The sequence below is a fragment of the Clostridium sp. CTA-6 genome (assembly GCF_054768115.1).
On record NZ_BAAAAU010000011.1, the window covers coordinates 57,672 to 115,342 of the forward strand.

General features: G+C 27.8%; 54 protein-coding genes (2 of these 54 cut by a window edge). 10 read left to right on the forward strand and 44 right to left on the reverse strand.

What is annotated here, in order from left to right; translation table 11 throughout:
- Window positions 1–180, reverse strand: partial view of a metal ABC transporter solute-binding protein, Zn/Mn family gene (locus ACYUDJ_RS16835; RefSeq protein ID WP_043031801.1) — the beginning only. It extends 759 nt beyond the left edge of the window; 180 of the gene's 939 nt are visible here — the first part of the coding sequence; its start codon is at window positions 178–180; its stop codon lies off the left edge, out of view.
- 220 nt (window positions 181–400) lie between these two features.
- Between ACYUDJ_RS16835 and ACYUDJ_RS16840 the strand changes: the two genes are divergently transcribed.
- Window positions 401–1,054 carry a metal ABC transporter ATP-binding protein gene (locus tag ACYUDJ_RS16840; protein WP_003486743.1) on the forward strand — a complete coding sequence of 218 codons (654 nt, stop codon included), beginning with the start codon at window positions 401–403 and terminating at the stop codon, window positions 1,052–1,054.
- Window positions 1,054–1,842: a metal ABC transporter permease gene (locus tag ACYUDJ_RS16845; protein WP_030034582.1), complete on the forward strand. Its 789-nt coding sequence runs from the start codon at window positions 1,054–1,056 to the stop codon at window positions 1,840–1,842. The genes ACYUDJ_RS16840 and ACYUDJ_RS16845 overlap by 1 nt, the downstream gene beginning before the upstream one ends.
- A 287-nt stretch (window positions 1,843–2,129) precedes the next feature.
- Here ACYUDJ_RS16845 and ACYUDJ_RS16850 read toward each other — a convergent pair whose 3' ends face one another.
- From ACYUDJ_RS16850 to ACYUDJ_RS16905, 12 genes are all read right to left on the reverse strand, one after another.
- Window positions 2,130–2,645 (reverse strand): hypothetical protein, encoded by a 516-nt coding sequence (locus ACYUDJ_RS16850; RefSeq protein WP_003486746.1) that lies wholly within the window; start codon window positions 2,643–2,645, stop codon window positions 2,130–2,132.
- A 469-nt stretch (window positions 2,646–3,114) separates the two neighbouring features.
- Window positions 3,115–3,927: an ABC transporter ATP-binding protein gene (locus ACYUDJ_RS16855; RefSeq protein WP_003486748.1), complete on the reverse strand. Its 813-nt coding sequence runs from the start codon at window positions 3,925–3,927 to the stop codon at window positions 3,115–3,117.
- Window positions 3,921–4,715, reverse strand: a complete 795-nt coding sequence (locus tag ACYUDJ_RS16860; RefSeq protein ID WP_003486750.1) for an ABC transporter ATP-binding protein — start codon at window positions 4,713–4,715, stop codon at window positions 3,921–3,923. Before ACYUDJ_RS16860 ends, ACYUDJ_RS16855 begins: the two co-directional genes overlap by 7 nt.
- A gap of 98 nt (window positions 4,716–4,813) precedes the next feature.
- Window positions 4,814–5,614, reverse strand: a complete 801-nt coding sequence (locus ACYUDJ_RS16865) for an ABC transporter permease (RefSeq protein WP_003486752.1) — start codon at window positions 5,612–5,614, stop codon at window positions 4,814–4,816.
- A gap of 8 nt (window positions 5,615–5,622) precedes the next feature.
- The gene (locus ACYUDJ_RS16870; protein WP_003486754.1) at window positions 5,623–6,579 is read right to left on the reverse strand and encodes an ABC transporter permease; all 957 of its coding nucleotides are present in this window, start codon (window positions 6,577–6,579) and stop codon (window positions 5,623–5,625) included.
- Window positions 6,576–8,165: an ABC transporter substrate-binding protein gene (locus tag ACYUDJ_RS16875; protein WP_003486756.1), complete on the reverse strand. Its 1,590-nt coding sequence runs from the start codon at window positions 8,163–8,165 to the stop codon at window positions 6,576–6,578. The genes ACYUDJ_RS16870 and ACYUDJ_RS16875 overlap by 4 nt, the downstream gene beginning before the upstream one ends.
- Before the next feature lie 258 nt (window positions 8,166–8,423).
- Complete coding sequence (locus tag ACYUDJ_RS16880) at window positions 8,424–10,139, reverse strand: methyl-accepting chemotaxis protein (protein ID WP_003486758.1); 1,716 nt, start codon at window positions 10,137–10,139, stop codon at window positions 8,424–8,426.
- Between the two features lie 207 nt (window positions 10,140–10,346).
- A complete protein-coding gene (locus tag ACYUDJ_RS16885; RefSeq protein ID WP_003486760.1) occupies window positions 10,347–12,065 on the reverse strand; it encodes a methyl-accepting chemotaxis protein in 1,719 nt (572 codons plus the stop codon).
- Between the two features lie 202 nt (window positions 12,066–12,267).
- A complete protein-coding gene (locus ACYUDJ_RS16890) occupies window positions 12,268–13,005 on the reverse strand; it encodes an amino acid ABC transporter ATP-binding protein (RefSeq protein ID WP_043031800.1) in 738 nt (245 codons plus the stop codon).
- A gap of 15 nt (window positions 13,006–13,020) precedes the next feature.
- Window positions 13,021–13,668: an amino acid ABC transporter permease gene (locus tag ACYUDJ_RS16895; RefSeq protein ID WP_043031799.1), complete on the reverse strand. Its 648-nt coding sequence runs from the start codon at window positions 13,666–13,668 to the stop codon at window positions 13,021–13,023.
- A gap of 97 nt (window positions 13,669–13,765) precedes the next feature.
- Window positions 13,766–14,557 carry an ABC transporter substrate-binding protein gene (locus ACYUDJ_RS16900; protein ID WP_043031798.1) on the reverse strand — a complete coding sequence of 264 codons (792 nt, stop codon included), beginning with the start codon at window positions 14,555–14,557 and terminating at the stop codon, window positions 13,766–13,768.
- A gap of 290 nt (window positions 14,558–14,847) precedes the next feature.
- Entirely contained in the window at window positions 14,848–16,032 is a 1,185-nt protein-coding gene (locus ACYUDJ_RS16905) for a M20 metallopeptidase family protein (protein WP_003486767.1), read from the reverse strand.
- A gap of 248 nt (window positions 16,033–16,280) precedes the next feature.
- Here ACYUDJ_RS16905 and ACYUDJ_RS16910 point away from each other — a divergent pair, with 248 nt between their 5' ends.
- Window positions 16,281–16,553: a DUF1657 domain-containing protein gene (locus ACYUDJ_RS16910; protein WP_003486769.1), complete on the forward strand. Its 273-nt coding sequence runs from the start codon at window positions 16,281–16,283 to the stop codon at window positions 16,551–16,553.
- 187 nt (window positions 16,554–16,740) lie between these two features.
- Here the strand turns inward: ACYUDJ_RS16910 and ACYUDJ_RS16915 are convergent, their stop codons facing one another.
- The 12 genes from ACYUDJ_RS16915 to ACYUDJ_RS16970 form a co-directional block, all read right to left on the reverse strand.
- Entirely contained in the window at window positions 16,741–17,283 is a 543-nt protein-coding gene (locus ACYUDJ_RS16915) for a hypothetical protein (RefSeq protein WP_043031796.1), read from the reverse strand.
- A complete protein-coding gene (locus tag ACYUDJ_RS16920; protein ID WP_043031795.1) occupies window positions 17,283–18,503 on the reverse strand; it encodes a cell wall-binding repeat-containing protein in 1,221 nt (406 codons plus the stop codon). Before ACYUDJ_RS16920 ends, ACYUDJ_RS16915 begins: the two co-directional genes overlap by 1 nt.
- Window positions 18,504–18,556: 53 nt before the next feature.
- The gene (locus tag ACYUDJ_RS16925; protein WP_043031794.1) at window positions 18,557–20,428 is read right to left on the reverse strand and encodes a DUF4396 domain-containing protein; all 1,872 of its coding nucleotides are present in this window, start codon (window positions 20,426–20,428) and stop codon (window positions 18,557–18,559) included.
- A 274-nt stretch (window positions 20,429–20,702) separates the two neighbouring features.
- Window positions 20,703–21,344 (reverse strand): lactate utilization protein, encoded by a 642-nt coding sequence (locus tag ACYUDJ_RS16930; protein ID WP_043031793.1) that lies wholly within the window; start codon window positions 21,342–21,344, stop codon window positions 20,703–20,705.
- A gap of 109 nt (window positions 21,345–21,453) precedes the next feature.
- On the reverse strand, window positions 21,454–22,056 hold the full coding sequence (locus ACYUDJ_RS16935) for a putative glycolipid-binding domain-containing protein (RefSeq protein WP_043031792.1): 603 nt from the start codon (window positions 22,054–22,056) through the stop codon (window positions 21,454–21,456).
- 124 nt (window positions 22,057–22,180) lie between these two features.
- Window positions 22,181–23,092, reverse strand: a complete 912-nt coding sequence (locus ACYUDJ_RS16940; protein ID WP_043031791.1) for an SPL family radical SAM protein — start codon at window positions 23,090–23,092, stop codon at window positions 22,181–22,183.
- Window positions 23,089–23,508: a hypothetical protein gene (locus ACYUDJ_RS16945; RefSeq protein ID WP_003486782.1), complete on the reverse strand. Its 420-nt coding sequence runs from the start codon at window positions 23,506–23,508 to the stop codon at window positions 23,089–23,091. Before ACYUDJ_RS16945 ends, ACYUDJ_RS16940 begins: the two co-directional genes overlap by 4 nt.
- A gap of 44 nt (window positions 23,509–23,552) precedes the next feature.
- A complete protein-coding gene (locus ACYUDJ_RS16950; RefSeq protein WP_043031790.1) occupies window positions 23,553–24,404 on the reverse strand; it encodes an AraC family transcriptional regulator in 852 nt (283 codons plus the stop codon).
- A 304-nt stretch (window positions 24,405–24,708) separates the two neighbouring features.
- Window positions 24,709–25,785 carry a DUF871 domain-containing protein gene (locus ACYUDJ_RS16955; RefSeq protein WP_043031789.1) on the reverse strand — a complete coding sequence of 359 codons (1,077 nt, stop codon included), beginning with the start codon at window positions 25,783–25,785 and terminating at the stop codon, window positions 24,709–24,711.
- 423 nt (window positions 25,786–26,208) lie between these two features.
- Complete coding sequence (locus tag ACYUDJ_RS16960; protein WP_043031788.1) at window positions 26,209–27,564, reverse strand: PTS transporter subunit EIIC; 1,356 nt, start codon at window positions 27,562–27,564, stop codon at window positions 26,209–26,211.
- Window positions 27,565–27,689: 125 nt separating this feature from the next.
- A complete protein-coding gene (gene murQ, locus ACYUDJ_RS16965; RefSeq protein ID WP_003486789.1) occupies window positions 27,690–28,598 on the reverse strand; it encodes an N-acetylmuramic acid 6-phosphate etherase in 909 nt (302 codons plus the stop codon).
- Between the two features lie 267 nt (window positions 28,599–28,865).
- Entirely contained in the window at window positions 28,866–29,711 is an 846-nt protein-coding gene (locus ACYUDJ_RS16970) for a MurR/RpiR family transcriptional regulator (RefSeq protein ID WP_003486791.1), read from the reverse strand.
- A 405-nt stretch (window positions 29,712–30,116) separates the two neighbouring features.
- Here ACYUDJ_RS16970 and ACYUDJ_RS16975 point away from each other — a divergent pair, with 405 nt between their 5' ends.
- From ACYUDJ_RS16975 to ACYUDJ_RS16985, 3 genes are all read left to right on the forward strand, one after another.
- On the forward strand, window positions 30,117–31,394 hold the full coding sequence (locus tag ACYUDJ_RS16975; RefSeq protein WP_003486793.1) for a 4Fe-4S dicluster domain-containing protein: 1,278 nt from the start codon (window positions 30,117–30,119) through the stop codon (window positions 31,392–31,394).
- Between the two features lie 81 nt (window positions 31,395–31,475).
- Window positions 31,476–31,799 carry a hypothetical protein gene (locus ACYUDJ_RS16980; protein WP_003486795.1) on the forward strand — a complete coding sequence of 108 codons (324 nt, stop codon included), beginning with the start codon at window positions 31,476–31,478 and terminating at the stop codon, window positions 31,797–31,799.
- A gap of 317 nt (window positions 31,800–32,116) precedes the next feature.
- Complete coding sequence (locus ACYUDJ_RS16985; protein WP_003486796.1) at window positions 32,117–32,749, forward strand: DUF6143 family protein; 633 nt, start codon at window positions 32,117–32,119, stop codon at window positions 32,747–32,749.
- 141 nt (window positions 32,750–32,890) lie between these two features.
- Here the strand turns inward: ACYUDJ_RS16985 and lipA are convergent, their stop codons facing one another.
- On the reverse strand, window positions 32,891–33,739 hold the full coding sequence (gene lipA, locus ACYUDJ_RS16990) for a lipoyl synthase (protein WP_003486797.1): 849 nt from the start codon (window positions 33,737–33,739) through the stop codon (window positions 32,891–32,893).
- A gap of 48 nt (window positions 33,740–33,787) precedes the next feature.
- Window positions 33,788–34,765 (reverse strand): lipoate--protein ligase, encoded by a 978-nt coding sequence (locus ACYUDJ_RS16995; RefSeq protein ID WP_042385237.1) that lies wholly within the window; start codon window positions 34,763–34,765, stop codon window positions 33,788–33,790.
- 156 nt (window positions 34,766–34,921) lie between these two features.
- On the opposite strand from ACYUDJ_RS16995, the gene ACYUDJ_RS17000 reads away from it, so the two are divergent.
- A complete protein-coding gene (locus ACYUDJ_RS17000) occupies window positions 34,922–35,053 on the forward strand; it encodes a transposase (RefSeq protein WP_080265260.1) in 132 nt (43 codons plus the stop codon).
- Window positions 35,054–35,336: 283 nt separating this feature from the next.
- Here ACYUDJ_RS17000 and ACYUDJ_RS17005 read toward each other — a convergent pair whose 3' ends face one another.
- The 4 genes from ACYUDJ_RS17005 to ACYUDJ_RS17020 all read right to left on the reverse strand — a co-directional run bounded on the left by ACYUDJ_RS17005 (window position 35,337) and on the right by ACYUDJ_RS17020 (window position 39,533).
- Window positions 35,337–36,098: an ABC transporter ATP-binding protein gene (locus tag ACYUDJ_RS17005; protein WP_042385240.1), complete on the reverse strand. Its 762-nt coding sequence runs from the start codon at window positions 36,096–36,098 to the stop codon at window positions 35,337–35,339.
- Window positions 36,099–36,100: 2 nt separating this feature from the next.
- Entirely contained in the window at window positions 36,101–37,099 is a 999-nt protein-coding gene (locus ACYUDJ_RS17010; RefSeq protein ID WP_003486800.1) for a FecCD family ABC transporter permease, read from the reverse strand.
- Window positions 37,100–37,120: 21 nt separating this feature from the next.
- Window positions 37,121–38,035: an ABC transporter substrate-binding protein gene (locus tag ACYUDJ_RS17015; RefSeq protein ID WP_003486801.1), complete on the reverse strand. Its 915-nt coding sequence runs from the start codon at window positions 38,033–38,035 to the stop codon at window positions 37,121–37,123.
- A gap of 298 nt (window positions 38,036–38,333) precedes the next feature.
- On the reverse strand, window positions 38,334–39,533 hold the full coding sequence (locus ACYUDJ_RS17020) for an MFS transporter (RefSeq protein ID WP_042385243.1): 1,200 nt from the start codon (window positions 39,531–39,533) through the stop codon (window positions 38,334–38,336).
- Window positions 39,534–39,650: 117 nt separating this feature from the next.
- Here ACYUDJ_RS17020 and ACYUDJ_RS17025 point away from each other — a divergent pair, with 117 nt between their 5' ends.
- Window positions 39,651–40,337, forward strand: coding sequence for a Crp/Fnr family transcriptional regulator (locus ACYUDJ_RS17025; protein WP_003486803.1), 687 nt, complete (start codon window positions 39,651–39,653; stop codon window positions 40,335–40,337).
- 217 nt (window positions 40,338–40,554) lie between these two features.
- Here the strand turns inward: ACYUDJ_RS17025 and ACYUDJ_RS17030 are convergent, their stop codons facing one another.
- Genes ACYUDJ_RS17030 through ACYUDJ_RS17045 form a run of 4 tightly spaced genes read right to left on the reverse strand, consistent with a single transcriptional unit; the run spans window position 40,555 to window position 44,850 of the window.
- A complete protein-coding gene (locus ACYUDJ_RS17030) occupies window positions 40,555–40,869 on the reverse strand; it encodes a nitrous oxide-stimulated promoter family protein (RefSeq protein WP_003486804.1) in 315 nt (104 codons plus the stop codon).
- A gap of 54 nt (window positions 40,870–40,923) precedes the next feature.
- The gene (locus tag ACYUDJ_RS17035; RefSeq protein ID WP_043031787.1) at window positions 40,924–42,669 is read right to left on the reverse strand and encodes an ABC transporter ATP-binding protein; all 1,746 of its coding nucleotides are present in this window, start codon (window positions 42,667–42,669) and stop codon (window positions 40,924–40,926) included.
- 1 nt (window position 42,670) lies between these two features.
- The gene (locus tag ACYUDJ_RS17040; RefSeq protein ID WP_043031786.1) at window positions 42,671–44,476 is read right to left on the reverse strand and encodes an ABC transporter ATP-binding protein/permease; all 1,806 of its coding nucleotides are present in this window, start codon (window positions 44,474–44,476) and stop codon (window positions 42,671–42,673) included.
- Window positions 44,477–44,481: 5 nt separating this feature from the next.
- Window positions 44,482–44,850, reverse strand: a complete 369-nt coding sequence (locus ACYUDJ_RS17045; protein ID WP_003486808.1) for a YbaN family protein — start codon at window positions 44,848–44,850, stop codon at window positions 44,482–44,484.
- 229 nt (window positions 44,851–45,079) lie between these two features.
- Here ACYUDJ_RS17045 and ACYUDJ_RS17050 point away from each other — a divergent pair, with 229 nt between their 5' ends.
- On the forward strand, window positions 45,080–46,054 hold the full coding sequence (locus tag ACYUDJ_RS17050) for a DMT family transporter (protein WP_003486810.1): 975 nt from the start codon (window positions 45,080–45,082) through the stop codon (window positions 46,052–46,054).
- 41 nt (window positions 46,055–46,095) lie between these two features.
- Here ACYUDJ_RS17050 and ACYUDJ_RS17055 read toward each other — a convergent pair whose 3' ends face one another.
- From ACYUDJ_RS17055 to ACYUDJ_RS17085, 7 genes are all read right to left on the reverse strand, one after another.
- Complete coding sequence (locus tag ACYUDJ_RS17055; protein ID WP_042385250.1) at window positions 46,096–47,322, reverse strand: NAD(P)/FAD-dependent oxidoreductase; 1,227 nt, start codon at window positions 47,320–47,322, stop codon at window positions 46,096–46,098.
- Between the two features lie 201 nt (window positions 47,323–47,523).
- Entirely contained in the window at window positions 47,524–47,967 is a 444-nt protein-coding gene (locus ACYUDJ_RS17060; RefSeq protein WP_003486815.1) for a 4Fe-4S dicluster domain-containing protein, read from the reverse strand.
- Window positions 47,968–48,117: 150 nt separating this feature from the next.
- A complete protein-coding gene (gene cooS / locus ACYUDJ_RS17065) occupies window positions 48,118–50,004 on the reverse strand; it encodes an anaerobic carbon-monoxide dehydrogenase catalytic subunit (protein WP_003486817.1) in 1,887 nt (628 codons plus the stop codon).
- Between the two features lie 194 nt (window positions 50,005–50,198).
- On the reverse strand, window positions 50,199–50,624 hold the full coding sequence (locus ACYUDJ_RS17070) for an RrF2 family transcriptional regulator (protein WP_003486818.1): 426 nt from the start codon (window positions 50,622–50,624) through the stop codon (window positions 50,199–50,201).
- Between the two features lie 304 nt (window positions 50,625–50,928).
- The gene (locus ACYUDJ_RS17075; RefSeq protein WP_042385253.1) at window positions 50,929–51,354 is read right to left on the reverse strand and encodes a hypothetical protein; all 426 of its coding nucleotides are present in this window, start codon (window positions 51,352–51,354) and stop codon (window positions 50,929–50,931) included.
- Between the two features lie 96 nt (window positions 51,355–51,450).
- The gene (locus ACYUDJ_RS17080; RefSeq protein WP_043031785.1) at window positions 51,451–51,996 is read right to left on the reverse strand and encodes a ferritin-like domain-containing protein; all 546 of its coding nucleotides are present in this window, start codon (window positions 51,994–51,996) and stop codon (window positions 51,451–51,453) included.
- A 167-nt stretch (window positions 51,997–52,163) separates the two neighbouring features.
- Complete coding sequence (locus ACYUDJ_RS17085) at window positions 52,164–52,811, reverse strand: undecaprenyl diphosphate synthase family protein (protein WP_003486824.1); 648 nt, start codon at window positions 52,809–52,811, stop codon at window positions 52,164–52,166.
- Between the two features lie 449 nt (window positions 52,812–53,260).
- Here ACYUDJ_RS17085 and ptsG point away from each other — a divergent pair, with 449 nt between their 5' ends.
- Window positions 53,261–55,291 carry a glucose-specific PTS transporter subunit IIBC gene (gene ptsG, locus ACYUDJ_RS17090; RefSeq protein WP_003486826.1) on the forward strand — a complete coding sequence of 677 codons (2,031 nt, stop codon included), beginning with the start codon at window positions 53,261–53,263 and terminating at the stop codon, window positions 55,289–55,291.
- Between the two features lie 178 nt (window positions 55,292–55,469).
- Here ptsG and ACYUDJ_RS17095 read toward each other — a convergent pair whose 3' ends face one another.
- Both ACYUDJ_RS17095 and rbr read right to left on the reverse strand, forming a co-directional pair.
- Window positions 55,470–56,924: a cell wall-binding repeat-containing protein gene (locus ACYUDJ_RS17095; protein ID WP_003486828.1), complete on the reverse strand. Its 1,455-nt coding sequence runs from the start codon at window positions 56,922–56,924 to the stop codon at window positions 55,470–55,472.
- Window positions 56,925–57,219: 295 nt separating this feature from the next.
- Window positions 57,220–57,671 carry the 3' portion of a rubrerythrin gene (gene rbr / locus ACYUDJ_RS17100; protein WP_003486830.1) on the reverse strand. The gene runs 136 nt beyond the window's last position, so 452 of the gene's 588 nt are visible here — the last part of the coding sequence; the start codon falls outside the window, past its right edge; the stop codon is at window positions 57,220–57,222.

Genomic DNA, 57,671 nt, shown 5'->3' on the forward strand with positions numbered 1-57,671 from the left:
GGATTTTATTTCTACTTTATCTTTACCTATTGCTTTTACATACTCCTTAAGTGGATTAAAAGAAACTACCACTTTAATTTTTTCATCTTTTGAAGAAAAACTTTCTTTATTTTGCGCCGAACAAGCTGTAAAAAATATTATATTGGATAGAATCAAAATAAAGCTTAGTATTTTTTTCATAGTATCACTCCTTATTTAGAATAATTATTTATACATAATTATTATTAATATTTTTTCTATAGGTTATTGCAAACTATTTGCATTTATATGTATAATATAAACATATATTATAAAACTGTCAATATTAATTGCAAATGAAAATTAAATTCATTTAATAATATATCATAAATAAAACTTAAAATAAATAAGTTTTTATTAAAAATATCATTGGAGGTAAAATATGATAGAAATAAATAATCTATGCTTTTCTTATACTAAGAAAAAACCTTATATTTTAGAAAACATAAATCTCAATATAAAAAAGGGGCAGTATGTTTCTATACTTGGTTCTAACGGTTCTGGTAAAAGTACATTGTTAAAACTAATACTTGGTTTTTTAAGCCCTACTTTAGGAGATATAAATTTAAAAAATAGTAAAATAGGCTATGTACCTCAAAAATATGAAAATTTTAATTCTGATTTTCCTATTACTGTAGAGGAAGTCCTTAAATGTCATAAAAAAGTGTTAAAAATTAAAGATTCTACTGCTATAGATAGAGCCTTAAACATTGTTAAAATGACTAAATATAGGCATTCTCTTATAGGAAATTTATCTGGAGGTCAAAGACAAAAGATATTTATTGCTAGAGCCTTAATGGGAGAACCAGAACTTTTAATACTAGATGAACCTTCTACAGGCATAGATATAAATAGTCAAAATGAAATATATAAAATAATAAGTCATTTAAATAGTTGCCATAATCTAACGGTTTTATCCGTAGAGCATAACATTTCTGCAGCTCTTTCTAATTCAAGTCATCTTTTTAAAATTAAGGATGGCCTTGGAAAACTTTATACAAAAGAACAATACATAAAATTGAAAGAGGTGATGTAATGTTAAGTTACACTTTCATGAGAACAGCTTTAATTATTTCTATATTTATATCTATTTTATGCCCTAGTATAGGTATATATTTAGTACTTAGAAGATATTCAATGATTGGAGATACTTTAGCTCACAGCTCTTTGGCTGGTATAGCTATAGGATTATCCTTAGGCCAGAACCCTATACTAAGCGCCTTTATATTTACTTCTATAGCAGGAGTTTTTATAGAATTTTTAAGAGATTATTATAAAAGATATGCAGAACTAATTTTATCTATAGTTCTTTCTTTAAGTGTAGGTATTGCTATAACCTTAGTAAGCTCTGGGAAAGCTTCAGGTAATATAAATTCCTTCCTATTTGGAAGTATTCTTACAGTGTCAAAAGGCGAGCTTTTAACTGTATTTATATTAAGCATAATATCTTGTGTTACTTTAATTTTATTACATAGTGAACTTTTGTATATAGCTTTTGATGAAGAAGGAGCTAAAATAGCTAATGTAAGAGTAAAACTTATAAATTATATTTTTTCTATTTTAGTTGCAGCTACCATATCCGTATCTATCAGAATTGTCGGAGTTCTAGTTTTAAGCTCTTTAATAGCTCTACCTGTAGCCACTGCTCTACAGTTTAAAAAAGGATTTAAAAGCACCCTATTTTTGTCTATATTAATAAGTATATTTGATGTAATATCCGCTTTATTTTTATCCTATTATTTAGATTGTGCTCCTGGCGGAATAACAGCCCTTATTTCCGTTTTCATTTTACTTATAGTTATGGTATTTAAAAAAAATAAATAAAATTACTTTTTTAATTGTTGACATATAAAACTTAATGGTATAAAATATTAATAAATAATAATTATTAAATAATATTATATATATCACTCTTGTATCCTCCCCCAAAAGATACAAGACAATTAAAAGTTTTACAATTTTAAGATCCCCTTTACAAAAAAAGTAACACTTATAATTTTATAAGTGTTACTTTTTTACAAATTAATAAATACCTATTTTAAAAAGCTTTACTTCTCTATAACTTTAAATATTCTTATACAAATACTATCTATAATAAAGAATTATTACATCTATTCTTCCAAAAGAATCTTCTCTAAATTAAACTGTTTATCTTTTACAATTTTCCATTTAAATTTAATTTTCTTTAAAGTGGCCTTTCCCTTTAATTTTTCTTCTCTATGTCTTTTGTCTAAAGAACAAAATATATTTAAGCGAACATTATAAGTATAGGTAGTTGTTCCATCCTTATTTTTATGATAATTTTCTATATCTATATTATTAACCCTTACATGATAATTATTTCTATTAACTATAAGTGATAGTACTAAGGGAATCTGATCTCTCCATAAACTATTATAAGCATTTTCTGTCATTACATCTTCAAAAATATTTTCTGTATACACCTGTTGTAAAGTCATATTTCTATTAGTTTTGCTTTTAGGTTTAACGGTATATAATAAATTTATATACTCCTTAAATACCTTCTCTGATTCCTTTCTATCATCCATAATCACAGAGGTACAAGAAGATGCTACTATTATACTTACTAATACCAAAACTATTAGCAGCCTTATACCTTTAGTCATACAAATTCCTCCCAAATACTTATAAAACAAATAATCCAATTTATCAAATTAAATATCAAATAATATTAAATTCTTATTTGGATATTTTTAATTATTGTAATGATTAATATCTATAATATACAAATCTCTTATATATTGTATACTGTTTTTGTTAGTATATTATATATAAAATTTTAATTTACAGTAAACATTATATTAAAATAAGAGTTGAATATAAATCCATTAAAATTTATATTCAACTCTTTAAAATATGACTACTTAACACTAGATATTCACTTTTTATTTAACAATTTTATTTAACAATATTATTTAACATATTATAGGGTTTCATCATCTATACTTTGATTACATTTCAAACAAAGCATTACTATTCTTACTCTTATTCTTATTCAAAGGAGGTTCTAACAAAATTTAGATTTTATATTCTAAATTTTTTATTAAGTAGTCATATTATTAGCATAATAATTTATTAATAAATAGTATTTACTCTTTTGGAAGGATGATTTATAGGAACCGAAGATAAAAGTTTTTCTGTATAATCTTTTTTATATGAATATAGCCCTAACTTTTTATTTTCTATAGTTTCTATTATTCTTCCAGATTCCATTACAATAATCTTGTCACAAAGATAATCTACAGCACTTATATCATGTGATATAAACAATATAGCTGTGTTACTTTTTTCTCTAAGCTCTTTTACCATAGACATTATTGATGCTTGTGTACATACATCTAAGCTTGATATTATTTCGTCACAAATTAAAAGCTTAGGTTCTAAAAGCAAAGCTCTACATATGTTTATTCTTTGTCTTTCCCCTCCACTTATAGATGAAGGATATTTTTCTAATATATCCTTATCTAATTTAGCAAATCCTATGATACTTTCTATTTTATTTGTTTTTTCTTCTTTAGATAACTCAGTAAAATAATTATCTAAAGGCTCCATAAGGGAATCTATTACTCTAATATTAGGATTTAAAGAACAATATGTATCTTGAAATATTATCTGACACTGTTTTCTAAAACTTTTTAGCTCTTTCCCCTTAAAACTCCATATATTCTTCCCTTTGTATTTTATTGAACCTTCTGTAGTATTTTCCAGTCTTAAAATAAGCCTTCCCAACGTACTTTTACCACAGCCTGACTCTCCTACAAGTCCTATAGCTTCTCCCTCTTTTAATTTAAAGGATACATTATCTATAGCTTTAAAATCTAATTTATTTTTTGTAAATAAACTTAATTTAGGATTATAACTTTTTACTACATTTTTAACTTCTAACATACATAAGTTACCTCTCTTTTAAAGGTAGCATTTAATAAAGTTTTAGTATAATTTTCTTGAGGATTATCAAATATATTATATACATTTCCCTTTTCTATAATATTTCCATTTTGCATAATTACTACATTATCTGCAATTTCTGCTACTACTCCAAAATCATGAGTTATCATTAATATAGTAGTATTTAATTTTTCTTTTATCATTTTTAATTGATTTAATATATCTTTTTGAGATGTTAAATCTAAGGCAGTAGTTGGTTCATCTGCTATTATTATATCTGGTTCCATAAGTATAGCGGTTGCAATCATCATTCTTTGAAGCATACCTCCACTTAATTGAAAAGGATATTGTTTTAATATAATTTGAGGATTTTTTAAATTGATATTTTTCATTATATTTATGAGTTTATTTTTAAAACTTTCCTTATCTATACTATAATGACTACATATCATATCATATATTTGTATTTCCATAATTACAGAGGGATTAAAACAATTTATAGAATTCTGAAATATAGAAAAAATTTTCTTTCCTCTAAAATCTCTTAGTTTCTCTTTAGAGAAGTTAAAAACATTTTCTTCCATAAAAAGTATTTCCCCCTTTGTAACTCTAACTCCTTCTGGAAGCATTCCTATTATAGACATGGCTGTAATAGTTTTCCCACTTCCACTTTCTCCTACTATACAAGTAATTTTTCCTTTTTCTAGTTCAAAATCAGTATTCCTAACTAAAATCTTTTTATTTTTTTCTTCTTCTATCCTAAGGCCTTTGACTTCTAAAATGTTCAAACTATTCCCTCCTAAAAGGTTAAATGAATGATTGGAAAAAAGCTTTTAACCTGTGAAGCTTGTTTAATGACTATATATTTATAAAATTAAATTTCTCCCTAATAAGCGGCTAATTTTTTCTTAATACCTTCTCCTATAAAGTTTATACTAAGCATAGATATTACTGTAAATATACCTGGATAAAAGGCTATCCACCAAGCCCCTGATAATATATCATTTTGAGCGCAGTTTAGCATGCTACCCCAAGAAGGCATTCCCTGAGGTACTCCTATACCTAAAAAACTCATAGAAACTTCCGTGAAAACAGCCTGTGCACAATTTAAAACAGATATAACCAATATAGCTGGCAAACTATTTCTCAAAAGATGATTCATCATAATTTTATAGGTTGGAGTTCCAAGCACTCTAGCTGCCTTAACATAATTTTTATTTTTTATACTCATTACTTGAGATCTTACTATTCTTGCAGTTTGAAGCCATCCTGTAAATCCCATTATTATAATCATGCTTGTTATACCACCTCTTATAATGGATTGAAGAGCAAGCATTATTACTAATGTGGGAATAGCTAAAAATGTATCTAATATTCTCATCATCACACTGTCTACTTTTCCACCAAAATATCCACTTATAACTCCATATAAGGTTCCTATAGTAGTAGATATTAATACAGATAATAGAGCCACACTTAAAGAGACCCTTCCACCATACAATACTCTTGAAAAAACATCTCTTCCCATACTATCCGTACCCATTATATGTATTTTATTAGGCTTAATAAGTACTTTTGTAAGTTCTACCTCATAAGGATTAAACTTAGTTATTAGGGATGCAAAAACAGAACTTAATATTATTATTGAAAAAACTATAATCCATATTTTATAATATTTTTTCTTCATATTTGCACCTACTTTCTAAGATGTGGATTAACTATTATTTCTATTATATCTGTAACTATCATACATAAAACAACTAAAACTCCAGTTATAAATATAGCTCCCATAAGCAATGGATAATCTCTTGAGTTGGCAGCTTTAACTGTAAGCATTCCAAGACCAGGCCAAGAAAACACCGTTTCTATCATTACAGAGCCACTAAAAAAAGTAGGAATAGTTATGCCTAAATAATTTATAAAAGGCACTACTGCATTTTTAGTTATCCCTTTTCTTATTTTCTTTTCTAAAACTCCATTTGCTCTAGCTACCATGACATAATAGCTTTTATCCTCTTCTTTCACTTTTTCTTGTATAAATCTTGAATAGGCACCTACATGAGTAATTACTATAACTGCTATAGGTAGTATGGCATGTTTTAGTACATCTAAAACGCTTCCCTCCCCATCTATACTCATATTTCCTGAGGAAGGCAACCAACCTGTATAAACAGAAAATACTAATATAAAAATAAGAGCTAACCAAAAAGGTGGGATAGAATAAAATATTATACTTAAAGTACTAAGAAGTTTATCCCATATAGCTCCTTCATTAAACCCTGCTTTTAATCCTAAAATCATTGAAATTAAGCTTATCAAAAGTATAGAATTTATAAAAAGCACCATAGTATTTGGAATCTTTTCCTTTAATATTTCTGATACTGATCTTCCTTCTATGTATGATATCCCCATGTCTCCTTTTATCATTTGACCAGACCATTTTATGTATCTCTCCATTACCGGTCTATCTAACCCATAATTTTTTACTATTCTAGATCTTTCTGAGTTGGTTAATCTATCAGCTTTCCCCCCATAAATAGCTACCGCCGGATCTCCCGGCGCAGCATTTATGATAAGAAAGGATATTATACTTAGAAAAAATATAATCAATATACCCTGTCCTAATCTTTTTAGTATATATCTTGAGGTCATTGAACCTTCCACTCCTCTGCATTCCATATGAATCCAGCTCCGTGGTGTCCTAATATCTTTTCTTTTATTCCTGTAACCTTTTTGTTTACAGCATATATAGCGTTTACATAAATTTCAAAATTATATGGTGGGTCATTAGCTAATTCTTCTTGGAGTTCACCATATATTTCTTTTCTCTTTCCTTCATCTTCTGTAGTTCTTCCCTGTTCTAATAATTTATCTACTTTAGGATTTGAATAAGCTCCAAAATTGTTACCATTCTTTATTTGACTTGAATGGAATAATTTGTATGTATGATCATCTGCATCATATGGGCTTCCCCATCCTAATACAAAGGCCTCACATTCATCTATTTTTATAGCATTCCAATCTAGTGCTGCAACTTTAGCAGTAACTCCTATTTTTTTGAATTGAGAAGCTAAGTAATTAGCTATTTTCACTCTAACTTCGTCAGTACTTGGTGCAGTTAAAGTAAATTCAAATTTCTTTCCATCCTTTTCTCTTATACCATCTTTTCCTTTTTTCCAACCTGCTTTATCCAACAATTCATTAGCTTTTTCTAAATCATAAGTATATTTTTCTACGTTAGCATTATTAAATTTATTCTTTTGAAGTGGAGAATAAGCTTCTACTCCAAAACCTTTTATTATTCCATCCACCATACCTTTTCTATCTACTGCATAGTTGAAAGCTTTACGAACATTAACATCTTTCCACAATTCTTTTCTCATATTAAACATAAAACATCTATAATCCGCTGTATTTTCATTGTAGATTTTTATTTTTTCTAATTTTTCTAGTTTACCTACTTGACTTGGTTCTACATAAGCTAAATCAATTTCCCCTGTTTCAAGCTGCATAGCACGTACATTATAGTCTGGTATAAATTTAAATATGAACTTTTCTACATTTCCTGTTTTGTCTTTATCATAATAGTCTTCAAATTTTGATAATGTTATATTATTACCTTTTTCCCATTTTACAAATTTAAATGGCCCTGCTCCTATTGGTTTTTGATTAAATTCTGCATTGTTTAAATCTTTTCCTTCTAGAGCATGTTTCGGAACTATTCCAATTGTTAATTTGTCTAAAAGTGCAGGAAAGGACTTTGCTAATGTAACCTTAACTTTATAATCACCTTCAGCTTTTATGTCCTTTACTTCTTCAAATTCTGGTTTCATCTCTGTATTAACCTTAGGATCTTGTATTGACTTTATTGTAAATACAACATCTTCGGCTTTAAGCTCTTTTCCATCATGGAATTTTACACCTTTTTTAATTTTAAAATCGTAGGTTAATCCATCTGTAGATTTCTTATAAGATTCTGCAATATCACATTGTGGCTTATTATCTTTATCAAATCTCATAAGACCTCTAAAAATTAAATCGTTAGCATAGGCCGGCGCTAATACAGGATTTAATTTTTCATCTTCAAATTCTGCGCCATAAACTACTGTCTTGCCTTTTTTATCATCTTTTTCTGATTGTTCTTTTTTACTTGAACAACCAGTAAATATTATTGGCAATGTAAATAAGGCAATTAACAACATAGCCGTAGCTTTTTTAATTGATTTCATTTTTTTCATGTTGCCTTCCTTCCTCCTAAAATTAATATATTTTATGCACATGTATATTAATGAGCAAAATTCATGCCAATGGGCAAAGTATCAAATCCTGTTAAATTTTGAGTTTTTGTGTCATTTTGAGAAAAAGTATTGTATCATTTTGATAATTTATTCACATTTTCTCATATTGAGAAAAACAAAATTATAAAAAACTAAACTTATTATCTATTTAATTAAAAGTATGGATGACCTTTTTTTAAAAAAGTCATCCATATATTACTATATTTTAAATTTTTCAGCACAAGTTGTTAATCTATCTAAACTTCTATTTAAATCATTAGTATTTTTAAGGATTACTTCCGTATATCTAGCTATTTCTTCTGAATTTTCTGCTACATTAGTAATACCTTCAACACCTTCATTAGTAGCCTTGGTTACATTGTTTATTACCTCTTCAAAATTTTTTGTAGATTGAAGTAATTGTTCTGTAGTATTTCTTAAATTATTACAAAAATCTCTATAATAATCTGCATCATTTTTATATTCATCACTTAGATTTTTCATTTCATCATAGGCTTTTCTTATATACTCATCTACAAATGTCATTAATCTTTTAGAATTGATTTTTAAATTTTCCACTGCCTCTATAACAATTTTAGTTACCTCTTGAATTTCTATAGTGGCCTTCTTAGACTCCTCTGCTAATTTTTTTATTTCCTCTGCTACTACTGCAAATCCCTTTCCTGCCTCTCCTGCTCTAGCTGCTTCAATAGCCGCATTTAAGGCTAAAAGATTAGTTTGTGAGGTTATTCCTAATACAGTTTCTGATAAAACATCTATTTCCTCTATAACCTTAGACTTTTCTATGGCTTTTTTCATATCTTCATCTATATTTTCTTTCATATATCTGACCTGTTTCTTAGATTCTAAAAAGCCTTTCTTTAGTTTCTCAGACTTTTCCAATATTTTTTCTGAATTTTCATCTATAGATAAGGCATTATTTGATATTTTTTGAATTTCCATACCTATTTCTCCTGAGGTGGCATTCATTTCCTCTGTAGAAGCTCCAGTTTCTTCCATTGACGCTGATAATTGTTCTGTAGCTGCAAAAGTATTTTGAATTTTAAAATTTAACTCCTCAATACTGCTAGTGATACTCTCTATAAATTCTATAGACTTGTCCATCTCCTCAAATGTGTTTTTTTCTATATATAGTATATTTTCATACACATTACTTAGAGAATTAGCTATTTCTCCTACCTCATCTTTTCTATTTAGAAGATTATCTGGAATAGGCTCTCTAAAATCTCCTTTAGATAATTTATCAAGATACTTTATTAATTCTTTCACAGATTTTTGTAAATTTTTTGATATTAAAGTGACTAAGATTATGCCTATAACAATACTAAAAACAATTATGCATATTACGATTATTCTAGATTTTTTAAAAAACATATCACTTTCTTTCATAAAATTATTAGCCTGTTTTTTATTATATTGCACTAATTCTAAAATATCCTTCTGATAATCATTAACAGCAGGTGTTATATAATTTAATTTTTTTAATGCTTCTTCCGGCTTTTCTTCTTGGGATAATTTTATTATATTGTTTCTATCCTCCCTAAGATTTGATAATTTTTCCTCAATAGAACTTATCAATTCCTTTTCTTTTGATTCTAATTTCATAGATTTATATATTTTAATATTTTCATTGAACACACTTTCTGCTTCATATATTTGTTTTTTTAGTTCTTCTATATTTTTGCTATCTTTACTTTCTAATATTATTTTAGCCGTATCAAGCTCTATTATCCTTGATTGAGTCCTACTATCATTTAATAGTTCTGAAGTAACTAAGCTGTTTTCATATAATTCTTTAATATTTGCATTAGATTTTTTATTAAAATAAGCTCCTGTGAATCCACAAATAGAAACAAATACTATAAAAATAATAGTTATCATCATCATTTTATATTTTATCTTTTGGTTGTCCATATATTTCCCCCTCTTTTAGTTAAGAAATTAAACCTCAAGATATAGAAATTCTATTATATTACTATTTTATACATCAGTTTTAATTTGTTGATAACTATTTAATTTATTCTTATTTTTTAACATATAAAACTAAAAAGAAGAGGGCCTCTGAAAATGAGATATATTTTGAGACATCCTCTTCTCTATAAATAATAAAATATGCATTTATTAAATTTTAAATTTTTTAACAGAATTTATTAATTTTCCGGAACTGTTTTTTAATAAATCTGTAGATTTAACAATATCTTCACTAGCTATTACAATTTTTTCATTGTTTTGAGCTATATTAGTGGTATCTCTAGCTCCCTCATTAGCAGCACCTGCTACATTATTAATTACTTCTACTATGTTTTTTATAGAAGCTAATAATTCTTCTGATGTAGCACTTAAATCATTAGATATATCATTATAATAGGTAGCATCCTTACTATAAGAATCAAAAACTTTTACTGTATCTTGATGAGCTTTTACTATATAACTATCTATAAAGTTTAATGCATTACTTGAATTTTTTTTAAGCTCCTCCACAGCTTTCAATACTTCCTTTGTAGTATCTTGTATTCTCACTACAGTTTGACTTGATTGTTCTGCTAATTTCCTTATTTCTTCAGCTACTACTGCAAACCCTTTACCAGATTCTCCTGCTCTTGCAGCTTCAATAGCCGCATTTAAAGCTAATAAATTTGTTTGAGAAGTTATTTCAAGTATAGCTTCAGATAATATATTTATTTCTTCTATGGTTTTAGACTTTTCTATAGCATCTTTGGTGGCACTATCTATATTAGTTTTAACTTTATTTGCATTTTTTTGAGATTCTATAGCATTAAATTTTAGTTCTTCCACTTTAGTTAATATTTTACCTGCACTACTTGCACCCTCTTCTGCCTTTAAGGCTATATCTTCTACAGCCTTTTCTATTTCCTCTGAAGTTGCACTCATTTCCTCTGCTGAAGCTCCTGTTTCCTCCATACTAGCAGATAATTCTTCTGTAGCTGTTGAGGCTTCTTGTATTCTCTTATCTAAATCATTAATATTCTTATCTATATTTTCAACTACATTACTTGAATTACTCATCTCATTTAAAACATCATTTATTATATTTCTTATAGATTCATACATTTTGCTAACTGCATTAGTTAATTGTCCAATTTCATCTTTCCTCTTTAAAAGCTTATCTGAAACTTTTTCTGTAAAATTCCCTGTAGACAATTTATCTAAGTATTCTACTGATTCCTTTAATGGATTAATTATAGATTTAGAAATTATACTAGTAGTAACTAGAGCTATAATTATACTTAAAATTAAAATTATTGTTATAAATCTATTTGAAAAAGTATTAGCTTTATCATTCTGAATCTTAAACTCTTCTGCCTCTTTAACATTATAATCTGATAATTCTATAAGAGCTTTCTGATAATTTTCATTTACCTCATTTAATTCACTAAATTTTTTAGCAGCTAAATCCATTTTTCCTTCACTGGATAGTTTGAATACTTCTTCTCTTTTTTGTCTAAACTCAATTAAATTTTTTTCCATATAATCTAAAAGTTCTTTTTCCTTTTCACTATTAAGACCTATTCTTTTAAATTCTTCAATATCTTTATTAAATTTTTCCACTCTACTTTCAATATCTTTTTTTAATTTTTCTTGAGTTTTTACATCCTTAGATAAGATGACTATTCTAGCAACATCTGCTTCTGCCCCCCTTGCTTGAGCTCTTGCATCATTTAATACTTTTACACTAATAAGATTATCTTCATATAGTTTTTTAATAGCCTTATTAGATTTAGCATTAAAATAATATCCTGTTACCCCCACAATTATTGTAAAAATCAACATAATTGAACTCATGAAAAGTATTTTGTTTTTTACTTTTAAATTTTCCATAACCCGTCCTCCTAAAGTTCTTCTTATTTATTGATAAAATTAAAGATTGTTTATTATAACATTATTTACTTCAGTTATTATTACCAAATAATAATTATCCAGTTATTATATTTAAATATTACCATGTTTTTTTCTAAACTGCAATAAATCTATGAAAAAAAATAACATCTAATCTGTTTTAGATTAAATGCTACTTTAATACTTATTCCTTTATAACTTTATTTAAGAATTCTCTTGTTCTTTTATGCTTAGGTGTTGTAAAAATCTCATGTGGTGATGCTTCTTCTATTATTTTTCCTCCATCCATAAAAATTACCCTATCTGCTACTTCCTTTGCAAATCCCATTTCATGGGTTACAACCACCATAGTTATACCTTCTTTAGCCAAATCCTTCATAACTATTAAAACCTCTCCTACAAGTTCTGGATCTAAAGCTGAAGTTGGTTCATCGAATAACATTATATCTGGATTCATAGCTAATGCTCTAGCTATAGCAACCCTTTGTTTTTGTCCACCTGAAAGTTTTGATGGATATACATTAGCTTTATCTTTTAAGCCAACCTTTTCTAAAAGTTTTTCTGCCTTTTGTAAAACTTCTTCTTTATTTTCTTTTTTAACAGTTAAGGGAGCTTCCATAATATTTTGCATAACTGTTTTATGAGGAAATAGGTTGAAATTTTGAAAAACCATCCCCACTTTTTCTATAGTTTTTCTTAGTTCTTTTTTATTTTTTATATTTAATTTTTTCCCTTCTACAAAAACCTCTCCATCTGTAGGTATTTCTATATGATTTAAACATCTTAAAAAAGTACTTTTCCCTGAGCCTGAAGGTCCTATTATAACAAGAACTTCTCCCTTTTTTACATTAATATTTAAATTTTCAAATACAGTAAGTTTCCCAAATTTTTTTGTTAAATTTTTAGTCTCTATCATATACATATTTTATCCCCCTCACTAATATACGGAAGCTTTCTTTTCAAAAACACCAAAGATTGTAGTAAATATTGTAGTCATTATTAAATAAAGAACAGCAGTTAATATAAAAGTTTCCATGGGCTTAAATGTAGATGAATATAATAGCTGAGCAGACCTCATAACTTCCACCATAGCTATAGTAGAAACTAATGATGTATCTTTTAACATAGTTATAAATTCATTGCCTAAAGATGGAATTATTATTTTAAAGGTTTGTGGTAAAATTATCTTCTTCATAGTATGAAAATAATTAAAGCCTAGAGCTCTACAAGCCTCAAATTGACCCTTATCTACTGAAATAATTCCACCTCTTATTATTTCAGCTGTATACGCACCAGCATTTAAACTTAATCCTAAAATAGCAGCTGAAAAAGGTGTAAATTTTATACCTACAAAGGGTAGTCCATAATATATAAAAAATAATTGTAACAATAGTGGAGTTCCTCTAAAAATCCAAGTGTAAAATCCTCCAACATAAAAAACTAATTTATTATTACATAATTTTAATAAAGCCACTATAATACCAATAATACTACCTAAGCATACAGAAATAGCCGTTAATTCAATAGTAATTATACTTCCTTTTATTAAAACTGGTGTTATCTGTTTTATAATATTAAAATCCAAGTTCTTACTCCCTTCTACAATTTAATTTATGATTATATCTAAAATGTTTTATATAACCTTGTCAATGGTTGCATTTCTTCTTTATTACCTAAAAATTTTATTTTTTATAAGTATCAAATCCAAACCACTTAATAGAAAGCTTTGATAATTTTCCTTCTTCTTTCAATTCATCTAAAGCCTTTTGAACCGCTTCTTTTAATTCTTTATCTTCCTTTTTAAAGCCTATACCCATTGGTTCCTTACTTACAGTTTCCTCTAAAACTTTATACTTATCTTTTTCTTTAGATATATAATATCCTCCTACCTGTGCATCCATTATAACAGCATCTATTCTTCCTGCTAATAATTCATGAAAGGCTTCTGTAATTTTGTCATATCTTTTAATCTCTTTTAACCCTTTTATTTCTGTAGCAGCTTTATCTCCTGTGGAACCTAACTGACATCCTATAGTCTTATCTTTTAAATCGCTTAATTTATTTATAGTATTGTTATTTTTATTAGTTGCTATAACTTGTCCTCCCATTACATAAGGTTCAGAAAAATCTATAGCCTCTTTTCTTTTATCAGTAATACTTAATCCTGAAATAATAACATCAAATTTACCTGAGTTAAGAGCCAATAATATACCATTAAAATCTGTAGTTGTATATTCAGTTTTTACGCCTAACTTTTTACCTATTTCATTTCCTAAGTCTATATCAAAGCCCACAAGTTTATTTTCTTTATCTCTAAATTCCATAGGAGGATAAGAATCATCTAACCCTACTGTAATCTTTCCTTCCTTTTTAATTTTTTCAAGAGAATTTAATTTTTTATCAGTTTTCCCACATCCACCTAATAATGCAATACTTAGAATAACACTAGATACTAAAAGCAAAGTTTTCTTCATAATAGCGCACCCCTTTTTATATTTATACATATTTTTTCAATAACCACCCCCGTATATTCTTTAAATATCAAGGGTTATAGTTTTTTATTTTTTATTATTATACATATTATTTTATAATTATACAATACTTTTTTAAAAAATTTTATTGATTTTTATTGGTAATTTATTGATATTTAATAAAATTAGAAATAAATATCTTAAATTAGATAATTATGCAAAAATAAAAAAGTTGCCCCTAATTTTAAATTAAGAACAACCGTCATAATTTATTAAATTATACTTTTTTATATTTAAGAATTTAAATAATCAATAACTAATTGTGACAATACTGTTGATGCTTTATATATAATATCCTCATCAATATCAAAATTACAGTTATGAAGAGGTTTATTTATATTTTTTTCATTATTTAAAGTACCAATATACATAAATACTCCCGGGACTTTATTTAGAAAATAAGAAAAATCATCTCCTGTCATAGATCCATGCTTTAATATTTCCACATTGCTTTCTCCTAAAACTTTAACTACTGCCTCTCTAGCTAAATATACGAATTCTTCACTATTTATTAATGGATATACGCCTTCTGTAGCATCAAATCTATACTTTGCCCCTTGTATTAGCACAATTCCTTTTAAAATATTATCTATTAATCTTATTATTTCCTTCATTTTATCCTTACTTAGAGTTCTTATAGTACCCTCCATTTCAACTTTATCTGGTATTATATTATAAGAACCCTGTGCCTTAAAAACTCCAATACTAATAACTACAGAATCATAAGGATCTACTTTTCTACTTACAATTTGTTGAATAGCCATATATACCTCATTAGCTATTGCAATAGGATCTAAAGTATCTTGTGGGGACGCTCCATGGCCACCTTTTCCTATTATTTCTATTCTAAATTTATTTGCACAGGCCATAGCACATCCATTTACTATAGCAATTTTCCCTGATTCTACGTCTGGCCATACATGGCCTGCAATGGCTGCATCTACTTTAGGATTCTCTAAAATACCATATTTCAGCATCTCTTTAGCTCCCCATTGATTTTCTTCTCCAGGCTGAAATATAAATTTTACATTGCCTTTTATTTTATCCTTTAGTTTATTTAATATTATTGCAGTACCCAAAGTCCAAGCTATATGTGCATCATGGCCACAAGCATGCATTACTCCTTTATTTAAAGATTTATATTCTAAACTGTTATTTTCTTCAATAGGTAATGCATCTATATCACCTCTTACTAATATAGTTTTACCTTCTTTTCTACCTTTAATTAAAGCTACAACAGCGGTTTTATGAAAATCCTCAATATAATTTATATTATGTTCTTTAAGTTTTTCTTTTATAAATTCACTGGTTTTAAATTCTTCAAAGGATAATTCTGGGTACATATGCATATATCTTCTTACATCTATTAACTCTTCTTTAATATTATTTGCAATTTCAAGTATTTCTTCTGTTAACATAATAAGTTCTCCTTATTTATAAATCACTAAAATTTTTATGTCATATTAATATCGGTTTAATATATAAAAACTTAATTTCTGCTTCATAAACAACTAGTAACATGGTTATGGATTTAACAACCCTTGTAGAAAAATTTAACATATAGAACATTCAATTACTTTTTTCATTATAAATTTACTAATTAGTATAAATTTATTTATACTATGAAATACTAAATAATGAATTATAAAAATTGGAGGTATTATTAATGACTGTTATTAATAAACTTAATCAAACAATGGAAATGTTAAAGAGCACCGAATCTAATTGTAAAACTTTTTCTATGGATACAGATGATCCTAATGCAAAACAAATGTTTAATCAAATGGCTGAAAATATGAAAATGTGTGAAAACATGCTTCAAAGCAGAATTAATTTTGTTATGAGCGAAGAACCTCAATATCAGCCTGAACAACAACAACAACAAATACAGCAAGAAATTCAAATGCAACAACAGCAACAAGATCAACAACAACAATAATACACACTTATAAAAAATAGCAACCAAAGTTTTGTAAATAAAACACTATCAAATACATTTTTTATAAATTTGATAGTGTTTTATTTTATTTAATTAAGTTATTTACATTAAATAATAATTACACATAAATAAAATTATAATATCGGTTAAATCTATACATTTTATAATTTAAATGTGCATAAGGAAACTATATTTCAAAAGTTATATGTTTATTTAATATATCCTCTATAGTCTGCTTATTTTCATAATCTGAATAAACCGTAAGCATATAAAAGGATGAATCTACTTTTTTTATAGGCCTAAAAAGTAAAACTATAGCTGTAAAACTTCCACATATTACAGATACAATAAGTGAAATTATTAAGGTTGAAACCATCATTCCTCCAGCTGAAATAGGATTTAATAGAGGAAAAGCTAAAAATCCCCCTCCCTGCAGTATTCCTAAAATTGCACCTATTAAAGCTCCATATATAAAACCTTTTAAAACTTTTCTTCCCTCTATTTTAAATAAAAAGCACATTTCATATATTTCCTCTATATAATTATCTGTAAGTTTCTTGCTATTAAGATTAGGAATACCTCCATTATTCAAATCATCAATAGCTTGCTGTAAATCACTTTTATTTTTAAAAAATCTTGTAACTCTATAAGTAAATCTAGGTAGGTTTTCAAGCCTTTGTTTCATTTGTTGCTGCATCTGTTCTTGAATTTCAGTATCCCCTGACGCCATTACCTATTGCTCCTTTCACCTTCTAAAAGACTATCAATTTTAACTTGATTTATATCACTAATATAATCACTGTTTCCTATTATCCATCCATGGTTATTACTAATTTCCTGTGAAGAAATGTAACTTGGCTTTATAGTATAAAGATAATCTTTTAAGTTTTCTGGTATAGAATTTTTATATACTAAAAGTATAGGGGCATGTTTTCCCTTATGTGATAATAGGGATGAAGCTACTGCTACCTGCCAATTATCAGGATTTACAAATATAAAATTATGCCCTGGTTGTGTAATTCCCCAACCAAAATCTCTACTTTTTTTATGAAACCACCATGAAAAATTTTTACCTACATCTTTGTAAGTTGCAAAAGAAACTGCTTGATTATATATATTCTCCCCACCAGGGATTCTCTCTACATGACCATATTTGGCAAGTTCCTTTTTAACTTTATTAGATATATGAATTTTATCTCCTAATATATAAATATAAGCACCGCCATATCTAGCTTTAAGAGCTTTTTTAACAGGTTCTGGCACTTTATTTTTTTCTACAAAAAAGAATCCATCTCCATTATGAGCATTCCAAGAAGCTTGTGCTAGAGAATACTCCGGTTTCTCTATAGGCGCTATTATTACTACATCCTTATGATCTCCCTGAAATGCAGCTAAATAATTGTCAATGTTAAGACTTAAATCATAAACATCTTTTCCTTTTATATGTCTATATTTTAAATTTTTTTTATTCAAAGTATTTTTTATCTCTTCACCTATATCACCTATTAATATAATTTTTGCATTACCATCTACAAATAATCCTTCAGGATTTAGTCTTTCTATTTCCTTTAAAGTACTTTCTGGAATACTATTCTTTTTAGTAAAAAGTATAGGAGCATTTATAGGATCATGGGAAACTCTAGCAGCTAACATAGCATCCTGTACTTTATCACTTCTAACTAATATAACTGCGTTAGGTCTATCTCCTCTAAATGTAGATGGATAAACTATTTGTGATATAGATGTGCAAGTCTCATATAAATCTTTCCCCTCTATCCTAACTGTATTTGCAGTAACTCTTTGATATCTATTTTCATTTTTTATATTAATTTTATTTTTATAATAATTAGGTTTATAAAAAAATAATAAGCCTATAAGAAAAGTAGAAATTATAAGAATAATAGTTAAAACTATCTTATATATTTTATTCAAATTTTCATTTGTTATCAATTTATCACCTCTTTTTTTATACCTCTAAATTTTTAGTTGGAAAAAATAATTTATTATAGGGTGCCCATTTTTTTACCACTTCTAACTAAAATCCAATTAGGAATATATGCGGTTAAAAATCCTATAAATACTGATATAGCCATAAAACCAAACCATAATATATTATCTTCCTGAAGCATTGTAGGAGAATAAGACATGTTAAACCACCATATACTTAACCTCATTCCTATTGAAATTGATGTAACAGAAATAAAAACTAAAAGTACTGATTCTTTTACTGCATCTTTATATTTAATATCCTTCATTTCTATTAACATAGTAGGTCTAAAAACAAATAAATCTAATAAAAAAGATATTAAATAAGATATTAACATCTTTATTATCATAGGATTACCTAATAAATAAAAACCAAATCTCGCATAAAAGGGAATTAATGGCGAACCTATATAAGTTAATATATAATTTACTACAATCAAACTAGCCCCTCCAAAAGCTAAACCAGATAAAGTTGCTACAGAGGTTTGTTTCCACAAAGATCTAAGATAAATGATTTTCCCATTCATCTTTATCCAAGGTGAATTTATATAAGATATTATATAAAACCATATACCTATAGGTCCTAAAAGTAATACTGTAAGTATCCACATAAGCTTTGTTAATGTACTTAAATTTTTCATTCTAAAATATAAATGAAGTGAAACCCATATAGCACCTAATATTGATATTAAACTAAATATTATAGAGATACCATCCAATCCGCTAACACCTTGATCTCCCATAGTTTTATAAGGCTTAATTTCTTCAGTATAATCTGCTCTACTTTGAATTGAAAAAGGTAATATATTTTCATTGCCTATTACCCATAAACTATTATAAGGTCCCTCCGCTGGAGTTACCCAATAATTAGGCTTCATTCTCCAAAGATAATTCTCTGTTAAAGGAGACAAATAGTTCTTATCCGTCCAAAGAATTGCTCCTACTTTTCCCTTAAAGGCAAGCTGACTTCCTATTAAAGCCATTAATGGTTCTTCTTTTGAACATAATATAAAGTTGTGATTACTATCATCTCTGCTTTTATTGCTGTGCCACCCAAAACCTTCTTCTCTATCATAAAATTTGGCAAAATTAACAGCAAAATTTTCAGCATTATATCCATATACTTTTTCTACAGGTACTTTTAAAGATTTAATAAATTCATCATCAGCATTATCTTTCTTTCCAACTACATATATTTTGCTTATATGCGGTAATATTTTTTTTGAAGCGGTATAAAGTTTCTTTTCACTATTTAAATACAATGGAACGCCTCCATTTTGCACCATCCATGTTGCTACTGGAATAGTCATTAATGGATTCTCATCTGAAACTATAAAGCCATAAGATTTATTAGAATTTAAAAAAATATTATTATAAACTTCCTGTAAAATACTATTTGTATCCTTATAATTTATATTAGTTACCCTTATACCCTTTCCTTTTAAATTGTTTTTTAATGTATTTATGTTATCACCACAAATAATAACTTGCGCACCATTTAATTTTGAAATTCCCTTTGGTTTTAATTTATTTATATAACTTACAAGAGAACTTTCGTCCTTTTCATTAAAAGGTATTATGGTACTATTATATTTTTTTACAAGAGGCATTAAAGCTAATATATCTTTCCAATTATCTCCCTTATAAATAATTAATCCGTCGGGCTTACTTTCATAGTCTAAAGCTGGAAACAATATATCTGTAACTTTAGTACCTATCTCTTTTGAAGATTTCCCTGAAATTCTAATGGTATTTCCTGTATTTAAATGAGTCCTATTATTTTCATGCTTTATTTCACTAGGGAAAACAACATTTTTAAAGATTCTAATTTGCCCTAAAATTAGTATTACGCACAAAAATATAGCTATACTTGTGGATAGCTTTTTCATTCAAAATTACCTCCGTTACTTCTTATTAAATAAATATAACTATGTATTAATATTTCCTTTTCATTTAAAATTAATGCACAAAAGCAATCCCTATTAATTTTTTTCATATATGTCACTATATCTTTTTATGAATAACAAAAGAACTGCCTATATAAGCAGTTCTTTTAATCTTTTAAAAACAAACTCCACATAATTTATGGCATAATTCTACCCTAACCTATTTAAATATAGTTTGTTTTATATTACTATGTACTTTTAATTATAAGTAAACAATTTAATAACCTAAGTTTTCTCCAAGGATTAACACCTTTATTCTCCCTTTAATAAACTGTCCCCTAATTACCACAAAATCATTACAGATTCTATTTGGACTTTTACAATCAACACAATAACCAAGTTTTGTACATGGTGTGTCTTTATTTAATCTTTTTGCATCAATAGGAGCAGCATAGCTTCTTACTCTAATTTCAGCCTCTTCTATGTTTTTAACAATTTTATTTATTCCAACTATAAGAATAACCTGTTTAGGTCCATATATTATCGGCGCAACTCTACTTCCATTTCCATCTATATTATAAAGTTCTCCACTTTCTGTTATGGCATTAGTACTACAAATAAAAGTATCTGTAGAAAAATTGTTAATATATATCTCTCTTTTTTCATCACTTGTCAGTTTATCTTGGTATTTATCTAAAAAATTAAAATTTCCACTTCTTAAAAAATCTATTACCCCAGCTTCAAAAAGAGTCATCGAATCTCCTACACCAACTATTGAACCTTCTGGTATAAGCTCTTTTAATTTTTTAAATAATTGATCTATATTATTGATATAATATCCTTCCATATTGCGGCTATTTAGATTCTTTATAGTTCTTTCAGCCTGTTTTTCAATATACCATGCAACATTTTTATCCATGTTTCTACCACTCCTAAAATTAAATTTCTAAATAAATAAGTCAGTACTGCATGTATCTCTGGAACTTAGACTTAATAAACTTTATTTTACGATGATAATAAAACTATTTTTAACTTTCAATATTATAAACCCTTTCAAATAAATCTGGGTAATCTATAACAACCCCTTCTTTATCTACGAAAAACTCCGCTGTAAACCCATTGTTTAAATTTTCATATCTATATTTATAACCATTAAGATTTGAGTCTAAGCAAGTATACCGCTGTTTTACAGGTGTTAAACTATAATTATAAATATCAACATAAACTACCTTTATTTCTTTTGACTCCCCTACCTTTAATAATAACCGTCTGATTGGAATTGTATTTGTAAAAGGTGTAATAGAAATATCAATATCTATACACCCTTTCAAATCTTCTACTGATTCATTACTATCAGTTATCCAAATTCCATTTCCATCTGATTGTAATATAATATTTTTATGTTTATCACAAAATATCTGTATATCAAATTTCTTAACTTTCCAATCTAAATCGCAGTATATATTGTACAATATACGAACTGGCATATTACCTCTCATTGTTAAAATAACTGAATTTACTTTAATATTCTCATGATTCTTCAATAATAATAAATGTTCTAATCCTACACCATTAAATGTCTTCCACATTACATCCATACTAATGTTATTTTCTTCTTTAATTAACCCCATATCTTTTCACTCTTTCTTAAAAATCTATTTTAGATAATTTTACCAAACATATGTTTAAGAGTCAATTTTTATCCGTAATCTCTCTTTAACAAAATAAGAATCTACCATCTAAGCTAGTAGATTCTTATTTATCAAATAATGAGATCTGAATATTTCCCTCAGTATTCATTTTTTCTTTCATGGCCTTAGTATAAGTACTAGACAGATTATATTTATCTCTTAATTCATTAACTACTAAATATAATTTTTCTTTATACTCTTTACTTGCCCCACCTTTTCTATATAAGACTTGTAACTTTTCATATAAATGTGTATATTCTTCTCTTATAAAATTAAAAAATATCCCCCTAGTATCTCCTCTTAAATAAAGAGTTCCTGGTAATACATAGTTAACTTTACAGTCATTTGCCATCTTAAACATACTATGAAAATTCTCATAACTATCAGTAATATATGGTATTATTGGCATAACATGCAACCCAGTACTGGCGTTAGTTTTTCCAAACTCTTTTAAAACTTCAAATCGCTCTAAGCTTGTTGCTCCAAATGGCTCTATCTTTCTTCTAACACTTTCATCCATAGTAGTTATCGTCTCTGCAATATTAACATAAGTTATTCTTGATAGTTCATCTATTAAATCGTAATCTCTTAATATAAGTTTTGATTTTGTTGAGATTATAGCCGGTGTTTTATACTTTATAAAAAGTTTCAATATTTCAGGCATAAGTTTATATTTAGCCTCTACTGGCTGATAACTATCAGTTACACCGCCAATATTTACAACTTCTCTTTTCCAACTATTATTTCTTAACTCCTTCTCTAATTCATCTACTATATTAGTTTTTATATGAATATCTGTAAAAAAGTCTATTGAATCTAAATATTTATGAGAATACACAGCATAGCAATATTTACATCCATGTTGACATCCTCTATAAATATTTAGATCCCACCCATAAGGCATCTTCCTCTTTAATCTAGTTAAAGCACTTTTGCAAGTTTCCTCTTTAAATATTATTTCATTTTTTGTCATCATTGCTCGCCTAACTTCTTTTTTAAATCTGAAACATAGGTTCTCTGCATTTTCTTTAAATCCATAAAAAAATAAGATAACACCTTAATGATAGGATTTTTAATAAAGATATTTTCTGTAAAAACTATTTTTGTTCCACCTGTCTCTGTTTCTAAAAAATATCCAGTCCAAAAGCCAGTAAACCTTTTATTTTCCATATTAAATTCATATTCACTATACTCATTCTTTTTAGTAATAATAAATTTTGTAGTAATTCCGCTATGAGTGTATTCAATAAATTCTTTTCCATCTTTAACAATGTCGATTCTTTTAAGATCACTCCTCCATTTATAATCACTATTATTAGTAACTACATTCCAAACAAACTTTATATTACAATTAAAATATGCTGTTATTTGTGATACTCTTGCTTTCCCCAAAAATATTCACCTCACAGATTATAATAAGTATTGAACTAATTATATTACTTCTTTCTAATTGGTACCCAAACTTCAAATTTTGCATTAGTTGGATCTTCATTTAAATATAATTCAATATCTGGTGCATCTGCATATTCATACCCTGACGTTGGTAACCACTCTGTAATTATTCTTTTTTCGATTTCTTGAATTGCGTTTGGCATAGCACCCTCTCCAGGAAAAACTGCCCAAGTACCTGCTGGTATTATATATTCATCCATACCCTTTGGTACTTCTTTATCTGTTTGGGTAGCTATATAATACTCCCATTTATCTAAGCTATCCACACAAGCACTAACCCCTAATATTCCCTTAGAATCTGCATTCATAAGAGATATTATCTGGCTAATTACTCCACTTTGTGCTGCTTCTTGCCATAATTTTGGTACAGTTTTAAAATTTTCCTCAATATTCTTTTCTAATAGTGCTTTTACTCCCACTATTCTGATCTCTTCCTTTTTAACTATACTATACTTCATTTCTCCTACCCCTTTTATTGTTATTTTAAAACTAATGGGAGGATATGCTTTTAGAAAGGTTCCCTCTTTTTGTGCTACTGAAGGTGATACATAATGTATCTTTTGAAAAGCTCTATTGAAAGCAGTCGGAGACTCATATCCATAGCGTACGGCTACATCAATTACCTTATCTCCATTTTGTAAATCTAAAGCAGCTCTTGTTAATCTTCTATTTCTTATGTATTCTGATAATGGTATTCCTGCTATATATGAAAACATTCTTTGAAAATGATATACAGTACAACATGCAATTTTTGCTGCCTTTTCATATTCAATTTCTCCATCTAAGTTTTCTTCAATATATTTAAGCGATTCATTTAATCTTTCTAACCATTCCATCAAGCCATCTCCCTTACAAATAATAGTATAGTAAATAATTATTACAAAAACCTCTCATTTCATGCACAGATATGAGAGATATGTTATTTTAAATTTTATAACTATTTTATCTTAATTGCAATTGAATGTTATATCACTAATATTCAATACTTATTATTAATTATGTAGGTTTCATTATTAATTAAAGGATAAAATTATTATAAGAGGGTATCTTAAAATAGATTTAATTTTTATATTTGCAGTGTTAGAATTAAATCTATTCTATTTCGAGACATCCTCTTATTTCTTGTTTTATAAATATTAATTATTTTATTTTAAATCTAAATTTTCTTCCTTCATTTATATACTTTAATAAAAACAGTTCATCTTTTTTTACTTTTGCTATAATATTTACTCTATCATCTTTTCCTAAATCCTTAAGTACTATCTCTAGTTCTCCCATATATCTTAAATATCCTTTATTGTCTAAAGTTACATCTCCTAATTCCCTTTCTATTGTATTAAATGACTCTATTATATCGTGGTTTAACATAAGTCTTGCTTCTGCTGCCCTTATAACATTTTCAGCCGCATCAGTTCTATTTGTATAAAAATCATTATTTAGATAATTGCATGCTATTAAAGAATCATCCTCTAAATTTACACTTAGCTCTATTATATCTTCTTTAATCATTCCAACTTCCATTATTTCTTCCTTTGATGGCATTGAGTCTCCAAAGAAAATATTGTCTACACCCATTGCAAATAAATGCTTTGCAGATAAATAAGGCTTCATAAATCTATGTTTTTCAATGGTAGGTAGTCCTTCATATATAGGTCCTCTTTTTCCTACTAAAGAAGGTATAAATGCTGAAATTTTTACTCCTAATTCCTTTAGCATAGCATTCTTTTTTAAGAACAAACTCTCTGAAATCCCTGTATCTTTTCTAGGATAATAATTATGGCATGCTTGAATGTTTTTATAGTTAACATTATACTTATTTAATTTGTTAAAGAAATCTTTTGTCACTGTTGATGCATTAAGCTCAACCTTTATCCCTAAGTTATTATTTGTAAATTTAGCGATTTGCTCATTTGTAAATCCAAAATCTAGTCTTAATACACCTATACCCATCTCTTTAATTTTACTTAAATCCATATCTTTAATTCCTAGATATTCAAAGCCTTTAGGTGATATATCCGCAATTATTTTCATATTTATTTCTTTTGCTATATCTAAAACCTTTTTAAAACTCTCTACTATAGCCTCATAATTAGCTTCTGGAATATGAAGCGATGTAAATATTCTATCATAACCATTATTTTTTGCTATTTTAATTAATTCCAATATCTCATCTATACTATTATCCATTCCTAAAAAAACTGATATTCCCTTACCCATAATCAATCTCCTTGTTACAAACATTTAGGTACTGTCTCAAAATAGCTTTAATTTTAAAACCGTAAATATAAATAATACATTCATAAAGCACTTCATTTTGCTAAGTAGTTCTAAATTTGACTCCATAAAAATTTTTTTACCCAGTAAAGGCGCCATCCTTGGCTTCACTACTGGCTCCTCACGTCCTGTGAGAAATTACAAAAATTTTTAATTCCGTCAAATTAAGAACTACTAAAGCTTATTCATATGCTTATTACATGTATTATTTATATTTACTATATTAAAATTAAAGCTAATCTTATTTTGACATAGCCTCTTTATATTTTTACATTGAATTTTTCCCGAATATTTCATCTATTATTTTTTTACTTTACTCATTAATATATTAATGATATTTAACTATAGCTTTATATATATTAAAGATTATTCTATTGGATCTTCAAATCCTAAAAGTAATGTTGCAAAAAATCCACCTATATATGCTGCTACTAAACCTATAACAAATAATAATGGTGTACTAGTTATTGCGGCTAATGGTAATCCAGATAATCCCATTGATGTTGAAGAAACTTTAAATAAAGCTTGAACTGCACCGCCTACTGCTCCCCCTATACATGCTCCTATAAATGGCTTTCCTAATGGCAATGTTACACCATATATAAGAGGTTCTCCAACTCCCATAATCCCTACTGGTAATGCTGAAATTATTGTCTTTTTTAATCTTTTATTTTTAGTTCTTAATAATACCGCTATAGCCGCTCCTACTTGTCCTGCTCCTGCCATAGCTAGTATTGGAAGAAGTGGATTTAACCCTGTAGTTTTTAATAGATCTGCATGTATTGGTGTTAATCCTTGATGTAATCCTGTCATTACTAATGGTAGAAAAAATCCTCCTAATATAAATCCTGTTACGGCTCCACCACCTGAAATTGCTGCTTTAGTTCCATTACCTATAGCATCTGAAATAAATCCACCAGCTGGTTGCAATGCAAATATTGAAACAAAAGTTGATACTAATATTACTATTAATGGAGTCATAAATAAGTCTAATGAATCTGGTATTATTTTTCTTACTTTCTTTTCTAAGAAACTTGAAAATGCAACAACTAATAATACTGCAATAATGCCGCCTCTACCAGGTAAAAGCTTTTGCCCATTCAATGTTACTTTAGCTAATTCTGGATGAGATATTATAGCCGCCATAGTACCTCCAAGCATTGGAGAACCACCAAATTCTTTAGCTGCATTAACACCTACAAATAAATTCAACCCCCAAAACACTGCATTACCTGCTATTTTTAATAACCCTCCAACCGTTGTTTCTGCAAATGCCGGATCTAATTTAAGCACTATATTTAATATTGCAGTAACTAATCCACAAGCTATAAATGCTGGAATTAATGGTATAAATATATTAGATAATTTCTTTAAAAATAATTTAAATGGCGTTGCATTCTTTTCCTTTATTTCTTCTCTTAACTTACTTTCATCTCCAAATTCAATCTCTTCTTTTACTTCTTCTATCTGAATTCCACAAAGCTTTTCAAATTCCTCTGTAACTTTATTTACCCTACCTGGTCCAAGAATTATTTGAAGTTGATTTTGTTGCTCTACTACCCCCATGACTCCCTCAATTTTTTTTATAGCCTTCATATCTAGATTACTTTGATCTTTAAGCACAAGTCTTAATCTCGTCATACAATGTGTAAATGAAACTATATTGCTACTACCACCAATTATGTCATATATACTTTGGGCTATATCTTTTACATTTGACATAATAAAATCCCCCTTTATTTTATTATTTATTTTTAAATATAGTTGAATATTTTAAATTTAAATAATAATATTATTTCTAAATTACCCCCTATAATTTATTCTATTTTTATATACTTATTTTGTGTTTAACTTATTTCTCTTATTGCTTCTACTATATACCCTTTATTTTTGTCTAGTATTTTCTTAGCTTTTATTTTATCTAATGAACTTTCTATCATAAAAATGGACAACTTAACATCAAAATTTGTTTCTTCAAGAATCTTTTCTACCTGCGCTCTTTTAGCCCCTGTAGCCTGCATAACAATTCTTTTAGCTCTTTCTACCAATTTCTCATTAGTAGCTTTTAAATCAACCATCAAGTTACCATAGACCTTACCAGTCTTAACCATAGCACCCGTTGATAACATATTTAGAACCATTTTTTGAGCTGTTCCTGCTTTCATTCTAGTAGATCCTGTTATAGCTTCTGGGCCTACTACTGGTGCTATTGAAATATTTGCAATCTTAGACATTTCTGATTCTGGATTGCATGTAACTGAAATTGTTGTAGCACCTATGCCATTTGCATATTCTAGTCCTCCTATAACATAGGGTGTTCTTCCACTAGCTGCAATTCCAACCAATATGTCATTTTCAGCAAAATTAATATTCTTCAAATCTTTAATACAAAGGTTTTTAGAGTCTTCTGCTCCTTCCTTAGCTTTAAACATAGCTGATTGTCCTCCTGCTATAATCCCTCTTACTAAATCATAACTCACCCCATATGTTGGTGAACACTCTGATGCATCTAAGACTCCTAATCTTCCTGATGTACCTGCTCCTACATATATAAGTCTACCTCCATTAAAAAATGCTTCTCCTATTTTATCAACGGCCTTTGCTATATGAATAAGCTCTTTTTCTACGGCTTCTGCAACTTTTTTATCTTCATCGTTTATCATCTTTAACATCTCTAAAGTTTCAACTCTATCTATATTTTTAGTGTTTTCATTTCTACTTTCAGTTACTAATTTATCTAAACTAATATTAGTCATACTTAAAACCTCCTCATAAGTTATAGATTAAAGAATGTGAAAACCTTTTCTTTTATCTTTATTATACTCTTGAGAAATAAAATTTCAAGTATTTTATTGATTTTATGAAATATTATTTCATAAATTTATATAAGATTATTTCCATATAACCTAAAATAAATTTTAGTATTCTTTCTTATGTTTAAATAAATAAAAGCAATGAATTATTATACTCATTGCTTCACAATATAAATTAACTTTTCAGTTCTAAATAAAAAGTTTTATAATCTATTCTCTTTTTAAAACTTCTACTAAATTTCTTGTACTAATTAAATTCTTTTCTGTTTTATCTAAATTTTCCTTTGCAATTCCTAAAAATAAACTATCAGTTACAAATAATTGAGATGTTCTAGAAGAAATTGCCCCTATTCTCAAATCTTTTTCTATACTGGGTATATTTAGATTTATATCTGCAATATTGCTTAAATTGCTTTTTCCACATTTAGTTATAGCTATAGTAGTGGCACCATTTTTTTTCGCTTCCTCTATTGCTAAATTTACTTCTTTTGTATTTCCACTATATGAAATAGCTACAGCAACATCTCTATTTGTAATATGTACTGCTACTGCTAACTGTAGATGTGAATCCAGTTGGAACATTACTTTTTTATTTATTCTAAGCAATTTGTATTGAAAATCCATAGCCACCATAGCAGATGCTCCAACACCATATAGATAAATTGTTTCTGCATTTTTTATTGCTTCAACAGCCTCTAACAATTTTTCATCATCTACTAATTCCTTAGTATCATTTATGGTATCAATTACTTTATTTCCAAGCTTATTAATAATTAAATCTATACTATCATTAGAATTTATAATATAATCAAACTCTGTATTTTTTTCAGTATCTTCTTCTGCAACAAGTGCAAATTTAAATTCATTAAGAGAATTATATCCTACTTTTTTAGTAAATCTAATAACGGATGCTGGAGAAGTACTTGTTTTAATTGCTATTTCTTGAGCAGAATCATTTATTATATCCCTTGGACTTTTAAAAATATATTCTGCTATTTTTTTTTCTGATTTAGTCATAGAATCAAAATTTTCTCTTATTCTAAAAAAAACTCCCATACTTCACCTCAGTTTTCTATTATTTCTTTCTAAATGTTCTCCAAACTTCAAGCTTTTAATTAATTTCATCAACCTAAATATAATTCAGCATTCAGTTTATCTTCATATTTATATCTTCGTACTAATGATCATTCTATAATTACTCTACTCTGAAATTACTTATATATTATTATATACTAAAATATTTAAATACTAAACCTAATTGCTAACTTTTGTTCTCAACATATGATATATAGTATGGTATAGAAATAATCTTCTTCATTTATATTTTCCCCCTATAAAATACTAATATCATCATCTAAAATTATTATAGGAACATAATTATTCTTAATAATTATATTAAATTATTGCATTTATTACCAATCTATGTAATCATATAATTAACAATTAGATTGAGGTGAAAACATGTCACATATAGTCGGAAAAGATGCCTACAAAAGTTTAGAAGAAAGATTAAATAGCTTTCCACAAGGGGCTCCACCCTCTGAAACACTTTATAAAATCTTATCTATGATGTTTACTAAAGAAGAAGCAGCAATGGTTGCAAAACTCCCTATAAAATCATTTAACATAAAAACTGCTAGTAAGCTTTGGGGAGTTAGTGAAGTCAAAGCTGCTAATATCCTTCAAGCCTTAGCTTCTAAAGCATTAATTTTAGATCTTGAATGTGAAAGTGATGGAGAGCAAAAATATATGATGGCTCCTCCAATGGCTGGTTTTTTTGAATTTGCTTTAATGAGAGTTGGTACACACCTTGACCAAAAGGTTCTTAGTGAACTATTTCATCAATATCTTAATGTGGAAGATGATTTCTCTAAAGAGCTATTTTGGGGTACAGAAACAAAATTAGGTAGAGCCTTTGTTCAAGAGAGGGTTTTAAATGATGAAAATTCTATAAATATATTAGATTATGAAAAAGCAAGTTACATAATAAAAAATGCTAAACATATAGGTGTTAGTTCATGTTATTGTCGACATAAAGCCCATCATTTAGGGGATGACTGTTACGCCCCTATGGAAACTTGCATGAGCTTTTCTACCACTGCTTACACTCTTATAAAGCATAATTATGCTAGAAAAATAGATGCTTCTGAGGCTCTAGATATTTTAAATATGTGCTATGATTATAATCTAGTACAATGTGGAGAAAATGTTCAAAAGCAACCAAACTTTATTTGCAATTGTTGTAAATGTCATTGTGAAGCATTTGTATCTGCAAAAAAATTTGGATTTTTAGTTCCAGTTAACACCACCAGTTATTTACCTAACATAAATAAAGATAGGTGTGTAGGCTGTGGAAAATGCACTAAAGTTTGTCCTATGGAAGCAATTAAATTAAAGGAAACTTCATTAGAAAATCATAATTCTAAAATAGCTGAACTCTCCGAAGATTTATGTCTTGGCTGTGGGGTTTGTGTGAAAAATTGCAAAACTAATGCTATTAAGTTAGTTCGTAGAAAAGAAAATGTTATCACACCTGTAACCACTGTTCATAGAGCAGTATTATCTGCAATAGAAAAAGGCCAGCTGCAAAATTTAATTTTTGATAATAACGCTCATTTGAGCCATAAAGCCATGGCGGCTATATTAGGAAGCATCCTTAAGCTTCCTCCTTTAAAAAGAGCAATGGCAAGTAAACAAATGAAATCTGTTTATTTGGCTAAACTCCTGGAAAATACTTAATAATTTTAAATAATTTTTTAAAATCACTTCAAATACATATAATTAATATACAATATATAAAACAGAAGCGAGGTTTTATCATTGATAAAAATAGAAGATATTTTATCTGGTAACTTTTCAGCATATCCAGAAGAAACACAAATTTATATGAAAAATTATGCTGAAAAACTTAGAGATCATATAAAAACAGAATTAATAAATGATAAGGCAGATAAAATTCTTAAAGACATAGATAAAAGTAAAGATTACTTTATAGATACACTAACTGAAATTTTAGAAAATGGCTGCAAAGGTTATAACACCATGTCCACTAAAACTTTATTAAATATATATTTAAGTGTTAAATCTGAAAAGGATTTTATAAATTTAATAGAAAAAGTTTCAAATGAAGTTCCATCTCTATAAATCTATCTTCAAAATGCATAGATAACATCTTCTATATCATATTAAGTTCTCTATGCATTTTTCATATTCATCTACAAAGTAAAGTATTCTTCTAAAAACTTGTATTCCTAATCACTATATATAAAGCCATAATCACTAATGTTATCGTAACATTAATAAATTCTTAATCATATAATAAGGTTAAGTACTAATATAAATTGAATTTTAGTAAACAAGTACTTCTTGTGTAAATCTTCTAGATTGAATATATTATTTGAAAGAAAATGATTTATTAATTAAAAATCAATTACAATATATATTTGTAGCAACAATATAACATGACTAAAAATAAGATAACTAAAATATTATTTAGAAAAAATATTTTAATGGGAGATATGATAAAAATGGACTTCACAAATAATTGTCAACATTCAATTGTTTTACCTAACCCTATAACTCAGGTAGCTAGTATGCCCTATCCCCTATATCTTTCACTTCAAGGAAAATATTTTGTAGGATATGCAGATGAATTACAATTCGGAAATGGTAAAAGCGCATGGGCAGGATTAATAAATCCTTGTTGTTCTGGAGTTAATCTACACGTTTATGTTTGGACTGTTACAAATATTGGTACATCTCCAATAAGGGCTCAGATATGGTTCAATTCAGACCCACCTGGAAATCCAACCATGTCCGAATTAGTTACTCCAGCTAATACAGCTCTTTGTCCATTGCCTCAACCAAGGGTTAAGCTTCTTCAAGCAAGTAATGTTACAGGAGACCCTCAAGGTGGAGTTAAAGCCTTTGTTAGAAGAGCTCTTCCAGAGGTTACAATTGCCGATGATGAAGCAGGTAAATTTATTTTTCCTCCTGGCGGATCATTCGTTGTTTTCCTATCAAATCCAGAAGCACCTAATGAACCTGCTATGGGTAGAGTTGCTTTCGGATGGTCAGAGGAAAAAATAAAGTAAAGTAATTTAAGACATTAAAAATCAAGCAAAATACCTTTGATTTTTAATGTCTTTTTTATAAATTTCCACATAATATTTATGGCGAAGCAGGCTTTGAAAAAGTTAAATAATGTTCTTAAACAAAATTAGAAAAATTTAGTTTTATTTTAGCGCTTCTGCTGCATTATAGGAACTTCTAACTAATGGTGATGAAGCAATATATTTAAATCCCATATCAAGTCCTATTTTCTTATATTTCTTAAATACCTCTGGATGCACATATTCTTCAAGTTCAATATGTTCTTTAGAAGGTTGAAGATATTGACCTATAGTAACTATATCACACTGGTATTTTCTTAAATCTTTTAGTAACTCTATAACTTCTTCTTCTTTTTCCCCAAGACCTACCATAAATCCTGATTTAGTGAGTATATTTTTGTCTATTTCTTTTACTTTCCTTAAAAGTTCTAAAGAACGAGTATATATAGCTTCTGGTCTTACCTTTTTATATAATCCACTTATGGTTTCTATATTATGATTTAATATTTCTGGTTTTTCATCTAAAATAACCTTCAATGCCTCCCAATTACCTTTTAAATCTGGAATGAGCACCTCGATTGTTGTATTTGGTGTCAATTTTCTAATTGCTCTTATTACCTCTGCAAATTGACTTGCTCCTCCATCTTCTAAATCATCTCTAGTAACAGAAGTTATAACTGCATGCTTTAATCCTAATTCCTTTACAGCTTGTGCTACATGTAATGGTTCTTCTTTATCTACACATTGTGCTTTACCAGTTTTTACATTACAAAATCTGCAATTTCTTGTACAAACACTACCCAATATCATAAAAGTTGCAGTTCCTTTATTATGACACTCCAATCTATTAGGACAATTAGCTTCATCACAAACTGTATTTAATCCTAATGATCTTTTAAGTGCATTAATCTTCTTTGTGCTATCACCAAATTGAAACTTTATTTTTAGCCATTCTGGTTTTCTTTTATACATACTTCACACCCCAAAATCAATTGTTTTTGGAAACTACCTAACTTATATCTAAAACATAAGTTCTAAAATTTCTTCATTTTTTACACCATTTATATATTCATTAATATTAATATTATTTAATACCTGTTTTACATGTTTTTCCTCATGTTTTATTTCTTTAAATTTATATTCTAATCCTTTTATATCTTTTTTAAAAAAGAAATCTCCATAAAACTTCATTTCCTTTATATAACCATTCTCAACATTTAAATTAACTTGAATAGTATTTTTACCGCATCTCCCTTCTTTTGAATAATTATATTTAGGTGAATCCCCAAAATTCCACTTCCAGGTTGAAAATCTGTTTTTAACTATTTTATCTATTTGTTTTAATTCTTTCTCTGAAAACTCATATAATTCTTTTTTACTAAAACATTTCATTACATAATCTACCACATAATTTTTAAACTCTATAACATCCATATTATTTAAATATTTATTTATATTTGTTACCCTAGCTTCCATAGATTTAACAGCTTTATCTTTAAACTTCAATGGGTTTACTTTAAGCGCTTTAATTAATTCCCCCATAGAAACTGAAAAAAGCAATGTTCCATGATGTAAAACCTTATCTTTATAATAATATTGAGCATTACCTGAAATTTTTTTTCCTTCTATAACTAAATCATTTTTACCTGAAAACTTAGCTTGTACCCCTAAAAAATTTAATGCCTCTATTATAGGTTTTGTAAACTTTCTAAAGTTTTCCTCGACATTCTCTGAAGTTCTCCCTATAAATGTAAAATTTATATTACCTAAATCATTAAAAACAGTTCCCCCTCCTGTAAGTCTTCTCACTATTTTCATACCTTTTTCTTTTATATAATCACCGTTTACTTCTGCCATAGCGTTTTGATTTCTACCTACTAATATACACGGCTCGTTTCTCCATAGCATAAAGCATTCATCTTTAATGTTTTCTAATACATATTGCTCTGCGGCGTGATTAAAATAAGGATTGGTATTGTTGTGATTAATAAATATCATGATTATCCCCCTTATATAATGTAGTTGTACCATTTGATAGAAAACATCTTTATTTTGTAACCAACATTATTAACTCACTTGTGAAAATTATTTTTATATTTTATTTAACCTATAAGATACTTAATCACTTCATTTTATCTTTTCTATGTTGGTTTTATTTCAGCTATAACTATACTAACTGAAATCAGAGATTTTCAAGGTTTCTTAAAACCTAAACTGTTAGTTGCATACATTGGGGTTAACCCTTCTATTAATGAATCTGGTAAATTTAAAAATTATACAGAATAAACTTTTTAAAATTTTTATCAACTTTTACTAGTTGGTCTAATTTTTATGAATATTACATTTGTTTCCTCTAATGTTAATTATAACATTTTATTTAACTTTTTTCCATTTAATTGCAGTTTCTCATTTCTATATATAAAAAACAATAAATCCCAAAGCCTCTATAAGCTTGGAATTTATTGTCCTTTATTTTTTTAATTTATACTTTCCGTTGTTATCCGCAGTTATTAATCTTCCTTTTTTGTTATCAAGATATATTTTAAACCCAACCTTATATAACATTAGTTTAATAAATTACAAAACATTTATTATTTCTTTCAATAATCTCACTTTCTACTCCATAAACCTCTTTTATAGTTTTAGGAGTTATTACATCTTCTATTTTCCCTTTAGAAAATACATTACCCTTACTAACTAAAATTCCATAATCCGCATAATTTAAAGCAAAATTTAAATCATGTAATACGGTAATAATAGTTTTACCTTCTTCTCTTAATTTTTTTAAATGTTTCATAACTAATATTTGATGTTTTATATCTAAATTAGAAATAGGTTCATCTAATATAATACAACTCGTTTCTTGAGCAATAGCTCTAGCTAAGATAACTCTCTGCTTTTCTCCACCACTTATTTGGGTAATCGTTTTATCTTTAAGATGTAGCACTTCCATCTTTTTCATTGCATTTATAACTATGTCTTTGTCCTCTTTGCCTTCTGATTGAAAAGTTTTAAGTTTATGATTTCTTGCCATCATAACTAAATCATAACAAGTAAATTCAAGCTCTATATTTGTGTTTTGTGGAACATAGCTAATTCTACTGGCTAAATGCTTTGCCTTTATATTTTTTAAATTTTCTCCTTCTAATTCTATTCTTCCTTTTGAGGGTATTATATTCTTTATTATAGTTTTTAATAAGGTAGTTTTACCACTTCCATTAGGTCCTACGATTACATAAAACTGTCCTCTTTGAAAATCTATATTTAATCCTTTTAATATTTCATTATTTCTATTCTTATAAGAAATATTTTTTAAACTTAGAAAACTCATTTCTACCCTCTTTTCTTCTTCCAAAGCAAATACATAAAGTAAGGTGCTCCAAATAAACTTGTAACAGCACCTACTGGTAATTCTGTAGGCGGCATTATACCTCTTGCTAATGCATCACATATTATTAAAAATAAAGCTCCTAAAACCATCGAAAAAGGAATAACTTCTCTATGGTTAGCTCCTACTATAAGCCTTGCTATATGAGGAGTAATTAATCCTACAAATCCTATTATTCCACTAACAGATACTATTGCTGCTACCATTATTGAACTTAAAACTATCATCTTCTTTTTAAACTTTTCACTATCTATTCCTAGTATATATGCACCATCTTCTCCTGTGGCCATTATATTTAACGCTCTATAGTTATAATAAAAAATAAAAGATATTATTATAACTATTGGAGCTAAAAAATAAATTTGTTTATAAGAAGCATTTCCGAAACTCCCCATTGTCCAGTAAATAATTCTCTCTATAGCTTCTTTATGTAATATCATAGACATTGAAATTAAAGAGGACATAAAAAAGTTCAAAGCTATTCCTGCTAATAATAATGTAGTGGTTGGAATTTTATTTCCTACTCTAGCTATATTATAAACTATAAAAATAGTTAAAATAGCTCCTATAAATGCACATAAAGTGGTTACTAAAGCTCCTTTTGTCTCTAATTTATAAACTATAGATATAGTTGCTCCAAGAGCTGCTCCTGAAGATATTCCAAGAACATAAGGATCTGCCATTGAATTTTTAAATATTCCTTGAAAAGACGTTCCTGTAACAGATAAACCTATTCCTACCAAAGCCGCAAGTATTATTCTTGGCATTCTTATGTCCCATATTATCTTCTGTAGTGTGTAATCATTTATATTTCCCACAAAATTATTTAAAATGACCTCTATAACTTTAAAAGGAGTTATACTAGCAGCTCCAATAGTTATAGAAACTAAAGAAGCTATTATAGCAATTATTATTAACCCAATGAATAAACTCTTTTTTTTCATTTAATGTCTCCTCATTATTGATTATTTAAATGCTTCAGTATGAATAATTTTTGCTAATGCTTCTAGTCCATCCGCTTGTCTTGGGCCTTGTCTTAATAACATGTTATCATCAATTTCATATACTTTATTTTTCTTTGCTGCAGGAAGATCTTTATACTTATCAGTAGCTAAAAAATTCTTTTTAATATTAAATTTATCTGATAATATTATCATTTCCGGCTTATTTTCAACTATTTTTTCAAAAGAATAATTCCATCCCTTTGTGTCCTTAGCAATATTATCTCCACCTGCTTTTTCAATCATTTTACCTATAAAAGTATCTCCTCCAGCAGTAAAATCTGCTTTTCCAAAATCAACCACATAGTAGATCTTAGGTTTATTTAATGATTTTACCTTATTTTCAACACTTTCAACTTTCTTTTTCATAGCATTAACTATAGTTTGACCTTTTTCAGCTACTCCTAATATAGTAGAAATATCCATTATGTTTTTATAAGCTCCATCTAGGTCCTCTGCACCATAAAGAACTGCTACTTTAATTCCTAAGTCTTCAAGTTTTTTCACAGTATCCTTTGAAAAATGAGCTCCACCTATAACTAAATCTGGTTTTAATTCAGTTATTTTTTCTATACTTGGATCCTTTACTCCACCAACTGATTTTACTTTGCTAACCGCCGCTGGATAATCATCAAAATCTGATCTTCCAACTAATGTATTTTCTTTATTTAAAGCATATATGGTTTCCGTCGCTCCAGGTGAAAGGCTAACTATTCTTTCTGGAGCTTTATCAAAGGTTAATTCTTTCCCATAGGAATCTGTAATTTTTATATTTTTTTGTGCTTCTTTATTTTCTCCCTTCTTTAAATTGCATGATACTAGCATAAAAGCTAGCATAATACAAATAATCACTGATACTCTTCTTTTTAAATTTTTCATGATTTACATCCCTTCTTTTATATATCGTCTGATTTCTTATGTAATACGCTTTAATACTTATTTTTTTATATTTAAGTATTATTAAGCTTCAGTAATCTATTATATATTTGCAATAATTTACCGTCAAGCATTCAAATTAACTAAACTCCTTTATGTTTACCTATTATTATAAGTTTTTTATGCATATATTATATTCTTAAATTTATTCTTATTCTTTATCCTGATTTAGATATATTTACATTACTTTATAAAAAAGCCACGAGAAAAATAAATTTCTCATGGCTTTATAACTTTCCTTTTATTCATAGTGTCTTTTTAATATTGTAGATCCCCTATAAAATAAATTTAATGCAAATATTACAAAAGCTACCGCTAATACAATACCTGCTAAGGCATATATAGCTCTATATCCATAGGTTATAACAATGCTTCCCCACAATATTGATCCTATTCCATAGCCACCATCCAATAATGCATAGTAAATAGCATTTGCTACCCCTTTTTTATCTTGATTTACAGTATTTAAAATCATTACATTAATTATAGGTAACAATGATCCCATCATAATACCACATAAGAATCCCAATATTAATAATATATACATTGTCTTTACCATAGCCATTCCAAATATAGAAAATGCAAATATTATAAGTCCAATAGACAATACAGTATTCATTCCAAGCTTATCAACTATTTGATTTATAAATAATCTTGATGCTAATATTCCTAGTGCGTTTATTGTAAAAAATAAACCTATATTACTAAATCCTAGTTCTATGCCATACAATGCTGTGAAGGATAATATAGTACTTTCTGCAACTGCTGCTAAAAAAAGAATTAAAGATGGCACTAATATTTCTTTACTAATACCATTAGAATCTGTATCACTTTTTATAGTCTTAAATTTTTCACAGTGTGTATTAATATTTTTCTCATAGGATAAGAAAAGTGCTACTAATATAGTAATTATAGCCACTGCAAAAGTTGTAATAAATAATAAGTTAAACTTATCGTATCCACCTCCAACTATGTGAAGTGCCATAGATGGTCCTATAGCTGTAGTAATAGTTATACCAACACCTGAATACCCTATTCCCTCAAGCATCCTTGTTGGTGGTGTAACATCAGTAACAATAGTAGCTATTGCTGTAGATGAAATACCAAAACCAAAGCCTTGCATTACTCTAAATATTACAAGTAATACTATCCCATTACTAAAAATATATCCTATAGTTGAAAAAGCAGTAATAGCTACCCCTAATATCAATATTTTTTTTCTTCCAAGTTTGTCTAATAACTTTCCTGCAAATATTCTTATAAATAAAGCTGCTAATGTAAAGGCTCCTGTCATTATACCTGCATAACTGTCTACCCCAGTAATTTTTTTAGCATATATAGATATGGTAGATAATAATAAATTACAAGTTAAATTTACCCCTACTGTAATAATTAATGCTAATATAAAATATTTGCTCCATAGCTTTTCTTTAGTTTCCATAATATTTTTGCCTCCCATAAAAATTCTGCAAATTAAATTTTACCTTTAACCTTGAAAATAGATTGTAGTTTAGGCTACAATTGATTTATAAAATTTCATTTTAAGAAAGGATTACATATGGTAAAAAATAATAGATTTCTTCCTGGATCTTCTATAGATATTAATTCTGATTTCTATAAAATATTTGAAGAAGCTGGTACAATTAAAAAATATAACAAAGATGAAATAATCTATTTCCAAGAGGATGTGGCAGAAAACTTTTATTTAATAAAATCTGGTCGTGTTAGAATGTTTCTTATTTCACCACAAGGAACTGAACTTACTATTGAAATATTAAGAAAGGGAAAATTATTTGGAGAATCCTCCTGTTTTAGTTATGGATCTAGGTTAACATCTGTTAGTGCTGCCACAGATGTTGAACTAATTTCAGTAAGTCTTGAAAATCTATATCCCTATTTAACTAAGTATCCAGAATTAATGGTCCAAATGTTCCATCTTATGTCTTTAACAATGCAAAATCTATCAATTCAAGTTAGTAATATGGCCTTCTTACCTGCTGAAAAAAAACTTGCTCAATTACTAGTAAGATTAGGTGTGCATTTTAAGAAAAATAAAAATGATAAATGTTATATTATTGATTATTCTCACGAAGAAATTGCTCAACTTATTGGTAGCTGTAGAGTTACAGTTACTAAAATATTAAATTCTTTTCAAAAAAAAGGAATGATTTCCTTAGGATATAAAAAAATTAAAATTATAGACGAAAAAAGATTAAAGAACGAATACTACAACTATTTTGTATAAACTTATATATAAAAAATTAAAACTCTTGTGAGCTATAATTATAAAATTATCACTATAAATATCCAATATAGTCTAAAAAAATTTACCATAGTAAAAATTTTTTTACAAAGTATGTACAAATAAAACTAAAATGGGATATCTAAAAATAGATTTAATTTTTATATTTGTGGTTTTAAAATTAAATCTATTTTATCTTGAGACATCCCATTTTAATATTTTATTTATATTTAAGCTTATCTATTAAATGTTCAAAGGCTATTTTAGGATTATATATTAAGCTTCTTGGTCCAGAAAATTTCATTACTTCTATTATTTTCTCTCTCATTTCCTTTTTATAGCAATGAATTTTACAACTACCACAGTTTGGTTTATTTTCTCCAAATCTGCAATGATCTAATCTAAAATTGGCATATTGTAAAAGTTCCCTGCACTCATCGCATAACACTTCTTTTGTTTTATGTTTTTTTCTACAATATAGATCTATCATAAATTCTATACTTTCCTTTTGCTTTTCTATTCTGGATTTTTTCATATAAACAACACCCCTTAAAACCGCAGCTTTTTTAAATATTTAATTTTATTAAATTTATGCTAGTGCCACTTTCCTTTCTGATTTTTTATTTAAATCATCATTTTCAATAGATTTTAAAGCAAAACTACTTTCAACTAGGTCCATCTTTGAATTCTTTAATTCTATAATTTTATTACATATAGCTGTGGTAGATTTTCTATGGGATATAAGTATTATACTTCTATGCTCACAATTCTCGTTTATTGCTTTTAGTATTTGTCCTTCATTTAAAGTATCTAAATTGCTAGTAGGCTCGTCTAGTATTAATATAGGTGCTTCATTTATAAAAGCCCTTGCAAGCCCTATCCTTTGTTTTTCTCCTGATGATAAATTCCCACCAAGCTCTCCTACTTTTGTTTCATAGCCTTTAGGAAGATTTTCTATAAAATCATGTATAGATGCTTTTTTAGCAGCTTCTATTACCTGTTCCCTACTAGCCTTTATATTTCCCATTTTTATGTTATCTTCTATAGTTTCATTAAATAAAAAAGTTTCTTGACTTATTAGGGTTTGATTTTTTCTAAGATTTTTTGTTTCTATATTTTTAATAGAATTTTCTCCTATAAGAATATCCCCTTTATTAACATCCCAAAATCTCATGAGGAGTTTTACAAATGTACTTTTGCCTGTACCACTTTCTCCTACTATGGCTATCTTTTCTTTTTCATTTATAGATAATCTTACATTTTCTAAGATTTTATTCTTTCTTCCTTGATAGGAAAAGCTTACATTATCATATACTATATTAGTATTTAACATTTTTTCTCCCCTGTCTATTTCTTCTACCATAGGCTCCTCATCTAAAATACTAAATACTCTTTCAGCAGAGGCAAAGGTATAGAGCAAATTATTTGAAAGATTACTTAAAGCTACTACTGGTCCAAAGGATGATGAGATAATAACAATTGCTAAAATCATATAACTAAGATCTAATATATGTTTCATATATAAATTGTATCCTACTAAACTATAAGTTACTATAGCAAACATTATAGTAAAATCTGTTGTAGCCCTTATTATACCCTCATGATTTTTTATACCCTTTAATTTTTCATTTAATTTGTTAGAGTTTTTATTTATATTATCTAATCTTTCTTGTCCATTATCATAAAGCAATATCTCTTTTAATCCTCTTAAGGAATCTAACAAATAAGAATTAGTCTCTCCAAAAGTATTTCTATATTCTAAAGCTGATTTATTGCCTATCTTTGAAGAATAATAAGGAATAACAAAACCTATGATAGAGTAAAATACTATAGCTAATATCCCAAAATAAATATTAATATTAAATAATACTATGGTTATTATAGTTGATGTAATTACAGCTATTAATATGGGTGCAATAGTATGAGCATAAAAAACTTCTAAAAGTTCAATGTCAGAGGTTATTATAGAAATTAAATTTCCTTTTTCTTTTGTTTCTAATTTTGCTGGTGCTAATTTTCTTAAAGAAGTAAAAACTTTATCTCTTAATATTGCTAATATTTTAAAGGCTATATAATGGCCGGAAAGTTGTTCTACATATCTAAATAAACCTCTTAATATTGCAGAAACAATAATTATTGTTATGGCACTTTTAAAGGATACTATGCTTTTTCCTCCTAAAACATCCCCCATAGCTACAGCTCCAAATGAAGTAATAGAAATAGCTGCTAAAAACCCTAAAACCCCCATAGTTACTGTAATGGTCATTATTGCCATTAAAGGCTTAACTTCTAAAATAAGCCTTTTCATTATACTAAATCCAGATCTTCTTTTCATTTTATGCACCTCCTAAGTCTTCTAATGCCTGTTGTTTTGTAAGCATATCATAATAATATGACCCTTGTTCATATAAATCTATGTGATTTCCCTTTTCTACAACTTTCCCCTTATCCAGCACATAAATTTTATCTGCATTTTTCACATTAGCTAATCTGTGGGAAATCACTAATATAGTTTTTTCCTTGGATAATTTATAAATGGCCTGCCAAATCTTTTCTTCACTTTCCACATCTATATTAGAGGTAGCTTCATCAAAAATAATCATATCTCTATTCCCTAAAATAGTTCTGGCTAAAGCTAATCTTTGTTTTTGACCACCAGATAATAAACTTCCACCCTCTCCTACTTTAGTTTTTAATCCATTAGGTAAAGCTTCTACAAAGTCATATAAATTTGCAACTTTTAAAGCTCTCTCTATTTCTTTCCTAGTTGCATCTTTTTTAGCCATTAACAGATTTTCTAAAATTGTTCCATTAAATATATAACTATTAGTAGAGATAAGTGAAATTTTTTTACATATATCTTTAAAAGAAATATCTTTATATTCTAAGTTATTTATCTTTATATTCCCTTTATCTATTCCATAATTTTTTAATATAAGTGAAGCAATGGTACTTTTCCCACTACCACTTTCCCCCACAATTGCTACAAACTCACCATTATCCATGGATAAATTTACATTACTAAGTACTTTTCTATGTTTATCATAGCCAAAGTCTACATTTTCTAATTTTATACTTATTTTTTTATTTTTTTCTTCCATAGATTTAAAAGAACATTGTTCATTTTCAGGCAAATTATTGTCTAAATCTTTATAACTTCTTAAGTCATTTTTAAAGGAACACTGTTCATTTTCCACCTCACTATCTAAAAGTTTAAATATTTTTTCTGATGCTGCTATTCCATTCATAGATACATGAAAAAAAGATCCTAATAATCTTAAAGGTATAAAAAACTCCGAAGATAAAAGAATTATTATTAAAACTCCCCCTAAAGATACATTTCCATTTTTAAACTCATTTAGTGCAACTATACTTCCTAAAGCAGCCCCACCAAAAGCAATAAGATCCATTACATTTATAGAGTTTAATTGCATAGATAATACTTTCATAGTTATTCTTCTAAAGTTTTCTGCATCTTTGTTCATTTTTTCATGTCTTTCTTCATCTCTATTAAATATTTTTAACGTAGTTAATCCTTGTAGGTTTTCTAAAAAAGTTTCTCCTAAATCAGAATATATATTCCAATAATTTCTGAATATTTTTTTAGCTATTTTCATAATACACACTATGGATATAGGTATTAAAGGTACACAAATTATTAAAATTAAAGCTACTTTGATAGATATAAAAGATAAAATAAAAAATAAAGTAATTGGAGCTAACGTTGAATAGAAAAATTGAGGTAAATATCTTCCAAAATAATTTTCTAAAGTTTCTACTCCCTCTCCTGTTAACTGTACTATAGTTGAGGTGCTATAGGTTTTATTATAGTTAGGTCCTAAATCTAAAAGCTTTTTATAAATAAGTGCCCTTAGTGTACTCCTTGATTTTGCAGAGGATAAATAAGAAAATTTACTATAATAAATATTACATATAAATCTTATAATCAAAATAGAAATTACTAAAGGTGTGTATTTTATTAAATTTACCTTGTCCCCTTTATATACACAGTTAATAAATTTACCTAATAATATTATTACGGATGCATTACAAATCATAGATATCCAATTCATCAATACCGTAAGCTTTACATATTTCTTAGACTCACTACATAAATTCATGAGTCTTTTATCTAGCATCATAAAATTCACGCCTCCTTAAGTGTTTTAATTTTTATAAATACTATAGTTTTAACTACTAATAAAACAACTATAGCTATTCTCATAGCCAAAATATCCTTCATAAAAAATAAAGTTATAAGCATTACATATACAGGTATTAGTATAGATAATTTAGTTTTTAATGTCATAGCTTTATTTTCTTTGAAACTTCTTACATGTTTTTTATAAATATTAGTATTTTCAAACCATATACTTATTCTTTTAGAACTTTTAATAAAACAAAAAGATGATAATAATAAAAAAGGAACTGTAGGTAATATAGGTAAAAATACACCTATTACACCTAATCCTAAAGAAATAAACCCTATAATTAATAATAAAACTTTTTTTATCATAAAACGCCCCCTGAATATATGTATCCATTAATAATATTATCATATAGGATAATGATTTTCAATATCATGTAAAAGTATTATAATTATAAAGTCTTTGATAGAACATTATCATAATATAAATAAAATGATATAATTGTATTGGCGTACATAAGTTGGGCTTATTTCCATATGAGTATCATAAACAAAAGAAAGAGGACAAAAGTGTCTTTATAAATTGTGGAGGGATAAAATGTTTAAAAGTGTAAGCGACAAAAAATTAGGACTTATATTAGTTCTTTTAGCAGCTATGTTTTGGGGATATGTAGGAGTTCCTACTAAGCATTTAGCAGATCTAGGTTTTGATAACTATACTATTTCTTTTTTTAAAACAAGTATACCTGCAATATTTTACTTGATATATTCCTTTAAAAAAGATCCTTCTTTGTTTAAAGTAGATAAAAAAGGTATTTTATTTTTTATAATTTATGGCATAGTGGTTATAGCAGGATGTTTTATAGCCTTTAATATAACCATAAATTTACTTCCTTTAGCCTTGGCAACTATGTTTTTATACACTTCTCAAATTTGGGTAGTAACTATTTCCTACTTTATGTTTAAAGAAAAGTTTACAACACAAAAATCAATATCTATGTTGTTAATCTTAATAGGTTGCTTTATGATGTGTGAAGTGCACAAATTAGGAAATTTTAATCTAAGTACCAAGGGTATATTTTGGGGCCTTATATCTGGATTCACCTTTGCACTACAAATACTTTTAGCTAAAGTAAGTAATGAAAAATATCACTATAGTCATAATTCTTTATTAACTTACTCCTTTTTATTTGCAGCTATATTTTTATTCCCTTTTATGGATATGAAAAACAACATTCATATTTTTAAAAGCTCTAATAATCTATTTTTTCTATTTAAAAACATATTCTGGAGTGTTGTAGGTACCCTTATTGCAAACACTGCCTATGTGAAATCTGTAGAATATATAGAAGCAAGCATCGCTAGTATGGTATCCTCTTTGGAACTAGTTATAGCTTCTGTTTTAGGTTTTATAGTATTTAATCAAGCTTTAAATTTAGTTCAAATATTAGGAATGGCTTTGATTCTTGTGTCTATAATTTTATTAGAAATGAAAAAATCAGTTTTGTTAAAATTATTCAAAAAACCTAATGAAAACTTAGAAATAATCTCTGAAACCAGCTATGAAAACTGAAATTAAATAAAATATTTTAAGGAAAGTGCATCGCACTTTCCTTATTTCTTGTAACTAAATTCTCCATTTTCTTTTATATTAAAAAAATCTGCAAAACTTATATCAAATATATCCTTATCTATTTTTGATATATCTATTTTATTTTTTATAAGTTCTGTTAATACTCCAGCATAATCTATATCCCCTTGAAGTATAGCTCCATATATAATTCCATCTTTGTGTATTATTTTTTTATAAACCCCATTTTTATCTATTATATCTACTTTATAGCTGTCATCTTTTGGCTCTACTATACCTAAAGATATAGTATATACCCCTAAAAAATTCATGGAATTTCTTGCCCCAAAATTGTCATCTAATAATTTTTTTTCTCCTGCCATATTATGAGCAGCTATTCTTCCTTGCTTCATAGCTATCGGCCATATAGGAGCTCTAAAAGTTACATCCCCAGCAGCATATATATCTTTAACTGTTGTTTCACAGTTATCACTTATTACTATTCCTCTTTCTATTTTTATTTTTTCAGTATCTATAAAATCTATATTAGGTCTAACTCCCGCTGCTACAATTACAATATCACAGTTTACTGTTTCACCATTGTTTAATTTTATCCCACAAGCATTGCCATCTTCATTTATTAAAGCTTCTTCAGCTCCTACATTAGTTTTTATATTAACATTATGTTTTCTAAATAATTCTTCATAGGTTTCTGATGCCTTTTGATCTAATTGAAGCGGAAGCATTCTATTACCCATTTCTACTACAGTTACTTCTACATCATTTTCTATTAATCCCATAGTAGCATCTATGCCTACTAGTCCAGCTCCTATTACCACTGCTTTTTTAATTTTTTTAGCTTCTTCTTTTATATCTATAGCATCGTCTAAATCTCTTAGTGTATACACTCTTTTAGCTTCTCTTAAATTCTTAATTGGTGGTATAGAAGCATAAGAACCTGATGCTATAAGCAATTTATCATAATGTTCTGAAATTTCCCCTTGTACCTTTACTATCTTCTTATCTATATCTATATTTTCTACCTTTTTACCTTTTATCCATTTTACATTATACTTATCAAAAAAATCTTTTTCTATAAAAGATAATCCTTCTATTTCCCTATTTCCACCTATAAAATGATGTAATAAACATCTTGAGTATACTTTATCATCTTTAGAAATCATAACTATTTGTGAATCTTTATCTAATTTTCTCAAGGTTTTTACTGCTGAAATTCCTGCTGCACTAGCCCCTATTACTACATATTTCATATTATTTACCTCCTGAGCCTTAATATTTTTCATTGTATTTTAAAATCTATCTTTTTATTAAAGAAAATTTCATACTAATCTCTGGTAGTTTATTTCCATTCTATTTTTTATTTTATCATCTAAACTACAAAATGTTACCTTTATTCTTAATAAAATCTTAAACTAAAACACTGTAGATTATTTAATCTTATACTATATAATTTAAATTTCTTCCACATAAATAGCTCCTGTAGGGCAGTTTTCTACACATCTAGGTATTTCTCTTTCATTACATAAATCACATTTTATTATGACTTTACTGCTTTTTTCATCTGCCTTCAATACTCCATAGGGACAGTTCATTACACACATAAAACAGGCTGCACATTTATCTTTATTATAAGATACTACACCCGTCTTTTCATCTTTACTCATAGCTCCAGTTGTACAAGTATTTACACACTCTGGATTATCACAGTGTCTACAAAATATAGGGGTTTTATTACCTAGCATATCTAACTCTATATGATTTCTACTTTCATTAAACTTATCCTCTAAATCTAAATCATATATGGATTTCCCCCTTTCATTATGTTCTGACATACAGGCGAGAACACAATTTAGGCATCCTTCACATAAATCCTTGTTTATCATAATTCTTTTCATAAAGAATTCCCCCTTAACTCATTTAAAAACCAATTTAATAATGATATTAAATCATTTTGAATTTAATCTTGTAGCTAATATTTTTACATTGATCCGAAATAACATTAGCTTAAATTTCAGATCAACGTAAAAATATAATTATTGAAATGACTATTTAAGTCCTAATTTCTCTCTTCTATCCAAAACTATTGCTTCTAGTTTATCCGCAGCTTTTTTTACATCATCCTCTATTATTAATTGTCCTCCAGTTAAATTCTTTAGATCTTCTGTTAATACTTTGGATACAACCTTACTACCCCCTATAAATGGTGATATAGCAAGATGTAATGGTAATCCTAAAGCTAATCCAAATGCTCCATCTGCTAAAGCTTGTTCCTCTAACCATTGTGGTGCTGAAAGAACTAATGGAAGCTGTGGTAAATCTATACCAAGATCTTTAGCTAATTCTGTAGCTACAATTTCAAGTCTTCCTATAGCAAGGCATGGTCCAAAATTAAGTACTGGTGGAATTTTCAAGCTTTCACATACTGCTCTTAAATTATCTCCTGCAAGAGAAGCTGCTGAAGTTGACATTAAACCTACATTTTCAAGTCCACCACTAGAGCATCCTGCTGAAAGAACTATTATATCTCTTTTTATAAGTTCTTTTGTTAACTCTACTGTAAATACATCATGTCCCATAGCTGTTAAATTAGAACATCCAACAACTCCAGCTACCCCTTTTATTTTTCCTTCCGCTATTAAATCTAATAGTGGTTTCCAAGTTCCACCTAAAAATTCTTTAAGAGAAACTTCACTTACTCCTGTTATAACATCATTATAACCGTGATCTCTAGGTATGTTTACTTTGATATTTTGTCTTCTTTCTTTGTATGCATCTAAGGCTTCTTTTATAATATGTTCACTGATTTTTTCTCTATCTTCATAAGAATACTCTAAATATTCTGCATTAGATTTTTTAGCTACATCATCTAGACAAATCATTTTTACTTTTAGATTTTCTGTAATAGGTTCTATACCTGGTAATGTACAGTTGAATTCTGATACTATAGCATCTATTGCTCCTGTAGCAATTATAGCTTCACTTGTGAAATTATTTCCACCATGACCTGAGAATACCTCTTTATAATGTTCTCCTCTTAATTGCAGATCTTGACCTACACAAGTACATCCAACTAATCTAAAACCTTTAGCTCCAACTTTTTTAGCTATTTCTACTACATCTTCATCTATCAATCTATCTTGAAGGTGTGCTATAGTTGAATGTTGATGGCCTGTTATCATAATATTTATATAATTTTCATCTATAACCCTAAATCCAACCTTAGCAGGTCTTATAACTGGTTCCCCAAGCATTACGTCATTTAATAAATTTGTTAATGTTAATCCATAAAGACCTGTGGATATACCTAGATTTAGACAATGTAATAACATTTCTACAGGATCACTGTTTAAATTTGTAGAAGTTTTTACTACAGCATCAAAAACTTCTGACTTAGCCCCACCAGGTAATATATTAAGCTTTTCCCAGTTTTCATATCTTGGTTTATAGGCCATTTTTTCTACTATTTCCATCTTTTCATACCTTGGTTTATATAAATCTTTTAAAACCATATCTGCTACTTTAACTGCTTTTTTGTATATATCTTCTTCTTTTATTTCAAAGATTTCTGCTAATCTATTTAAAGCCTTTTCTCCTTTTATCTTTCCTTTATTTTCCCCTGTGGCTTTTAAGTTTCTTGCAGTATTTTCTACTATATGTAGGTAGCATCCTGCTCCTGCTGCTACTGCCCTTAAAAAGTTTCTTGCAACTATAGTATCTGCATTAGCACCACATACTCCTCTTGGTGATTTTGGAGTTATTCTGCAAGGACCATTTGCACAAAGTCTACAACAAACACCTAACTGACCAAAACCACATTTTATTTTTTGATCCTCTACCCTATGATGAGAAGTTTCCATATCCATATTAGATATAAATCCTTGAAGAACTTTATCTGCTGATTTACAAGTTTTACAATTTGTACACATTGACATAACCCATCCTCCTTCATAATGTTTACCTATTTGGTATAGTTTTATTTATTTATAAAAGGAATATATTTAATTCCTTTCTTTTCATATATTTACTTATATTTTTAACTCCTAACAACAAATTTCCTATTCTAAAAATAGACCTTTTAGGTATACTTTTACATAAACAAAGTTTCAATGTTCTATCTTTTTAATTTTCATAGAATTATCGACCCCTTTTGATCTAAAATTTCTTGAAAATTTACAGCTTCTAATTCACTTACAAGTTTTCTTTGTATTTTACATAAAGTCCTATGTATTTCACAATTTCCATTTTTACCTGCATTACAATACCTAGGATCATATATACATCTATTTATACAAATTGGTCCATCTATTGCTTCTATTACATCTTTCAGATTTATATCCTTAGGCTGCTTATTTAATGCATATCCGCCTTTAACACCTCTAAAGGATACTACTATTCCTGACTTTGTAAGTTTTCTTAGAAGCTTTAGTAAAAATCTTAAAGGTAATCCTTCTTGCTCTGATATAATTCTAGCCTCTACTCTTTCTCCATAACCTAATTTTGATAAATAGAGTATAACTCTTAATGCATAATCCGCTTCTTGTGTAATTTTCATATTTATTCTCCTAAAAGTATACTTAATGAGTATACTTTAAATATACTCCTTTGTTATAAAACTGTCAATAATTTTAACTAAAATTTCTATTATCTTATACATATATTTTATAAAAGGCACATGGATATATACTACTATAATATATTACTCTTACAAAACACTATATGTTTAAATAAATATTAACCTAAGCATAGGCCCTAAAAACTAAAATTTAGTTATAACAAAAATCTTAATAATAGTATATATCATTATTATGTACCTTTTATTTTATAATAATAAAATAAATATACTTGTTATAATACTGTTATTCCATATCTATATAATCTTCATCCATACACTTCATATCTTTCATACCTTTCATATCCTTCATATGCATCATAGGATGCATATGCATTGGCATCATTGGATGCATTCCCATCATATGGCATGGTATCATCATAAAACATATTCCTTGCATTGGATTCATCATTCCCTGCATAGGCATTTGACCCATTCCCATCATAGGATGCATTCCCATCATAGGATGCATTCCCATCATATCATCCATTCCCATCATGGAGTACATTCCCATCATATTATCCATTCCCATCATGGAAGACATATATGGAGTTGGCATTGGGTGACACATTTGATGCATATGATGCATTTCCATATCATCATACATTGGTTTCTTATCCATTGGCTTTTCTTTCATTTTCGCTGGCATTTTACTCATACTGCAATCTCTCATAATTACACCTCATTAAATATTTTTTAAATTACATTATTATGTTATGCATTGTATATATTATTGGTTCCATATTTAATATAAATTTTTGATTATAAATTACCACATTATTGTTCTCATCTCATGGTTATTCATAGCTATATTTTCTTCTGCTTCTGTAATTCTTTTATTTTTTTTATGAGTTGTACTTATTATATAATTATATTTAATTGCATGTTTTATTTCATCTGTTAAAATTTCAAAAACCATATCCCTATGATATCTATTTGGAAGTCCCTTTCTTATTTCTCTATACTTTTCCATTGCAGCTAACTCACCGAACAAAGCTTTTTTTACTCCATCTATATAAGATTCAGGCTTTTCAAAGTCCTCTGCTCCATCTGAAGCTTCTATATCTTTCCCCGTATAAAATTTGTATATAAATTTAAACATTTTTCTATGTTTTCTTTCATCATCTCGTATAGTTCTTATGATTTCTTTTTCTTCATTAGTAGGTGCTTTACTTATTAAATAGTCATATAAAAGCTCATCTTCTCTTTCACCTTGAACCGCACCCTTTACTAACTCTAGCGCCTTATTAAAATCATGTTTTGTAAAATCCATTCCGTAAAAACTACAGCACATCATCCGTTGCATATTATACATACAAATATCTCCTCATTTTATTTCTTCACAATTTCTATTATATTCAATAAGGAAAATCTTGTACCTAATCTACCATTTTGTTTATATAGTAGATTATCTTATATATGATATTATGCGCCATAATATTAATATATTAAATTTAGTGCATAAATTTATTTATACTAAATTTAACCACCTAGCGTTATGTCCTGCTCATCATACCATTTTAATGCTCCATAAAAATGCTCTGGTTTAAAATCTGGCCAATAATCTTCTATTATATAAAAATCAGAATATACTGATTGTATTGGTAAAAATCCACTTAATCTCCTTCTTCCTCCCCATCTTATTATTAAATCTACCCTTGATATATCCGTGGATTTTATATGTTTATTTATTTTATTTCTACTACTTAAATTATTATTTTCTAAAGCTTCAAGATCCCACTCCCAGCCATAATTTACAAGGAAATTTACTTTTATCCCACCTTCTTTGAATACTTTTCTTTTCTTTGTATAGGGAAGAAGTTCTTTCGGAAACATTGGTGATTCTGTATTTCCTACTACAAGTAGTGAAGCATCTTCATTACATAACATTTCTACTGCTTCAATACAGGCCTTTGTAAAAGATTCTCTTTGTACTTTAGGTCTTTTAGTATTATCTGTAGTGAAACCATAATATGTAATCTCATTTATTCCCGCTGCTCTGCAAAGTCTAAATAGCATAAGCCCTGGATTTAGACCAAAATCATATCCACACTGCTTTTCCATTCCCTTATTATTAGCCCATCTTCTATTTCCATCTGGAATTATACCAATATGGTTTGGTACTCTCATAAATTATCCTCCTTTGGATTTTAATATTTCAATTACCATTATTATGCGCAATAATGGTATTTTTAAACACTTATAATTATTTTAAAAAACAACCATTATTATAAAACAATATATTTTTATGCTTTATTGTTTTTTTGAATATTCTCATATTGTCTAAATACATAAAAATTTAAAAAATTATTAATTACATTTTAATTTTTATATATATTTTTTAAAACTTATATTGATAATAAAAAAAATATATGATATAGTATATATAAATTTAATAGTTAAGTTTACGTGTTACTGATTCGATCAGGCATGAGTGAGACTTTAATATTTAAGATTACTATAGGTGTATTCTACACTTTTTAATCTTATTTAAAGTTTTGCTCATGCCTTTTGTATTTTAGTAAACAATATTATTAATAAAATAAATTTATTGTATGATATGAAAGGAGAACTTATTTATGTTTAAAAAATCATTTGGTATTTTACAACAAGTTGGTAAAGCTTTAATGCTTCCTGTAGCATTATTACCTGCTGCTGGTATTTTATTGGCTTTTGGTAATATGTTTCAAAACGAAGCTTTTTTAAAACTAGCTCCAGCATTAAATTCCCCTGTTTTTCAAGGTTTCGCAAAAGTTATGGAGCAATCTGGTAATATAGTTTTTGCTAATCTAGCTCTATTATTTGCAGTAGGTGTCGCAGTAGGACTCGCTGGTGGTGAAGGTGTTGCTGGACTTGCAGCTATAGTTGGATTCTTAATTATGAATGTTACTATGGGTGTTGTAACTGGTATAACTCCAGGATTAATAGGTAAATCTCACCCTGAATTTGCAAGTGTTTTAGGTATACCAACTCTCCAAACTGGAGTATTTGGCGGTATTATAATGGGTATTATTGCGGCTCAATTATATAAGAAATATTACAATATAGAATTACCTTCTTATTTAGGCTTCTTTGCAGGTAAAAGATTCGTACCGATAGTAACAGCAACTTTTGCAATTTTTGTAGGTTTAATAATGGTATTTATATGGCCACCAATTCAGAGTGGATTAAATACCTTTTCTCATAATATGATAGATGCTAATAAAACTTTAGCGGCTTTTGTGTTTGGTGTTATTGAAAGAGCATTAATTCCATTTGGATTACATCATATATTCTATAACCCATTCTGGTATCAATTCGGTGAATATGTGAATAAAGCTGGTCAATTAGTAAACGGTGATCAAACTATATTCTTTGCTCAATTAAAAGATGCTGTTCCATTTACAGCTGGTACTTTTATGACTGGTAAATTCCCATTCATGATGTTTGGACTTCCAGCAGCAGCTTTAGCTATATATCAAGAGGCTAAACCTGAAAAGAAAAAACTTGTTGGTGGTATAATGGCCTCTGCTGCTCTAACTGCATTCTTAACAGGTATTACAGAACCAATTGAATTCTCATTTTTATTTGTTGCACCGGCATTATTTGCAATACATTGTTTATTTGCAGGTTTATCCTTCATGACAATGCACATACTAAACATTAAAATAGGTATGACATTCTCCGGGGGAGTTATAGATTTTATCCTATTTGGTGTAGTTCCAAACAGAACTAAATGGTGGCTTGTAATTCCTGTAGGTTTAGCTTTCTCCGTAATTTATTATTTTGGGTTTAGATTCGCTATAAGAAAATGGAACCTAAAAACTCCTGGTCGTGAAGATGATACAAATACTGAAAATGTAAGCCATTCTTCTGAAGGCTCTTTAGCGGCTAAAGTATTAGAAGCTTTAGGTGGAAAAGAAAATTTAGCTAACTTAGATGCTTGCATAACTCGTCTTAGAGTAAGTGTTAATAGTATTGATAAAGTAAATAAAGAAGAACTTAAATCATTAGGCGCTTCTGGAGTTATGGTAGTTGGTAATAATATACAAGCTATCTTTGGACCAAAATCTGATCAGTTAAAAGAGCAAATTAAAGATGTTATATCCGGAAAAACTGTAACTAAAGATGTTAAGATAGAAGAACCTAAAAAAGAAACTGTAAAAGTTTCTTCTAAAGATAAATTTGTATCTCCAATAGAAGGGAAAATACTTTCTATAACTGATGTTCCAGATGAAGTTTTCTCTCAAAAAATGATGGGTGATGGATTTGCTATAGAACCTAAAAATGGAACTGTATTATCACCTGTAGATGGTATAATAACTACAGTATTCCCAACTAAACACGCTATAGGAATAACAGCAGAAAACGGACTTGAGCTTTTGATTCACTTTGGAATAGATACAGTTAATCTTAAAGGTGAAGGCTTAGAAGCCTTAGTAGAACAAGATGCTAAAGTTAAAGCAGGAGATCCAATATTAAAGGTAGATATTGATAAAATTAAGGATAAAGTTCCTTCAATAATAACTCCAATAATATTTACTAATTTAACTGATGATCAAAAATTAGAAATTGCTAAACTTGGCAACCATGTTAAAGCTGGAGAAGACAATATCATTAAATTAAAATAATAGAAAACAAAAGAACTTAAAAATAAGCTTAAATCTTAAATTAAATAAGATTTAAGCTTATTTTTTTAATAATTTTTAAACATAAACATCATCTATAATTATAAATAAAAGCTATGAAATTAAGGTATAAACATATATTCCATAGCCTTTTACATTTAAAATTTATTTATAAATTAACCTAATACCAATTATCAAACTCATCTATAACCCATTTAGTTCCATCATATATCAATGTAGCTTTTGAAGTACTTATGTCTTTTTGACCATGATAATAACCTTTTAGAGAAACATAAACTTTATTTCCATCATATTTTTTTTCTATAATTTTAGCATTCTTAACAATAAGCCTTGGTTCAGGATTTCCATATCTCATATAGCATTGTCCATCTATATTTTTAAATGCAAAGCTTATCATGTTTTTTATAAAATTTTCTGTATAATAAGTGTTAAGCTTAAAATTTTTATTTAAGTAATCATATATAGAATCATATTTACTTAGATCATCCTTCACTGGAGCATAGCTTATTCCAGCTAAATCTATATAAGATTCTTTATGAACTTCTATTTTAAGCATTTTCTTAAATTCTTCATCTCCATTAAATAGCAAGTTTTTAGCATCTTTATCTGAAATAACTGGTTTGTTTTCTAATATACGCTGTGATTCAGTATTTATAACTCCTGTTCCCCCTAACAAAATAAGGTTTTTATAATTATTATCATCTAAATATTCCTTTTGCTGTGATACATTAACACCATCTGTTAATATTATAGGAGCATCCATCTTAGAAGCTAAAGCACTTCCTGATAAAGCATCTGGAAAATTCTCTCCACTGGTAATGACAGCAGTATCTGATGATAAATTAAACTTCCTGCATACATTTAAAGATGTTTCATATCTATTTTTACCATCAACCCTTTCTATATCATCTTTATTTAATGATGGTACAATATTTTTTAATTCATCCACAATACTATTTCCTATTACACCTTCTCCACCTATTATAAAAGCTTTAGTAGGTGATATATCCTTTATTATATCCTTTATCTCATTAGGTAACTTATCTGAATTACTCATAAAAATTGGATATCCCTTTGACGCTGCAGGACTAGACACACTTAAAGCATCTGCAAATCCAAAACCATTAACAATAACTATTGGACTTCCCTTTTCTACATCTAATGATTTTACAATACTTTTATTTGTAGCAAATCTATTTATTCCACCTAACCTTTTAATATTTTTATATCCAAGATCTTTAAGCCAATCTTCATATACCCTATCAACGGCCCCTTCTCCTCCTAATATATATATGGAACCATTTTTAACAAGTTTACTTTTTATAAGATTAATAGTTTCTCTACTAGAATTTATATTCTCATCAATTAACAATATTGGTGCATTTAATTTTTTTGAAAGCGCAGATCCAGCCAAAGCATCAGGAAAATTATTTCCATTGGCTATGATTACATTTTCAAACTTTTCACTATTATAATGCTTAGCTATATTTATTGATGTTTCATATCTATTTTCTCCACCTATTCTATTTACATTATAATCTCCTTTTGCTCCTACTACACCCTTTCCTCCTAATACTATAGCCGATGAAATTACCAACGCCATAATCTTTTTCATTTTAACGTTCCTCCTAAACACAATAATTTTTTAGTTTTAACTACATCATATCTATATTATGTATAAGACGAAAAAATGCTAATAAATCATTTATAAATTTTAGATATAGAACATAACACTATTTAAAGATGTGTTTTATTAAATATTACTTGATTCATTGTAAAATAAAAGCTATGAAATTAAGGTGTTATCCCTCTGTTTCATAGCTTTTTGTATTTAATATAAAAATCTATAGTTCTATAAAAATTTACTAACTGAGCCTTTAAAATAACTTATATCACTAAATATTTATATATTAATAGTTTTCACAGGCTATTTCAAAATAAGATTTTGGATGCAAACATGATGGGCATTTCTCTGGTGCTGCAGTTCCTTCATAGATAAATCCACAATTACTACATTTCCAAAGTACTTTTTCATCTTTTTTAAATACTTTATCATTTTCTACATTTTCTAATAATTTAAGATATCTTTTTTCATGTTCTTTTTCTACTTTTGATATCATATCATAAGCCACTGCAATTTCTTGGAAACCTTCTTCTCTTGCTACTTTTGCAAATGATGGATATAACTCTGTCCATTCTTCATTTTCACCAGAAGCTGCTGCCTTTAAGTTATCTGCAGTATTATCATATAATGCAACTGGATATGAAGCAGTAATTTCAATAGCATCACCTTGAAGATCTTCCTTTAAAAATTTATAAAATCTTTTTGCGTGTTCCCTTTCTTGTTCTGCTGTTTCTATAA

Excerpts from the sequence above, each read along its gene's own strand:
- lipA (WP_003486797.1), bottom strand. The coding sequence starts at position 33,739 with ATGTATAAAAGAAAACCAGAATGGCTAAAAATAAAGTTTCAATTTGGT.
- ACYUDJ_RS17060 (WP_003486815.1), bottom strand. The coding sequence starts at position 47,967 with ATGAAAAGAATTATGATAAACAAGGATTTATGTGAAGGATGCCTAAAT.
- ACYUDJ_RS17030 (WP_003486804.1), bottom strand. The coding sequence starts at position 40,869 with ATGAAAAAATCCAGAATAGAAAAGCAAAAGGAAAGTATAGAATTTATG.
- ACYUDJ_RS16985 (WP_003486796.1), top strand. The coding sequence starts at position 32,117 with ATGACTAAAAATAAGATAACTAAAATATTATTTAGAAAAAATATTTTA.
- ACYUDJ_RS16905 (WP_003486767.1), bottom strand. The coding sequence starts at position 16,032 with ATGTTAACAGAAGAAATACTTGAAATTGCAAATAATATTAAAGAAGAG.
- ACYUDJ_RS16840 (WP_003486743.1), top strand. The coding sequence starts at position 401 with ATGATAGAAATAAATAATCTATGCTTTTCTTATACTAAGAAAAAACCT.
- ACYUDJ_RS16865 (WP_003486752.1), bottom strand. The coding sequence starts at position 5,614 with ATGAAGAAAAAATATTATAAAATATGGATTATAGTTTTTTCAATAATA.
- ACYUDJ_RS16960 (WP_043031788.1), bottom strand. The coding sequence starts at position 27,564 with ATGTCAAATGTAAAAGATATAGCCCAAAGTATATATGACATAATTGGT.
- ACYUDJ_RS17055 (WP_042385250.1), bottom strand. The coding sequence starts at position 47,322 with ATGAAATATGTAGTAATAGGGGCTAGTGCAGCAGGAATTTCAGCAGTA.
- ACYUDJ_RS16850 (WP_003486746.1), bottom strand. The coding sequence starts at position 2,645 with ATGACTAAAGGTATAAGGCTGCTAATAGTTTTGGTATTAGTAAGTATA.
- ACYUDJ_RS16925 (WP_043031794.1), bottom strand. The coding sequence starts at position 20,428 with ATGAAAAAGCTATCCACAAGTATAGCTATATTTTTGTGCGTAATACTA.
- ACYUDJ_RS17050 (WP_003486810.1), top strand. The coding sequence starts at position 45,080 with ATGTTTAAAAGTGTAAGCGACAAAAAATTAGGACTTATATTAGTTCTT.
- ACYUDJ_RS17015 (WP_003486801.1), bottom strand. The coding sequence starts at position 38,035 with ATGAAAAATTTAAAAAGAAGAGTATCAGTGATTATTTGTATTATGCTA.
- ACYUDJ_RS16940 (WP_043031791.1), bottom strand. The coding sequence starts at position 23,092 with ATGATGACAAAAAATGAAATAATATTTAAAGAGGAAACTTGCAAAAGT.
- ACYUDJ_RS16855 (WP_003486748.1), bottom strand. The coding sequence starts at position 3,927 with ATGTTAGAAGTTAAAAATGTAGTAAAAAGTTATAATCCTAAATTAAGT.
- ACYUDJ_RS16975 (WP_003486793.1), top strand. The coding sequence starts at position 30,117 with ATGTCACATATAGTCGGAAAAGATGCCTACAAAAGTTTAGAAGAAAGA.
- ACYUDJ_RS17070 (WP_003486818.1), bottom strand. The coding sequence starts at position 50,624 with ATGAAAATTACACAAGAAGCGGATTATGCATTAAGAGTTATACTCTAT.
- ACYUDJ_RS17045 (WP_003486808.1), bottom strand. The coding sequence starts at position 44,850 with ATGATAAAAAAAGTTTTATTATTAATTATAGGGTTTATTTCTTTAGGA.
- murQ (WP_003486789.1), bottom strand. The coding sequence starts at position 28,598 with ATGACTAATATTAGTTTAGATAAATTAGTAACTGAAAGTAGAAATGAA.
- cooS (WP_003486817.1), bottom strand. The coding sequence starts at position 50,004 with ATGTCAATGTGTACAAATTGTAAAACTTGTAAATCAGCAGATAAAGTT.
- ACYUDJ_RS16950 (WP_043031790.1), bottom strand. The coding sequence starts at position 24,404 with ATGGAATGGTTAGAAAGATTAAATGAATCGCTTAAATATATTGAAGAA.
- ACYUDJ_RS16900 (WP_043031798.1), bottom strand. The coding sequence starts at position 14,557 with ATGAAGAAAACTTTGCTTTTAGTATCTAGTGTTATTCTAAGTATTGCA.
- ACYUDJ_RS16845 (WP_030034582.1), top strand. The coding sequence starts at position 1,054 with ATGTTAAGTTACACTTTCATGAGAACAGCTTTAATTATTTCTATATTT.
- ACYUDJ_RS16875 (WP_003486756.1), bottom strand. The coding sequence starts at position 8,165 with ATGAAAAAAATGAAATCAATTAAAAAAGCTACGGCTATGTTGTTAATT.
- ACYUDJ_RS17080 (WP_043031785.1), bottom strand. The coding sequence starts at position 51,996 with ATGTATAATATGCAACGGATGATGTGCTGTAGTTTTTACGGAATGGAT.
- ptsG (WP_003486826.1), top strand. The coding sequence starts at position 53,261 with ATGTTTAAAAAATCATTTGGTATTTTACAACAAGTTGGTAAAGCTTTA.
- ACYUDJ_RS17040 (WP_043031786.1), bottom strand. The coding sequence starts at position 44,476 with ATGATGCTAGATAAAAGACTCATGAATTTATGTAGTGAGTCTAAGAAA.
- ACYUDJ_RS16880 (WP_003486758.1), bottom strand. The coding sequence starts at position 10,139 with ATGGACAACCAAAAGATAAAATATAAAATGATGATGATAACTATTATT.
- ACYUDJ_RS17095 (WP_003486828.1), bottom strand. The coding sequence starts at position 56,924 with ATGAAAAAGATTATGGCGTTGGTAATTTCATCGGCTATAGTATTAGGA.
- ACYUDJ_RS16885 (WP_003486760.1), bottom strand. The coding sequence starts at position 12,065 with ATGGAAAATTTAAAAGTAAAAAACAAAATACTTTTCATGAGTTCAATT.
- ACYUDJ_RS17075 (WP_042385253.1), bottom strand. The coding sequence starts at position 51,354 with ATGAGAGATTGCAGTATGAGTAAAATGCCAGCGAAAATGAAAGAAAAG.
- ACYUDJ_RS16935 (WP_043031792.1), bottom strand. The coding sequence starts at position 22,056 with ATGGGGTTAATTAAAGAAGAAAATAACATTAGTATGGATGTAATGTGG.
- ACYUDJ_RS17035 (WP_043031787.1), bottom strand. The coding sequence starts at position 42,669 with ATGAAAAGAAGATCTGGATTTAGTATAATGAAAAGGCTTATTTTAGAA.
- ACYUDJ_RS16930 (WP_043031793.1), bottom strand. The coding sequence starts at position 21,344 with ATGGATAAAAATGTTGCATGGTATATTGAAAAACAGGCTGAAAGAACT.
- ACYUDJ_RS17025 (WP_003486803.1), top strand. The coding sequence starts at position 39,651 with ATGGTAAAAAATAATAGATTTCTTCCTGGATCTTCTATAGATATTAAT.
- ACYUDJ_RS16995 (WP_042385237.1), bottom strand. The coding sequence starts at position 34,765 with ATGATATTTATTAATCACAACAATACCAATCCTTATTTTAATCACGCC.
- ACYUDJ_RS16915 (WP_043031796.1), bottom strand. The coding sequence starts at position 17,283 with ATGGCGTCAGGGGATACTGAAATTCAAGAACAGATGCAGCAACAAATG.
- ACYUDJ_RS17020 (WP_042385243.1), bottom strand. The coding sequence starts at position 39,533 with ATGGAAACTAAAGAAAAGCTATGGAGCAAATATTTTATATTAGCATTA.
- ACYUDJ_RS16890 (WP_043031800.1), bottom strand. The coding sequence starts at position 13,005 with ATGTATATGATAGAGACTAAAAATTTAACAAAAAAATTTGGGAAACTT.
- ACYUDJ_RS17085 (WP_003486824.1), bottom strand. The coding sequence starts at position 52,811 with ATGAGAGTACCAAACCATATTGGTATAATTCCAGATGGAAATAGAAGA.
- ACYUDJ_RS17005 (WP_042385240.1), bottom strand. The coding sequence starts at position 36,098 with ATGAGTTTTCTAAGTTTAAAAAATATTTCTTATAAGAATAGAAATAAT.
- ACYUDJ_RS17010 (WP_003486800.1), bottom strand. The coding sequence starts at position 37,099 with ATGAAAAAAAAGAGTTTATTCATTGGGTTAATAATAATTGCTATAATA.
- ACYUDJ_RS16870 (WP_003486754.1), bottom strand. The coding sequence starts at position 6,579 with ATGACCTCAAGATATATACTAAAAAGATTAGGACAGGGTATATTGATT.
- ACYUDJ_RS16910 (WP_003486769.1), top strand. The coding sequence starts at position 16,281 with ATGACTGTTATTAATAAACTTAATCAAACAATGGAAATGTTAAAGAGC.
- ACYUDJ_RS16970 (WP_003486791.1), bottom strand. The coding sequence starts at position 29,711 with ATGGGAGTTTTTTTTAGAATAAGAGAAAATTTTGATTCTATGACTAAA.
- ACYUDJ_RS16955 (WP_043031789.1), bottom strand. The coding sequence starts at position 25,785 with ATGGGTAAGGGAATATCAGTTTTTTTAGGAATGGATAATAGTATAGAT.